The organism is Aquimonas sp. (genome assembly GCF_044377145.1).
Taxonomy (GTDB): Bacteria; Pseudomonadota; Gammaproteobacteria; order Xanthomonadales; family Xanthomonadaceae; genus Aquimonas.
Window position 1 is genome coordinate 1 of sequence record NZ_JBILJQ010000037.1, and the last position, 48,729, is coordinate 48,729.

28 protein-coding genes and 2 pseudogenes are annotated in these 48,729 nt (G+C 67.8%); 20 read left to right on the forward strand and 10 right to left on the reverse strand.

Going from position 1 to position 48,729, the window contains the following annotated elements:
* Positions 1–356 (forward strand): annotated as a pseudogene (locus tag ACIQ7H_RS12305) (TCP-1/cpn60 chaperonin family protein); the annotation flags it as partial.
* Between the two features lie 243 nt (positions 357–599).
* On the forward strand, positions 600–1,700 hold the full coding sequence (locus ACIQ7H_RS12310) for a GNAT family N-acetyltransferase (RefSeq protein WP_395791851.1): 1,101 nt from the start codon (positions 600–602) through the stop codon (positions 1,698–1,700).
* 855 nt (positions 1,701–2,555) lie between these two features.
* Here the strand turns inward: ACIQ7H_RS12310 and ACIQ7H_RS12315 are convergent.
* Positions 2,556–3,467, reverse strand: coding sequence for a serine protease (locus ACIQ7H_RS12315; protein ID WP_395791853.1), 912 nt, complete (start codon positions 3,465–3,467; stop codon positions 2,556–2,558).
* A 618-nt stretch (positions 3,468–4,085) separates the two neighbouring features.
* On the opposite strand from ACIQ7H_RS12315, the pseudogene ACIQ7H_RS12320 reads away from it, so the two are divergent.
* Positions 4,086–4,235 (forward strand): annotated as a pseudogene (locus tag ACIQ7H_RS12320) (endonuclease); the annotation flags it as partial.
* Between the two features lie 106 nt (positions 4,236–4,341).
* Here the strand turns inward: ACIQ7H_RS12320 and ACIQ7H_RS12325 are convergent.
* A complete protein-coding gene (locus ACIQ7H_RS12325) occupies positions 4,342–5,220 on the reverse strand; it encodes a sterol desaturase family protein (protein ID WP_395791855.1) in 879 nt (292 codons plus the stop codon).
* A gap of 92 nt (positions 5,221–5,312) precedes the next feature.
* Between ACIQ7H_RS12325 and ACIQ7H_RS12330 the strand changes: the two genes are divergently transcribed.
* The 3 genes from ACIQ7H_RS12330 to ACIQ7H_RS12340 all read left to right on the forward strand — a co-directional run bounded on the left by ACIQ7H_RS12330 (position 5,313) and on the right by ACIQ7H_RS12340 (position 6,955).
* Positions 5,313–5,918: a TetR/AcrR family transcriptional regulator gene (locus ACIQ7H_RS12330; RefSeq protein WP_395791857.1), complete on the forward strand. Its 606-nt coding sequence runs from the start codon at positions 5,313–5,315 to the stop codon at positions 5,916–5,918.
* A gap of 305 nt (positions 5,919–6,223) precedes the next feature.
* Positions 6,224–6,616, forward strand: coding sequence for an MAPEG family protein (locus tag ACIQ7H_RS12335; RefSeq protein ID WP_395791859.1), 393 nt, complete (start codon positions 6,224–6,226; stop codon positions 6,614–6,616).
* Positions 6,617–6,661: 45 nt separating this feature from the next.
* Positions 6,662–6,955, forward strand: a complete 294-nt coding sequence (locus ACIQ7H_RS12340) for a hypothetical protein (RefSeq protein ID WP_395791861.1) — start codon at positions 6,662–6,664, stop codon at positions 6,953–6,955.
* Positions 6,956–7,013: 58 nt separating this feature from the next.
* On the opposite strand, the gene ACIQ7H_RS12345 is transcribed toward ACIQ7H_RS12340, so the two are convergent.
* Complete coding sequence (locus tag ACIQ7H_RS12345; RefSeq protein ID WP_395791863.1) at positions 7,014–7,394, reverse strand: amidohydrolase family protein; 381 nt, start codon at positions 7,392–7,394, stop codon at positions 7,014–7,016.
* A 737-nt stretch (positions 7,395–8,131) separates the two neighbouring features.
* Here ACIQ7H_RS12345 and ACIQ7H_RS12350 point away from each other — a divergent pair.
* Genes ACIQ7H_RS12350 through ACIQ7H_RS12365 form a run of 4 tightly spaced genes read left to right on the forward strand, consistent with a single transcriptional unit; the run spans position 8,132 to position 10,276 of the window.
* Positions 8,132–8,662, forward strand: coding sequence for a hypothetical protein (locus ACIQ7H_RS12350; RefSeq protein ID WP_395791865.1), 531 nt, complete (start codon positions 8,132–8,134; stop codon positions 8,660–8,662).
* A 25-nt stretch (positions 8,663–8,687) separates the two neighbouring features.
* Complete coding sequence (locus ACIQ7H_RS12355) at positions 8,688–8,924, forward strand: hypothetical protein (RefSeq protein ID WP_395791867.1); 237 nt, start codon at positions 8,688–8,690, stop codon at positions 8,922–8,924.
* Between the two features lie 31 nt (positions 8,925–8,955).
* The gene (locus ACIQ7H_RS12360; protein WP_395791869.1) at positions 8,956–9,144 is read left to right on the forward strand and encodes a hypothetical protein; all 189 of its coding nucleotides are present in this window, start codon (positions 8,956–8,958) and stop codon (positions 9,142–9,144) included.
* The gene (locus tag ACIQ7H_RS12365; RefSeq protein ID WP_395791871.1) at positions 9,122–10,276 is read left to right on the forward strand and encodes a hypothetical protein; all 1,155 of its coding nucleotides are present in this window, start codon (positions 9,122–9,124) and stop codon (positions 10,274–10,276) included. Before ACIQ7H_RS12360 ends, ACIQ7H_RS12365 begins: the two co-directional genes overlap by 23 nt.
* Positions 10,277–10,286: 10 nt before the next feature.
* Here the strand turns inward: ACIQ7H_RS12365 and ACIQ7H_RS12370 are convergent, their stop codons facing one another.
* On the reverse strand, positions 10,287–11,795 hold the full coding sequence (locus ACIQ7H_RS12370; RefSeq protein ID WP_395791873.1) for a DUF4832 domain-containing protein: 1,509 nt from the start codon (positions 11,793–11,795) through the stop codon (positions 10,287–10,289).
* Between the two features lie 608 nt (positions 11,796–12,403).
* On the opposite strand from ACIQ7H_RS12370, the gene ACIQ7H_RS12375 reads away from it, so the two are divergent.
* Together ACIQ7H_RS12375 and ACIQ7H_RS12380 are read left to right on the forward strand one after the other, a co-directional pair.
* Positions 12,404–18,697 carry a hypothetical protein gene (locus ACIQ7H_RS12375; RefSeq protein WP_395791875.1) on the forward strand — a complete coding sequence of 2,098 codons (6,294 nt, stop codon included), beginning with the start codon at positions 12,404–12,406 and terminating at the stop codon, positions 18,695–18,697.
* A gap of 798 nt (positions 18,698–19,495) precedes the next feature.
* Positions 19,496–20,542: a hypothetical protein gene (locus ACIQ7H_RS12380; RefSeq protein WP_395791877.1), complete on the forward strand. Its 1,047-nt coding sequence runs from the start codon at positions 19,496–19,498 to the stop codon at positions 20,540–20,542.
* Between the two features lie 202 nt (positions 20,543–20,744).
* Here the strand turns inward: ACIQ7H_RS12380 and ACIQ7H_RS12385 are convergent, their stop codons facing one another.
* From ACIQ7H_RS12385 to rraA, 3 genes are all read right to left on the reverse strand, one after another.
* On the reverse strand, positions 20,745–21,236 hold the full coding sequence (locus tag ACIQ7H_RS12385; RefSeq protein WP_395791879.1) for a methylated-DNA--[protein]-cysteine S-methyltransferase: 492 nt from the start codon (positions 21,234–21,236) through the stop codon (positions 20,745–20,747).
* Positions 21,233–22,789, reverse strand: coding sequence for an AlkA N-terminal domain-containing protein (locus ACIQ7H_RS12390; protein ID WP_395791881.1), 1,557 nt, complete (start codon positions 22,787–22,789; stop codon positions 21,233–21,235). Before ACIQ7H_RS12390 ends, ACIQ7H_RS12385 begins: the two co-directional genes overlap by 4 nt.
* Positions 22,790–22,898: 109 nt before the next feature.
* Positions 22,899–23,387, reverse strand: a complete 489-nt coding sequence (gene rraA / locus ACIQ7H_RS12395; RefSeq protein WP_395791883.1) for a ribonuclease E activity regulator RraA — start codon at positions 23,385–23,387, stop codon at positions 22,899–22,901.
* Positions 23,388–23,561: 174 nt separating this feature from the next.
* On the opposite strand from rraA, the gene ACIQ7H_RS12400 reads away from it, so the two are divergent.
* The 5 genes from ACIQ7H_RS12400 to ACIQ7H_RS12420 all read left to right on the forward strand — a co-directional run bounded on the left by ACIQ7H_RS12400 (position 23,562) and on the right by ACIQ7H_RS12420 (position 34,770).
* Entirely contained in the window at positions 23,562–25,655 is a 2,094-nt protein-coding gene (locus ACIQ7H_RS12400) for a S9 family peptidase (RefSeq protein WP_395791885.1), read from the forward strand.
* Positions 25,656–25,838: 183 nt separating this feature from the next.
* Positions 25,839–28,058, forward strand: a complete 2,220-nt coding sequence (locus ACIQ7H_RS12405) for an EAL domain-containing protein (protein WP_395791887.1) — start codon at positions 25,839–25,841, stop codon at positions 28,056–28,058.
* A 43-nt stretch (positions 28,059–28,101) separates the two neighbouring features.
* Positions 28,102–29,784, forward strand: coding sequence for a sensor histidine kinase (locus tag ACIQ7H_RS12410; RefSeq protein WP_395791889.1), 1,683 nt, complete (start codon positions 28,102–28,104; stop codon positions 29,782–29,784).
* A 172-nt stretch (positions 29,785–29,956) separates the two neighbouring features.
* Positions 29,957–33,886 carry a choice-of-anchor D domain-containing protein gene (locus ACIQ7H_RS12415; protein ID WP_395791891.1) on the forward strand — a complete coding sequence of 1,310 codons (3,930 nt, stop codon included), beginning with the start codon at positions 29,957–29,959 and terminating at the stop codon, positions 33,884–33,886.
* Between the two features lie 320 nt (positions 33,887–34,206).
* Positions 34,207–34,770: an ECF-type sigma factor gene (locus ACIQ7H_RS12420; RefSeq protein ID WP_395791893.1), complete on the forward strand. Its 564-nt coding sequence runs from the start codon at positions 34,207–34,209 to the stop codon at positions 34,768–34,770.
* 70 nt (positions 34,771–34,840) lie between these two features.
* On the opposite strand, the gene ACIQ7H_RS12425 is transcribed toward ACIQ7H_RS12420, so the two are convergent.
* From ACIQ7H_RS12425 to ACIQ7H_RS12435, 3 genes are all read right to left on the reverse strand, one after another.
* A complete protein-coding gene (locus tag ACIQ7H_RS12425; RefSeq protein WP_395791895.1) occupies positions 34,841–37,252 on the reverse strand; it encodes a tetratricopeptide repeat protein in 2,412 nt (803 codons plus the stop codon).
* A gap of 497 nt (positions 37,253–37,749) precedes the next feature.
* Positions 37,750–40,593, reverse strand: coding sequence for a hypothetical protein (locus ACIQ7H_RS12430; RefSeq protein ID WP_395791897.1), 2,844 nt, complete (start codon positions 40,591–40,593; stop codon positions 37,750–37,752).
* Positions 40,594–40,794: 201 nt separating this feature from the next.
* Positions 40,795–43,491, reverse strand: a complete 2,697-nt coding sequence (locus ACIQ7H_RS12435) for an ELWxxDGT repeat protein (RefSeq protein ID WP_395791899.1) — start codon at positions 43,489–43,491, stop codon at positions 40,795–40,797.
* A 276-nt stretch (positions 43,492–43,767) separates the two neighbouring features.
* On the opposite strand from ACIQ7H_RS12435, the gene ACIQ7H_RS12440 reads away from it, so the two are divergent.
* The 3 genes from ACIQ7H_RS12440 (at position 43,768) to ACIQ7H_RS12450 (ending at position 48,637) form a co-directional block, all read left to right on the forward strand.
* Entirely contained in the window at positions 43,768–44,682 is a 915-nt protein-coding gene (locus ACIQ7H_RS12440; RefSeq protein ID WP_395791901.1) for a DUF808 domain-containing protein, read from the forward strand.
* A gap of 81 nt (positions 44,683–44,763) precedes the next feature.
* Positions 44,764–47,187 (forward strand): ABC transporter permease, encoded by a 2,424-nt coding sequence (locus ACIQ7H_RS12445; protein ID WP_395791903.1) that lies wholly within the window; start codon positions 44,764–44,766, stop codon positions 47,185–47,187.
* Between the two features lie 568 nt (positions 47,188–47,755).
* The gene (locus ACIQ7H_RS12450) at positions 47,756–48,637 is read left to right on the forward strand and encodes a hypothetical protein (protein WP_395791905.1); all 882 of its coding nucleotides are present in this window, start codon (positions 47,756–47,758) and stop codon (positions 48,635–48,637) included.
* The last annotated feature ends 92 nt before the right edge of the window (positions 48,638–48,729 follow it).

Genomic DNA, 48,729 nt, shown 5'->3' on the forward strand with positions numbered 1-48,729 from the left:
CATCCAGGCCCGCATCAAGCAGATCAAGGCGCAGATCGAGGAGACCTCCTCCGACTACGACCGCGAGAAGCTGCAGGAGCGCGTGGCCAAGCTGGCCGGCGGCGTCGCCGTCATCAAGGTCGGTGCTGCCACCGAGATCGAGATGAAAGAGAAGAAGGCCCGCGTTGAAGACGCCCTGCACGCCACCCGTGCAGCGGTGGAAGAAGGCGTGGTCCCCGGCGGCGGCGTGGCACTGATCCGTGCGCTGACCGCGATCCGCGATCTGCGCGGCATCAACGAAGAGCAGAACCACGGCATCGTGATCGCCACGCGCCATGGAAGCCCCGTTGCGCGAGATCGTCACCAACGCCGGCGAACCGCGCCAGTTCATCGCATCGCCGGACGCCTGCAACGTGGGCCCACAGAACGATTCCCCGTCATCAAAACCGTAGCTTGACTGCGGCGTATCGAGTCTGGCCCCGACGTCATGCGGATCGGCGCCGCGCTGACGGCTCTCGCGCCGGGCTTCGATTGCGCATGCCCCCCGGCGCCTGTCGACACGGGTTCGCGGGCCGCCGCATCTGTCTGCCCTTGTCGCACCACAGACCGTCGGCGCGCCTTTGGATCGCGTTCGGCGCTGTGCGCCGGGGCGTTGCGAGCGCTTTCACGGGCAGATATGTTACGCCTTACACAACGACTGGAAGGACGTCATGGAATACATCTCCCGCCTGGGCCTGGTCGCCCTGGGTAGCCGACTTCGTGCCGTCAGCGAGCGGGTGTACGCCGTCGCGGACGACGTGTACCGGGCGCTGGGTTTGCAGCTTCAGGCGCGTTGGCTGCCGGTGTTGCGGATCCTCAACGACCGTGGCGCGTTGACGGTGGGAGAGATCGCGCAGGCGGTCGGCCAAACGCACTCCGCCGTGAGTCAACTCGCGCAGCGGCTGCTCGCCTTGGATTGGCTTGCGGTTGAAGCCGACCCCACGGACGGACGCGTGCGCCGGCTGTCCATCACTCCGAAGGCGCAGGCTGAACTGCGCAGGGCGAAGCCGTACTGGCGCGCCATCGAGGACGTCTACGCCGCGCACTGCCACGCGCATGGCATCGACCTGTTGCATGCGCTGACGACGTTCGAGAGGGTGATCACGCCGACACTCGCCGACGAAGTGCTCGCGCGCGGCGCCGGAGCCGCCCGCGACGCATTGCGGATCGTGCCTTACGCGCCCGCGCTCGCGCCGCACTTCCTTCGGCTCAACGAAGCCTGGCTGCGTCGATACTTCTATGTCGAGGAAATCGACCATCGCGTGCTATCCAACCCGGAGCCGGAGATCCTCGCCCGAGGCGGCAGCATCCTGTTCGCGATGCTCGGCGACGACGTGGTGGGCACCTGCGCGCTGCTGCCGGATGCGGCCAAATCCTACGAACTCACCAAGATGGCCGTGGACGAGTCGCGCCAGGGGCTGGGTATCGGCCGCGCGTTGCTGGAGGCGGCCATTGCGGAGTTCCGCCGCCGCGGCGGCCAGAGACTGTTCCTCGAGACCAACAGCAAGCTCATTCCGGCCCTGCGGCTGTACGAGAGCCTCGGGTTCGAGCGGCAGCCCTCGATCAAGCCCGATTCGCACTACGCCCGAGCCGATGTCTACATGGTCTGGCGTGATCCGCAGGACGGCGCGACCCCGCGACGCAGCCCACGCAAGGCCAAGCCATTGCGTCGGAGGGAGTGACAAGGTCCGGGGTCAGCGCTCGCTTGCCTAGGTCGCTGCAGGTTGCGCGCGCCTCGAGCCCGAGCACACGCTGCTTTGCGCGTTGGCTGGGCCCACTGTCGGCAGTTCATGACACGGCGCGCAGAGCGCAGCCTGGTTGGGCCGCTTCGCGGCTACCAGGTGCTTCGCGCCAACGCCGGCCTGGTGATCACCACCGAAGCCATGGTCGCCGAGCTGCAAAGAAGGACGCCCCGGCCGGCGGTGACCACGCTCACGGCATCGGCAGCATGAGTGGCATGGACTTCCAAGTCCTGCAGCTCGATGCACGACGCACGGCGACCGCTAGCGGCCGCTGTCGCTTTGGAAGGATCCGGAAACGGAAGCCCCGCAGCGATGCGGGACGTTTTCGTGGGCAGGCGCAAGCTGCGGCCTGGCGATCGGACCCGGCGCCGTCTTTCCGGCGACACGGGTTGTCCGAGCCGAAGACGACACGCTGCTGGCCTGTGCGCGGGTGGCCGACGCATGATTCATCGCCTCTACGCCCGGTTGGCGCAGGCGGGGAAGCTGCGTTCTCGGCTGATCAGACCTGCCCCGAGCTTTGGTCCGCGCATGGCGCTTTCGTCAAGGTCGAGGCGAAACTGCATAGCGCTCTGTGCCTGTGATCGCCCCACGCGGAGCCTCGGATGGCGTCGCCTCTCGGCACCTGGCCGGATCGGCGCCGCGCACTGGGATGCTGGTCTGCTGACATGCGCCGACCCAAGGCCGGCGCATGTCGTGTAGAGAACGTCGCCCTGGCCTGCGACATTCACGATCGCGGGTGAGTGCGGTGGACTGTTGGACTCGATCTGGCCTGCCTGCAGCTCGATTGCGCGCAGGTCAGGATCCGGCAATGCCGGTGATGAAGTTGCGGATTGCAGTGTTCGAAATGCGCGTGTAGACGCCGAAGTAGTTCGGGCTTGCGCACCCGTTGCCCCAACTCGTGATGCCGGTCAGCACGGAACCGCGGGCGAGCGGACCCCCTGAGTCACCTTGGCAGGTGTCGATGCCGCCACTGTCGCGGCCTGCGCAGAGCATCCGGCTGGTGATCTCTCCACTGTAGGAGTTGGAGTCGTTGCAGTTCGTACGGCTGGCCAGCGGTACGGATACCTTTCGAAGGTCGATCGGTGAGCTGCCGCCTTCCGAGGTTGCACCCCAACCGGTGGCCAGCAGAGCCGTGCCCTGCGCTGGGTCCGCTGTCGCAAGCGATGCGAGGGGGGCGCCTGTTGCCGATGATGAGAGCTGCCACACCGCGACGTCATAGTCGTAGGTGCTCGCGTTGTAGCTCGGGTGGATCACAATGCGCGTCACATTGCGGCGTACGCCACTGCCATCGAGCCTGCGGGTGCCAGTCAGAACCTGGACTTGACCTGTGGTGACGAAGTCGCTGCAGTGTGCGGCGGTGATGATGTAGTTGGCCTTGTAGAGCGTGCCGCCACAGAACTGGGCGTTGGCGGTGTTCGCAATGTTCCTCTGCAGCAAGGCCACCTGGAATGGGTTGTCAGAGGCGGTGGCCAGCGTGCCGCCAACGATCATCGGCCCCATCATCTTCTCGATGTCAGCCTCGCGCAGGTCAGGCATCGCTGCCATTGTGCGTTCGGCAACACGCAGCTTGACGTACTCACTCATCCAGTTTTTCGCGGGCTGCTCTGCTTGTGCCATGACGGGCAGTAGTGAAGAACCAACGGCGATCGCACATGTGGCGGCAAGCGCGCGGAGCGCGCGTGTTTTCCTCATCGAAGCGTTGCGCATGTGTCTTCCTCCAACGTGGGGTGGTCGAGCCCAGCGCGCCGCGCGCACGGCGGGCGAGTCTGGGTCACTGGTCGATGTGATGCCTCGTGGACAGGCTCGCAGCCAAACTGCGCGTGTGAGGCTCAGCGTAATGGTGCTTTGAGGCAAGAGTTCTACGCCAGCACAGTTCAGGCGAGCCGAGAGCAAGACTGATCGCAGTTTTCCAGGCTGTCAACCGAATGCAGAGCCGCATGTGCTTTCGGATCTGATCGCCTGGGCTGCGCTACGTTTCTGGCAGCTGCGCCTGCCGATTCGCAAGGTCATACTCCTCACGAAAGTGAGCTTTAGTGCAGAGCACATCCTTTGAAATCAACGGTCCGCCGCAGGCGATCTATGGGCCGGCGACCAAGTTCGGGGGGCAGCCGGTTTGGATCGGGCCGCCCCGCTGGCCGTTGGGGCCGGAGCAGGGAAGCCACATGCGGCTGCTTTGCCAGATCGCGCTGAACGAGACCTTGTTCCCTGGGTGTGGCGGGTGGATGGCCTGCGTGTTCCCTCTCCATCCCCTGCGCGCACGCCTCGTTGCAACGACACGCTCAAGGTCGTGAGTCGTATCCAGGATGACTGGTTCTGGTTCTCACAATGCGTTGTCAGTCCGGTTGCTTCTTGCGACGCGACGTGGGCCTGCTGAGCACTGTGCTGACCTGGCATCAGCACGACCCGCCCAATGCACAGGAACGCCTGCGCGATGATGCAGTGCAAGGCTACCAAGGCAATCGCAATCCGTTTATCGATCAATCGGAATCGGCAACGTCGGCGCTGTTTGCCTCAACGAAGCCGGCGAGCCGCCAAATCCAGCAAGCTGCAATGGCGCTGATCCAGCAGAGGGGGTGGCAGCTCAGGCCGCACCTTTCGTTTGGCCCGCAGACTTGCGCATGGACACCAGCGCGCCCCACAGCTCCGGGCCACTGCGAGCAGCACGCACATCGCGCCACCAGCGCCCGATCTCCAGTGTGTGGATGGTCCACGGGTTGCTGCTGTCGATAGCTTGTGTGAGCCCGTAGCGCACAGGTTCTTCTTCGCGCGCGAACGTGCCGAACAGGCGATCCCAAATCATCAAGACCGCGCCGTAGTTTTTGTCGATGTACTGCACTTGCACACCGTGGTGCACGCGATGGTTGGACGGCGTGTTGAGCCAGCCATCGAACCACCGCAAGCGACCGACGGTCTCGGTGTGAATCCACTGCTGCCACGCCAGAATCAGGCCAAAGCAGGCAGCCACGAGCACCGGATTGAAGCCGACGAACACCGCCGGCAGGTAGAACCAAGGCGAGAGAAATCCGTCCACGAACGACACGCGCAATGCGGTGGTTTGGTCGAACTGATGCGAGCTGTGATGCACCGAATGGGAGACCGCCCAGTACGGGCGAAACTGGTGCGCGCATCGATGATCCCAGTAGTACAGGAGGTCGACCAGCAACCCGCACGCGAGCGCCGTCCATGGGGTAGTTGGGATCGACCATGGGCTGAGTGCCGCAGCCCCGCCCCACAGCGCGGTGATGAAGCCCAGCACCACGCCGCCCATGAGGACGGCTGGCACGGTCACGCTCGCCGAGGCCAGCATCTCCAGCACCGCCTTGCGATTCAACGTTCCGGCGCGATGGCGCTGCCACAGTTCGAACGGCAGGAAGACCAGCAGCAACGCGCCCAGCACCGCGGCCGCGAGGCCCAGCCACTGCTCGATGCCGCTCGGGGGAAACGCGGGGAGAACGTCCACGGCCCAGCTCCATAAATGAGTGAGCGTTCACTTTATGTATCGACTGCTCGCCGGTCAAGGTAGACTGAGCGCTCATTCAGCGAATCCTCACCATGCGCACCGCGAACCCGGAACTCCAAGAACAGCGCCGCCAGCAGATTCTTCAGGCGGCAGGTGTCTGCTTTGCCGAAAAAGGCTTTCACCAAACGAGCATGGCCGAAATCGCCAAGGCGGCCGGCCTGAGCATGGGCCTGCTCTATCGCTACTTTGCCAACAAGGACTCACTCGTCTTGACCTTCGCAGAAGTGAGCCGCGCGCAGTCGGTGACGATGTTCGAATCGCTCGCGACCAGTGACCGACCGAGGCAGGAACTCGCCGCGATCGTGGACACGCTGCTCGGCGAAGTACTGGACCCGGCACTGTTGCGACTGCAGATGGAGGTGATGGCCGAGGCCTGCCGCAATGCACCCTTGATGGCGGCTCTACGACGCGAGGATCAACTCGGGCGACAGGCGCTTCTGGAGAGCGTCGAGGCCCTGCGAAAGCGCGACCTGATCAAGCCGCAGGTGCCCGCGCCCGCCTTGGTCGAGCTGCTGAACGCGCTGTTCGAGGGCCTGACGGTGCGCTTGGCCATGCAGCCCGATCTGGATCGCGAGCGCTTGCGCAAAGCAACGCTCACCAGTGTGCTGAGCCTGCTGGGCGCCAGCCCTGCCCTCTAGCAGCCTGTCGGACTTGGGTTGGCCGGGCTCCAAATCCTCCTGCGCGGTCCGCTTTTCCGCCGATTCTCGGCTTGGCCGCTGGCTGCTGGCTGGTGGAGCGAACAGCTTTGGACAGTGCTGCTGGGCTTGCAGGACAGAAGTGCGCGCGGAGCGAGAAGGCGAACGGACACCTCGGGCACCCATCACAGAGTCTCCCCGAGCGCTGGCGATGGCGGCGGCAGTGATCTGTATTCGTCGCACGTGGCCGATTCAGGCACCGCGCAAGTCTGTACCTTTCGCAGCACCGTTCGCGAGGAGCTCCGCCAATGCTGAACCCGTTGATCCTGCCCATGGCCGCGCATTTGGCCTTGGCCGCGCTGCTGTATGCCGCGCTGACCGTGGCGCGTGCGCCCAAGGTCTGGGGCATCGGCCGTCGAGCGGATGGTTCGAATCCGTTCGCCACGATCGAGCCGCGCTTGAGCGCCAATCTGTCGAATCAGTTCGAGTGGCCGCTGTTCTTCCATCTGGCCTGTCTGCTGCTGCCGAGCCCATCGGGCGCCGCTCTGCTGCTGGCCTGGGCCTTCATCGCCGGTCGAGTGCTGCACAGCGCGGTGCAGGTGTTCACCACCAACGTGCGCCTGCGCGGGCTGGTGTTCATGCTGAACTTCGTGGCCGTGCTGGGGCTTTGGTCTCTGCTGGTCAAGGCCTCGCTTCGCTGAGCGCGGCACCTCGAACACCGGACGCGGAAGATCAGAGGACCAGGCATGGCGAACACGTTGCAGTGCGGCACCCACGGCGAGCGCGAGGCGCGCTTCGTCTGCGACCATCTGTTCCAGAACCTGCGCGCGACGAGCCCGCAGCGCCTGTTCTACTTCGAGCCCGAGCACGCAGCGGATGAGCCGACACCGGCGATCTGGTGCGGGGGCTGCGAGGCGGTGATCCAGCGCGAGGGCGAGATCAACGCTGTGGTGCTGGAGGTGGCGAACTTCCGTGCGGTCTGCGATTTCTGCTTCCAGCGCTATCTCGATGCCGGCGAGCCCGCGCCAGCGGAGGCGTGAGAGTATCCGCCAGGACAATCAGAACGGGGCGCCAGCGCGCCCCCGTTTCCGTCCACGTTCATCGCATTGACGGAAGGCCTCGGGGCGCCTTGACCACGGCGCCGGCCTTCATCACGCAGGGCACATTGCGCATCAGGCTGCTGGTTTCGATCGGGTTGTCGGCCACAGCGACGACATCGGCCAACTTGCCAACCTCCAGGCTGCCCTGGCTTTCCCATTCGCCCAGCGGTTTGGCGGCGTTGCTGGTCGCGCTCTGCAGGGCCAAGTGGGCGAGCATGCCGGCCTCGGCCATAAGCTCGGACTTGCGCGCGTTCTCGCCGTGCCGTGACACCCCGGGATCGATGCCGAGGTCCATATTGAAGCCAACATAAGAGCGGCCCGCGGTGCCCTGGATCAGGGCACCGATGCGCTGGGCGTTCGGGCGCACGATCTCAACCATTGCATGAGAACTGCCGAAAGTGGCGGAGTATCGTGCCTCGAACTGGCGCGGGCAGCGGGAGCGCGGTGCAGTATCTGATTGATTCAGTGCCCCGCGCCTCGCTGGAAATGATGCTGGCCCTTGGCTCGAAACGACCGCTGCGCTCAGCCACGGGAGCTCATTCCGTCGACCAAGCCCTCGGCGCATCGGATGAAGGAGTCACGAATCCGCTCCGCGGTCGGTTCGGCCGCCCAGGCCCAGAGCAGGCCCTGGCCCTCAAGGGTGGCCGTGACCTGGCAGGCGAAGGCTTCGGGCGGTCGGGGTCGAAGAACCCGTCCGTCGGCGTTATCGGACCGGTAAAGTCGGGCTCTGCCTCGACGGCTTGCTGGCGGCCCCGAACCAGCTCCGCGCGGTCGGGAAAGAGCGACAGCAGGAAGCGGAAGTAGCTGGCCAGCTCGATCTGCTGGTCGAGGAGTCCGGCCAGGTGGTCCCCGTATCCAGCAGCCAGGCTGCGCACCAGGGTCGCCGAGTCCGGGGCCTCGCTCGGCTCTTCGGCGGGCAAGACACCGGTGAAAAAATGGTCCACGCAAGCCTCGAATTCGCGCTGGTACTGACCTGCCCGCCGCTTCGCCGCTCCTTGCCAAGCAGCGCTTGAGTGCCGCTTTCGAGGCCCTGAAAGCTGCCGGCCTTGCTGCTGTGGGCGACCGTGTTTCGCCAACCGAGGCCGCGTCTACAACACTTGCCCTGGTGGTGGTGACGTGAGCATCCAGCAGAGCATCCACGCGATCTACCAAAGCCGCCGCGACCGCGCGAAGATCGACGCCGAGCTTGAAGCGCTGCAGAAGCAACTTGACGAGAGCAGTGGCCACCGCGAGGAAGACGCCCGCCGTGCCCCGCTGGAGAACGTCGCGATTGAACTGGAGCTCTCTGGTCCTGCGGCGGTCCGACAAGAACAGGGAAGCGCGGCGGCTGCACTCATGTCCCGCATCGACTGCATCCGGCTACGCGTCCCGGGGGGAGCCGGTGACACCTGGAGCAGTCGCGCCGGTGACCCGCCATCGTCAAAACGCAACTCACCGATTCCAGGCTGCATCGCAGCTACGCAGCGTGTCCGCCATGCGAGACATGCGCGGCGCGAGTGCGCCTGGCAGCAACATGGCACCACGAAAGGGTGTGCGACGGTTGCGGCAGGCGAATACGGTCCAGCCACTCAGCGGAAGCGGCGAGTGTCCGAAACAGCCCAGTTCTGGCTCGACGCTCTCCGGTTGGGAAATCTGTCAACGCTGTAGACACCATCGGGAATGGCTGGCGTGTGTGCTTCTATCTATAGCGATCGCCCCAGCGGCCAACACGAACGAGATCCACCGCCCCATCAGTGCCATTCGCCTGTTCCGCCTCACCGCTGGCAAGGCCGCCGAGCTGCAGGGCGATGCCTCGGACCTTGAGAACCCGCTGCAGACCCTGATCGAAGCCAACCTCGACGTGCTGCTAGGCATTGATTTTCTGGCCAGCGAGTATTCGCCTGCGGCTTCTTCGTCGCTGTACGAGTAGGCCGCCGCCCTTCAACCACCGAGGCCACCCCATGCGCCGCACGCTCCTGACCGTCTACGCCCTCGCGCTCGCCGCGGTGAGCTTCTGTCTGCTGCTGTGGCCGGGCTTCGAGCTTACGCGTGCGCTGCTGGATCGGAATCTGGGTGGGCCGGAGCCCGCCGCGCAAGGCCTGGCGTTGGCATCGGGCACTGGCGCCGGTGTACGCGGACTGGGCGCGTGAGCGGGTCGCCAGCGGCGCGGCGGCGCGGCTGTCGATGCATGACATCGCCGGCACCGAGTGGCCTTTGTTCGGCAGCGTGTTCTTTCTGCGCGCCACCGAGAATCTGGATCAGGCCTGGCAGCGCGCACCAACGAGCGATCGGCCAGCCGTCTACGCGCGCGCGGCGATCGATGCCTCGGCCGACCTGCTGGCCGATCCGGGGCAGGCGAGCTGGGTGCAGCAGCATTGGGGCGCTGCGGAGTATCTGAGCCGCGAGAATGTGTTCTACCGGATGCTGCTGATTGATGGCTTGGCGACACAGCTTCGGCTGACCGGCGAGAGCCCTCATCGTGAACTGTTGCTGCAGCAGGTGCAGGGCTTGGCGCGGGAGTTGGCGGGCTCGGAGACGGGTCTGTTGGCGGACTATCCCGAACAGACGTTTCCCGCCGATGTGGCTGCGGCGTGGCATGCGATTCTGCGCGCCGATGCGGTGCTGGGCACAGACCACAGCGCGCTCGCTGCGCAGGGTCTACGCGGCTTTGTCGACGCGATGGCGCCGCAGTTCGCGCTGCCGCCGTATGCGTGGTTCGGCGAAGAGGCGACCGAGGTGCGCGGCTGTGCCAACGCCTGGCTGCTGCATTCCGCGCCATTCGTCTGGCCGCAGGCCGCGCGCGCGTGGGCGGCGCGGCATCGTGAGCAATTCTGGTCGCAGGGCTTCTGGCTGAGCGGCTGGCGCGAGTTCGAGCACGGCCGCGGCGATGGTTTCTATATGGACGTCGATTCCGGGCCGGTGCTGGCTGGCTTCGGCACTTCGGCCACGGCGTTCGGCTTGGGCGCAGCGCGCAGCCTGGGTGATCAGCGCGAGGCGCGCGCGGTGGCGCTGCAGGCGATCGCGGCTAGCGTTCCGCTGCCGAACGGTCGGCTGCTGCTGCCGCGTCTGCTGTCGGATGTCGCCGATGCGCCGCTGCTGGGCGAGGCGGCCCTGCTCTACAACCTGAGCCAGCCGCCGGCGCCGGGCTTTGGCGGAACATCGCCAGCGCCACAGTGGCGTGAGGTGCCGGGTCTGGTGTGGTTGGTGTTGCTCGTGCAGTGGGTGCTGGGCCCGCTGGTGATGCTGCGGGCCTGGGTGCGGCTGCGGCAGAGCTGGCGCTGAGGCGCGAGGGCTACAGCGCCTCGAAACCGTCGCCGAACAGCGGGCCGTTTGCCGCGCTGAGCACATTGATCGAGCCCAGCACGACCCGGCCGTCGGCATCGCGGGGGCCGCTGTTCAACAGCACGATCGGGCTGCCCGGCACCAGCGGCATCAGGCGCAGCCGCAGGCTGTGGCTGCCGGTAGCGCTGTTGGTCGGCAGGCTGTGGGTTTCGCTGATCAGCAGCGGTGTGCCGGCAAGGGCGTCGCGCAGGTCGGCGCCCAGCAGCAGGGTGAAGCGAGTGACTCCGCCACTGTCGAGGCCATCGATCGCCAGCACATGGCCGTGATACAGCGGTGCCACGCCGCTGTTGGCAAGTTCGACGCTCAGGCTGAAAGGCTGGCCGGGCACCAGGCTGTCCGGCAGGCTGACGCGATCGGCATGCAGGCGATAGCCCAGGCCGGCGCGAATCTGGTTCATCGCGCTGCTGTGGCCGGATTCCTGATGCTTGCCGGCTGGGCCGAGAAAGCTGAAGTGGTAGTCGCGCAACAGGCTCAGCACATCGGCGGTGCGCGCGGTCCAGGTGTTCTTCTGGTCGCTGAAGGGGCTCTCGCCGGAGATCGGCCCGCTGCGCCAGTTGTCGCGCGAGCCCGGCGTGACATTGGCCATCGCCCATTCCAGGTTCCAGTCGCCGCCGGAACTGCAGCGCGGCATCGCCGGGCTGAAGCGCGAGCACAGCGCGGTGAAGGACGGGAAGTAGTCCTCATGGAAGCCGAACTCGACGCCGAGCGCATCCGGATTGCGCGCGTAGCGGGTCTGCAGCGGCGTTCGGCTGAAGGCCGCGGCATAGGCATCGCGCACGCTGGCCTTGATCGCGGCGGCGGGCGCGTTCTGCGTGCAGCCCGACTGATGCCATTCACCCCACAGGCCGAGCAGTCCGACCTGGATCGCACTGATCCGCGGATGGCCGTCGTAGCGGGCCGCCAGGGCGGTAATCAGCTGGGTCATCTGCAGTGCCATCTGCGGATGGTTCCAGTCCGGCGTGCGGCCGGGGCCGTCGCCGTCACAGCTGCTGTAGTCGACCGCCGGAATGTTCAGCGGCGCCTGCTCCAGAAACAGCGGATAGTCGCGCTGGAGCTGACCACCGGTGTAGTAGGTGCTCAGCCCGCTGAAGCTGCCGTCGGGATAGTCGGCCACCAGCCGCAGGACGAAGGTGGCGTTCGGGGTGGCGTTGATCAGCGGCTGCAGGCGGCGCTGCTCGAAGCCGGCCCAGTCGAACTCCTGGTCGCTGGTTTCGATCTCCCGCCACGGCACGTAGACGTGATGGATCCGCGCGCCGTAGTGATTGGCGCTGCCGGGGGTGGTGCCCCAGAGCATGAAGCCGATGTGCGGATTGGGGTGGATCTCGTCGGTGCGCGTCGGGGTGAATTCGGCGGCCTCGACGCGCCCCAGTAGCACCAGCGTCGTCAGCAGCAGGCCGGCGTAGGCGACATAGCTGAGTCGGCGCGCGAGCGGGTTCGGGCGGATCGAACGGATCGGCATGGGCTTGGGCTCGGATGCGAATGCGATGCCTTTATAGGCCGCGTTGCATTTAGAAGCATGTGTCAAATTCACGTTTCGGGGAACTGCTTCGAAGGCGCCCTGTCGCGGCACGAGCGGGCTCGGCGGGTACTGTCGGCTGCACCCTGCCGAGTCCGCGAATCGCGGGAACCTGATCAAACCCTGTCCCCGCCTCGTTGCCGACCTGGCGTGAATTCGGGTTCGGCCGCCCCGCAATGCGTCGCCGAGTGACCCCGGGCGTCAGCTTTCCGAACGCTGGCGAGCCAAAGCAGCCAAGCGCAGGCCGAACAGGGACACGCCGGCCCCAGGCATCGTTCCTGGCATTCGCGGTTGCAACCCCAGTCCGCCGAGCGCTGGACTACGCGCACACGCGGTTGTTGACGGAGCGCGCACAGCTCGGCACAAAACTTTTCATTTTTTGCGAACTTACGCACACTGCTTGGCGCATTTCGTGCAGATTCGCAGCGCGTCGCATCACACCGCCGTCGCGCCTTTCAAGAGGCGCCAGCCGGCACTGCTGTCTGCCATCCCAGGAGCTGATCTTGACTATCGATACGTCCCCCCGCCGCGCGCCCGCGCGACGTTCACGAGTGCAAGCCTTCTTGCTGGCGACACTGGCCGGCGCAGCTGCACTGTTCGGCTCAGCGACAACCCTGGCGGAAGGCAGCCGCACGCTTTTCCCTGCGAGCTACCCCGTCGCAGGCGCGCGTGCGCCAATGGACGTGATCGACAACAACACCTATGCGGGCGTCGCTCGCAACCGACAGTTCCTGTACGTGTACGCGCAAGCGGGTGAGTTGATCCTGTTGGGCTCGCGTAATCGCGACAATGGCGGCGACATCTTCGTCTACAACCCGCAGGGTTTTGGAGCGCGCGGCTTGGAGACTGTTCCAGGTACCGCCGATTTCACCTGTTCCTCCACCAGCCCGCCCGTGGGCAGCTTTGGTGGCACCGGGCGCGGCATCATCGCCACCCGCGCGGCCGAATTGGCAGGGCCCAACAGCGCCGACGGCACAACGACGGCACTCAATGGCTGGCTGCCCTGCGCCTACCGTGCCCCGATCAGCGGCGTCTACGGTGTGCGCTTCACGGGCGCGTCGTCCGGCACTCAGACCGAGAACGCAGTGCCTGCCAGCGATCCCCCGCTCATCCTGGCTAACCGGGTGTCGGCCTGGGAGGTGCAGATCCGCGCCGATGCGAGCACACGCACCGATATCAACGCTCGCGTATTCACCTATGCATGGATCGGACGCACCGGCGGCAACGGTGTCGCCGGCCGAGTGTTCCACACGCTCTACTACATCACTGAAGACGGCTATCGCTACGAGCAGCGCATGAACGCGCTGGATCCGTTTGCCTACGCGCTGTACGCGAACCGGGCCGGCTTCCTCGATGGCGGCTCGCCCTTGTACAAGAACGTGCGCGGTGACAACCAGCTGGCGACGAATATTCTGCCCGGCGGCAGCGGCATCGTCGCGCAGGCCCCTGAATATCCGATTTTCTTTTCCGACGTGCGCGAAGCCGGCGCCAACGCCGCTGAAGTGAGCCGCGTGCTCGGTGCCCTTGGCCTGCCCGCGGTGCCCCCGGTGCCGCAGCTGACGAGTGTGACCTTCACCGGCACGATCAGCGGTGACACCACCACGCTGGGCGCCGGTGGCGTGTTCACCTTCACGACCATCAACACCTTGACCTACGAGATCGTGGTCAGCCGCGACGGTGTCGATTTCGATCCGGCAAACCCGTCCAACAAAGTGTTGACCGGCAACGCGCTGTCGGGCACCCATACGGTGTGGTGGAACGGCCGCGACAACACGGGCGCGCTGTTTCCCGTGGGTAACGGGTACCGCTACCGCATCGCAGGTCGCAACGGCGAAGTTCATTTCCCGATCATCGACACCGAGGGCATGGCGCTCGGCGGCCCCACCGTGCGCAAGTTGAACGGTTCGCAGGACGCCATCGTCTACTTCGACGATCGCGGCTATGTCACTCGCAACGGCACTGCGGTGGGCGAGCTTAACGGCCACCTGTGCGGTGCCGGGCATCTACAGGTGCAGCCGAGCCCGAACCATTCGCTGCTGGGCGTCGACTCCAGCGACTCCAACTTCAATGGCGCCGGGATCTTCTATCGGTTCTACCCGCAGGCGAGCGAAGACCCCAATACCGATTGCCTGAACGCGGCAGCCGCGCATTTTGGAACCGCCAAGGGGCTGGACACATGGGCGCTTGAGCGTACGCCTTCGTTCTCCGAGCCGGTGATCATCATTCCGCCGGTGGTCGGTGCGGATGTTGGCACCGTGGTCACCGTGGACAGCAGCGCGTTTCCGGGCCAGACCGTGTTCGGCACCCTGGTGTTCTACAACGCCGGTGACACCGAGGCTACCGGCGTTGGCTATACCGCGCGGATCGGCACCCCGGGCAATTGTCCGGCCAGCGTCAATTTCACCGTACTGCCCCCCGGCGTCACGGTGGCCAGCTACAACCCCACCACCTGCGTGGTCACCTTCGCAGGCCTGCCTGCAACTTTGCCCGCTGCGATCCAGCCCACCTCGCAGCTGGTATTCGAGTTCAGCTACCCGGCCCCGAACAGTGGCCCACAGGTGGTGCAGACCACCATCAGCGCCACCAACGAGGCGCCAGGCCAGATCGCGCCCAACAGCGCCAGCGGCAGCACTGACATCATCGTTTCCGACGTCGCTACCACGGTGACTGTGCCGGCTTCGGCCGCAACAGGTTCCACCGTCGCCGGCATCGTGAGCTTCAGCAATCTTGGCGCGGCCACATCAACGGCCGAGGGTCTGGTCTACAGCGTGACCATCGGCAGCCCGGGCAACTGCCCGGCGGGCATCGACTTCCCCGGCATCGCCCCGGCCACCTTCAGCGTTGACCCGGGCACCTGCGTGGTGAGCTTCACCGGTCTGCCCACCAGCCTGTCGCCGGGCGATGGTTTCAGTCTCAACTTCCAGTACACCGCGCCAGCCCCAGGGACGGTGCCGGTGTCTTCCAGCATCAGCACCAGCACGCCCGAAAACAGCATCGCCAACAACACCGCCAATGGCAGCACCCTGATCCAGACTCAACCAGAGGTCAGCGTCAGCAAGAGCTCGGCGCCCGCCAGCGGCAGTGCGGTCAACATCAGCGCCACCATCACCTACACGGTGCAGGCAGTGATCACGGGTGGACCGTTGATCAGTGCGCTGGAGCTCACGGACACGCTGGGCACTGGGCTTACGCTCGGATCAATCACGGCTGGCGCGTTTACCTGCAATGCAACCAACCCGCTGATCTGCAGCCTGCCCGCCGGCACCCCGATCGGAACCTATCCGCTGAGTTACAGCGCGAGCGTCAACACCTCGGCCGTGGGCTCGGTGAACAACGCTGTGGTGATTTCGGCGAACGGCGGCGACCCCACTCCGATCTGCTCACCGTGCACCACCACCCACCCGGTGAATCCGCCGGTGCTCAGTTTGAGCAAGACCGCCAGCGGCGCCAGCTTTGTCGTCGGGGTTCCTGCCAGCTACACCCTGCAGGTCACCAATACCGGCAGCTCGTTGACTACCGCCGCCGCCACTGTGACCGACGCTGTGCCTGCCTCGTTGACCCTCGGCACGCTGCCGGCGGGCTGCACCGCCGCAGGCCAGACGGTGACCTGCACGATCGCCGCGGGTCTCGCTCCGTCGGCCAGCATCAGCTTCGTGATTCCGGTGACGCCGACTGCCGCCGCACAGCCCAGCGTCACCAATACCGCCAGCGTCAGCGGCGGCGGTGACCCGGGTTGCCCGGCTGCAGTGCGTTGCTCGGACACCGAGATCACGCCAGTCAACTCGCCGCAGCTGACGATCACCAAGACAGCGAGTGCGGCGAGCTTCGTGGTTGGCACGCCGGCCAGCTACACCCTGCAGGTCACCAACAGCGGTACGGCTGCGACCACCGCAGTGGCGACGGTGACGGATGCAGTGCCGGCCTCACTGACCTTGGGTGCGATGCCGGTCAACTGTTCCGCCGCAGGCCAGACAGTGACCTGCACGATCGCCGCGGGTCTCGCTCCGTCGGCAAGCATCAGCTTCGTGATTCCGGTGACGCCGACTGCCGCCGCACAGCCCAGCGTCACCAATACCGCCAGCGTCAGCGGCGGCGGTGACCCGGGTTGCCCGGCCGCAGCGCGCTGCTCCGACACCGAGATCACGCCGGTCAACTCGCCGCAGCTGACGATCACCAAGACCGCCAGCGCAGCAAGCTTCGTGGTCGGCACGCCGGCCAGCTACACCTTGCAGGTGACCAACAGCGGCAGCATCGCAACCACAGCGGTCGCCACTATCGCTGACGCCGTGCCGGCCAGCCTCACCCTTGGTGCCATGCCGGCCGGCTGTTCCGCCGCAGGCCAGACGGTCACCTGCACGATTGCGGCCGGCCTCGCGCCGTCAGCGAGCGTGAGCTTCGTGATCCCGGTGACGCCAACCGCCGCTGCTCAGCCGAGCGTCACCAATACCGCCAGCGTCAGCGGCGGCGGTGACCCGGGTTGCCCGGCCGCAGCGCGCTGCTCCGACACCGAGATCACGCCGGTCAACTCGCCGCAGCTCACGATCACCAAGACCGCCAGTGCGCCGAGCTTCGTGGTCGGCACGCCGGCCAGCTACACCTTGCAGGTGACCAACAGCGGCAGCATCGCAACCACCGCGGTCGCCACCGTCACTGACGCCGTGCCAGCCAGCCTCACCCTTGGTGCGATGCCGGCCGGCTGTTCCGCCGCAGGCCAGACAGTGACCTGCACGATCGCCGCCGGCCTCGCACCGTCTGCCAGCGTCAGCTTCGTGATTCCGGTGACGCCGACCGCCACCGCACAGCCCAGCGTCACCAATACCGCCAGCGTCAACGGCGGCGGCGACCCGGGTTGCCCGGCCGCAGCGCGCTGCTCCGACACCGAGATCACGCCGGTCAACTCGCCGCAGCTGACGATCACCAAGACCGCCAGTGCGGGCTTCACGGTCGGCGTGGCGGCGAGCTACACCTTGCAGGTGACCAACACCGGCAGCGCGGCGAACACCGCCGTCGCGACCGTGACCGACGTGGTGCCGGCCTCACTGACCTTGGGTGCGATGCCGGCCAACTGTTCGGCCGCAGGCCAGACCGTCACCTGCACGATTGCTGCAGGCCTCGCACCGTCTGCCAGCGTCAGCTTCGTGATTCCGGTGACGCCGACTCCCGCTGCCCAGCCCAGCGTCACCAATACCGCCAGCGTCAGCGGCGGCGGTGATCCCGGCTGCCCGGCTGCCGTGCGCTGCTCGGATACCGAGATCACGCCGGTCAACTCGCCGCAGCTGAGCATCACCAAGACGGCCAGCGCAGCGAGCTTCGTGGTCGGCACGCCGGCCAGCTACACCCTGCAGGTGACCAACAGCGGCAGCATCGCAACCACCGCGGCCGCCACCATCACTGACGCCGTGCCCGCGAGCCTCACCCTCGGCGCCATGCCGGCCAACTGTTCGGCCACCGGCCAAACCGTCACCTGCACCATTGCTGCCGGCCTCGCACCGGCTGCGAACGTGAGCTTCGTGATTCCGGTGACGCCGACTGCCGCCGCACAGCCCAGCGTCACCAATACCGCCAACGTTGTCGGCGGTGGTGATCCGACCTGCCCGGCTGCCGTGCGCTGCTCGGATACCGAGATCACGCCGGTCAACGCCCCGCAGCTGAGCATCACCAAGACGGCCAGCGCAGCGAGCTTCGTGGTCGGCACGCCGGCGAGCTACACGCTGAGCGTGCAGAACACCGGCAGCGCGGCAACCACAGCGGTGGCGACGGTGACCGACGCAGTGCCGGCCAGCCTGAATCTGGGCACGCTGCCAGCCGGCTGCACGGCCTCAGCTCAGACCGTGACCTGCACCATTGCCTCTGGCCTAGCGGTCAGCACCACGGTCAACTTCGTGATCCCGGTGACGCCGACGGCCGCTGCGATTCCGAGCGTGCAGAACACGGCGAGCGTGAGCGGCGGCGGCGATCCGGGCTGCCCGGCCGCGGCGCGCTGCAACAGCACCATCACCACCCCGGTGGGCGGCCCCAACGTCGCCCTGGCGAAAACGGCCAACCTGGCCAGCGGCAGCCTGGTGGTGGTCGGCAACACCATCACCTACACCCTGCAGGCGACCGTTTCGGATGCGCCGCTGACGGCGGCCTTCCAGCTCACCGACACCCTGGGCGCCGGCCTGCTGCGCGGCGCGGTGACGGCGGGCCCGTTCACCTGCGGCGCGGGTGAGCCGCTGGTCTGCAGCCTGCCGAGCGGCACCGCAGTGGGCAGCTACAGCCTGAGCTACACGGCGACGGTGCAGGCAGGTGCAACCGGCACGGTGAGCAACAGCGTGACGATCAGCGGCAGCGGCGGCGACCCGGATCCGGTGTGCTCGCCGTGCACCACGACGCACCCGCTGGCGATCGCCGATCTGCAGGTCATCAAGACGGTGGATCAGATGACGCCGAGCTTCGGCCAGGTGATCAACTTCACCTTGCGCGTGCGCAACAACGGCCCGGCGGCGGCGACCAATGTGGTGGTGACCGACGCGCTGCCCTCGGGCTATGACCTGCTGGGCACCACGCCGAGCCAGGGCAGCTACACCGCGCCCCTGTGGACCGTGGGCAACCTTGCGGTGGGCCAGACTGAGACCCTGGTGATGCAGGTGCGCGTGCGTGCGACAGGCAACTACCGCAACGTGGCGACGGTGCGCGGCGACCAGTTCGATCCGATCGACCCAAACAACGAAGACGCGGTCGGCCCGACGCCGCCGTCAAACCCGAGCCCTACTGTGGTTCCGGTAGATGCGCCGTGGGCACTGCTGAGCCTGATGCTGCTGTTGTTGGGTGTCGCCGGCCTGCAGATGCGGCGGCGCGGATGAGTCGCTGAGGAACACCACGCGTAAGCACAAAGCCCCGCCTTGAGCGGGGCTTTGTGTATGCGGTCGATCTGGCATGCGGCATTGCATAGACGCGGCGATCGAAGCAGGCCGCTGAAGCTCGGAGTCCAAGTACAGCTGTAGGGCTTCGCGCCCAGCGATGCTCAAGCTCGCCGCTGATCAAGGCCGACACGGCTGTATGCGACGCCAGCCCGCATGGGTGCACTGTGAGTGGCTGAAGCCGGATTGGCGATCGGCGATCGAGAGCCGCGGCGGTCCCAGGCCCGTCGGTGTCCGCTGCACGTGTTCGGGCAAGCTCGAATGGGCTCAGCGAAGGGTGCGGGTGCGGGTGCGGGTGCGGGTGCGGGTGCGGGTGCGGGTGCTTCAGTATGGGTCTTGCACGCGCGCTTCAGGGGTTCGGGATGCAACACAGTCTGGGGGAAGGCTCCATGCGGGCAGGTCGGCATGCGGATGAAGTCAGCCACACCCTGTTTCGGCTGTTCGGTCGTGCTCTACGGGCATCAGGGCGGAAGCGTTGCACGCTTGCAGCACTCCTCCTCGCAGCAGCGTTAGGCCCCTCGGCACAGGCGGCGCAGGTGCAGAACCTCAACACACAGACAGCTACAGCGACAGGATCTGGAGCTTCCGGCACACCGAGCATTGCGAGCTTCAATGTTCCCAGCGGCAAGAACCTCGTGCTGTTCATCTGGCCCACGTTCGAGCGCGATCACTGCTCAGCCGCGGACGGCAGCGGTCGCCACCGTCACCGATGCGGTGCCGGCCAGCCTCACCACTGGCGCCATGCCGGCCAACTGTTCGGCCGCGGGCCAGACGGTCACCTGCACGATTGCTGTCGGCCTCGCACCGGCTGCGAACGTCAGCTTCGTGATCCCGGTGACGCCCACCGCCACAGCCCAGCCCAGCGTCACCAACACCGCCAGCGTTATCGGCGGTGGTGATCCGACCTGCCCGGCTGCGGCGCGCTGCAGCAGCACGGTGATTACGCCGGTGGTGGGCCCGACCGTGCAGGTCAGCAAATCGGCCACCCCGGCCAGCGGCACCCGCGTCAACCCGGGCGAAAGCATCGCTTACAGCGTGCAGGTGCAGATCAATGGCGCGGCGCTGACCGCGCCGTTCGAACTCACCGACACCCTGGATGCCCAGCTCACTCTCGGTGCGGTCACCAATGGCGCGTTCACCTGCAATGCGGCCAGCCCGCTGATCTGCAGCCTGCCGGCCGGCACCCCGGTGGGCAGCTACAGCCTGGCCTACCAGGCAACGGTGGCGGCGACTGCCAGCGGCACGGTCAGCAATGCAGTGGTGATCAGTGCCAACGGCGGTGATCCGGATCCGACCTGCGCGCCCTGCACCACCCTGCACCCGCTGGCGCTGGCCGACCTTGAGGTGATCAAGACCGTCGACCAGGCCAACCCCCGTTTGGGCGCGACCATCAACTTCACCCTGCTGGTGCGCAGCAACGGCCCGGATACAGCCACCGGCGTGCATGTCGTCGACGCCTTGCCCAGCGGTTTCACCCTGCTCGATACGGCCGCCAGCCAGGGCAGCTACACCGCCCCGGTGTGGAATGTCGGCAACCTTGCGGTCGGCGCAACCGCCACCCTGCAGATGCAGGTGAGGGTCAACACCGGCGGCAGCTACCGCAACTCGGCAACCGTGGTGGCGGATCAGTTCGACCCGATCGTCGACAACAACATCGACGATGTAACCCCCGCCCCGCTGCTCCCGCAGGGTGCGACGGTCGTTCCGGTCGATGCGCCGTGGGCGCTGCTGGCGCTGATGGGCCTGATCCTCGGCATCGCCGGCCTGCAGCTGCGCCGCCGCGGCTGAACCCCGCGACGCCAGCCTTGAGCTGACGACAAAGCCCCGCCTTGTGCGGGGCTTTGTCGTTTGCGGGCCAGGCAGTCGATCGGCCGCGAAGCGCTGCAGCGCGGCGGGCAGTGTTCAGTCCTGCGCCGACCCGGCCTGCGCTTGTCCGAAGGACTGCGCGCACCCCGCGACGCTCCGCTCGATCGGGCAGTGCCGGATCACGCTATCGCAGGCTGAGCTGCGGGCGCTCGTGATCCAGCAGCCAGACTTTGACCGGCAGCCCGCCACCGAAGCCGGTCAATGCGCCGTTGGCACCGATCACCCGATGGCAGGGCACCACGATCGGCAGCGGGTTGCGACCGTTGGCAGCGCCGACGGCGCGCGTCGCTGTGGGACGGCCGAGTCGCGTTGCGATTTGCGCATAGCTGCAGGTGGCGCCGAACGGAATCGCGGCCAGTGCCCGCCACACTTCGCGCTGAAACTCGGTGCCCAGTGCAGCCAGCGGCAGGCTGAACTCACGCCGCGCGCCGGCGAAGTACTCGTCAAGCTGACGTGCCGCCTCAGTCAACAGCGGGTGCGCCGCTTCAATCCACTCGGTGCCGCGCTTCACCGGATGACGCTGGTGTTCGAACTCGATCGCATGCAGGCCGGTATCGCTGGCGGCGAGGCGCAGCGGGCCGATCGGGCTGTCGATGACGGCGGTGTGGATGTTCATGGGCGTGGCTCTCGGCGGGATGCTCTGGCAGCGCGTGGCGTGGCCGCAGCGGCGGCGGTCGGCGTGGCCGGCGGCGGCATCGCCGAGCGCCACAGATGCAGCACCGCATAGCCGCGCCAGGGTCGCCAGGCTTCGGCGCGCGCGCGCAGCTGGGCTGCGCTCAGCCGGCTACCATCGATAGGCAAGGCCTTCTGCAGCACCAAATCCTCGGCCGGAAACGCATCCGGATGACCGAGCGCACGCAGTGCGATGTAGTGCGCCGTCCACGGGCCGATGCCGGGCAAGGCCACCCAGCGGGCGACGAAGTCATCCAGGGTGCTTGCGGCAGAGAAATCCACCCGCCCGTCGAGCAGCGCCCGCGCCATGCTGCGCACGGTCTCGGCGCGGGCACGGGTCAGCCCGATCGCCTGCAGATCGGCCTCGGCCAGATCGTTCGGCGTCGGAAACAGCTGGGTGAAACCCTGGGCCTGCAGTGCGTCCGGCAGGCTGGCGCCAAAGCGTGCCGATAGCCGCGCGGTCAGAGTACGCGCGGCGGCCACGCTGACCTGCTGGCCGATCACCGCGCGCACCGCGATCTCGAAGCCGTCCCAACCGCTGGGCAGCCGCAGGCCCGGATGCGCCGTCAGCAACGGCGCCATGCGCGTGTCGCCTGAAAAAGCCGATGCAATCGCTGCCGGATCGGCATCGAGGTCGAACATGCGCCGCACCCGCGCGACGGTGTCCTGCAGGGCCGGCGCCGGCACGTTGTGCAGCTCCAGCCGCAGCGAGGCGTTGGCCTGCACGCCGGTATCGGGCCATCGACTCACCCGCAGCCAGCCGGGTTGAGCCGCGTTGCCGATCACCCGCGCATAGCTGTCGGTATCGACCTGCTCGATGCCTGCAAGCGCGCGCCCGCGCAAAAAGTCCAGCAAACCGTTGAAATCGAAGGGCGGGCGATAGTTCAGCCGCAGCACCAGCCGATCACCGGCGACCGCAGCGCCCTCGCGCTTGCGCAGCGCCCGCGGCGGCATCGCATAGGCCTCCAGAAATGCGGCGTTGAAGCGACGCAGGCTGCCGAAGCCGGCGGCCAGTGCGACCTCGGTGATCGGCAGTGCGGTCTCACTCAAGAGTTGCTTGGCGAACAGCAGGCGCCGGGTGCCGTGCACGCCCAGCGGTGCCGCGCCGAGGCGCTCGACAAAGATCCGCCGCAGCTGGCGCTCGCCGATATGCAGCTGTGCGGCCAGCGTGGCCAGCGGCGCACTGTCGAGTACACCTTGCTCGATCAGCTGCAGCGCACGCGCGAGCAGGGCATCACCGCGCCTCCAGCTGCCCTGCGCGGGCGACAGCTCCGGTCGGCAGCGCAGACAGGGCCGGAAACCGGCGCCCTCGGCCGCTGCCGCGCTCGGGTAGTAACTGATGTTCGCAGGCTTCGGCGCGGGCGCCGGGCACACCGGCCGGCAGTAGATGCCGGTCGAGCGCACCGCGGTGAAAAACAGGCCGTCGAAGCGCGCGTCGCGCGACAGCCGGGCCTGTTCGCAGATTGCAGTCGAGGGCAGTTCGGTGGGCGTTGACATGCGGGCAGACTAGCGCGCCATGACGGCACTGACTGGCCGGATTCGGACAAGCATGTCAGCGCCGCCACACCGCTGCATGCGCAGCCGATGTGGCGCGCCATCAACCGCCTCAGCCTGCTTCGAGCAACCGCTTATCCGACACCACCACGCCGTCTTCGTCGGCATACAGGTAGTCGCCGGGGCGGATATCGACGCCGCCGATCCGCAGCGCCACGTCGCGCAGGCCCTGGCCGCTCTTGTCGGTCTTGCGCGGGCAGGTGCCGAGCGCCTTGATGCCGATCTCAAGCTCGGCCAGTGCGGCGGAATCACGCACGCAGCCGAAAATGACGATGCCTTCCCAGTCGTTCTTGACCGCCAACTCGGCCAGTTCGTCACCGAGCAGGGCACGCTTGAGCGAGCCACCACCGTCAACCACCAGCACCCGCCCTTGGCCCGGCTCGGCCAGTGCCGCGCGCAGCAGACTGTTGTCTTCATAGGCGCGAATGGTATGCACCGGCCCGCCGAACGCGATCAGTCCGCCGAAATCGGACAGCGGTTCTTCAAGCACGCGCAGTGCGTCGCCGTGGGTATCGCAGAGGTCGGCGGTCTTGGCTTCCATGGGGGCGGTCCTGTGTGGGGTCTGAGGGGATGGAGTCGAACTCGATCGCCGGATTGTAGGCCGCCCGCAGTCAGCGGGCGCGGGCGAGCGCGCCCCACCCAACTCCCGGCAGTGGACAGGCCCGCCCGCAGCGGGCACGGTCTGGGTTCCGTTTGCCGCCAAGGATCCACCCGCATGCTCCGCCTGACCGGACTGCTCCTGCTCGCCGCCTGCGCCCCGGCGCTGGCCGAGACTCCACGCATCCTGACCCATGAAGACCTCTGGCTGATGCCGCGCGTCGCCGCGCCGGTGCTGAGCCCGGACGGCAAGCAGGTGGTGATCACCCTGACCGAGCCCGCCTACAAGGCCGAGGAGCAGGTCACCGACCTGTGGCTGGTGCCCGCCGACGGCAGCGCTCCAGCGCGCCGCCTGACCGCAAGCCTCACGCCAGAAGCCGGCGTGGTGTGGAGTGCGGACAGCCGGCGGATCGCGTTTGCCAGCAAGCGCGAGGCCGATACCGCCAACCAGATCTACGTGCTCGATGTCGACCGCGCCGGCGAAGCCCAGCGCGTAACCGACCTCAGCACCGGCGCGCGCACGCCGCAGTTCTCGCCCGATGGCAGCCGGATTCTGTTCGTCAGCAATCTGCACCCGGAGGCGCTGACCGAAGCCGACAGCAAACGCATCGCCGAAGAGCAGAAGAGCCGCACGTACAACGCGCGCGTCTACACCGGCTTCCCGATCCGCAACTGGGATCGCTGGCTGGATGAAACCCGTCCGCGCGTGTTTGTGCAGACGCTCGGCGAGAGTGAGGCGCGCGACCTGCTGGCGGGCACCGAGCTGCTGAAGTCACCGGGCTTCGATGGTCGCAGCACGCCGGGCAGCTCGGAGCTTGAACCGCAATGGGCGCCGGACGGCGAATCGATCGTGTTTGTCGCGACCACCAACCGCCATCGCGCCGCGTTCGACTTCACCCACGCCGACCTATGGCAGGTGCCGGTCGCCGGCGGCGAGCCGAAGCGCCTGACCAATGTGGGCGTTGATGGCGTCGGCGACAGCTATGCCACGCCGCGCTTCAGCCCCGACGGCAGTCGGCTGCTGGCGCTGGTGAATGCACGCAGCGGGCGCATCTACAGCAGCACCGATCTCGCCCATATCGACTGGCCCAGCTTGGCCGAATCGCGCGCGCGCATCCCCGGTGATCTCTCGGTGGAAAGCTACGCCGCCAGCGCCGACGGCCGCTCTGTGCTGCTGTCGGCCGAGCACGAGGGCTACGAGAAGATCTGGCGTGCCGACCTGCGCAGCGGCAAGGTCGAACTCGCGTTCGCCCCCGAGCGCGGCGTCTACACCCTCGTCAACACCGGCGGCCGCGGCAGCGAGGCGCGCGTGATCGCCCTGCACGAGCACACCGCGCAGCCGGCGGAGCTGGTGCGGATCGAGCGCGATGGCCGCGCGGTGCCGCTGACCCGCTTCAGCGCCGAGCGCATCGCCGCGCTCGATCTGCCGCCCGCCGAACATTTCTGGAGCACGGCGCCGAACGGCAAGCAGATCCACAACATGCTGATCCGCCCACCGGGCTTCGACCCGTCGAAGAAGTACCCGCTGTTTGTGGTCATCCACGGCGGTCCGCACACGATGTGGCGCGACATGTGGGTGTTGCGCTGGCACTACCACCTGCTGGCTGCGCCCGGCTATGTGGTTCTGCTGACCAACTTCACCGGCTCGACCGGCTTCGGCGAAGCCTTCGCCCAAGGCATCCAGGGCGATCCGCTGAAAGGCCCGTCCGACGAGATCAACGACGCGGCCGATGAAGCCATCGAGCGCTACAGCTTCATCGACGGCAGCCGCCAGTGCGCCGGCGGCGCCAGCTACGGCGGGCATCTGGCCAACTGGCTGCAGGCAAGCACCACCCGCTACCGCTGCCTGGTCAGCCATGCCGGCCTGGTCAGCCTGAAGTCGCAGTGGGGCACCTCGGATGTCGCCTATGGCCGCGAAGTCGCGCAGGGCGGCCCGCACTGGGAGGACATCCCGCTGTGGACCGAGCAAAGCCCGATCACCTACGCCGAGAACTTCAAGACGCCGGTGCTGGTGACCTTCGGCGAGAACGATTTCCGGGTGCCGATCAACAACGGCCTGGAGTACTGGGCGGTGCTGCAGCGCCAGCAGGTCGAGAGCCGGCTGGTGGTCTTCCCCGACGAGAACCACTGGATCCTGAAAGGCGAGAACAGCCGCTACTTCTATCAGGAGGTCCACGACTGGCTGGGGCGCTGGCTGACGCCAGAGGATTGACGCCAACCGCCGGTCAGTTCTGCATCGATCGTTGCGTCACCGCGAACGGGGCCTCACGGCCCCGTTCGCATTTGTACCGTGAGGGAACAGGCATACAGCTTGCACGCACCGACCTCACTTCGTCCGATGCCCGCCCTGACGAGCGGGTCGATCCGGTGCCCGCGCACTACACAGAGCCTTCCAATGAGTTCTGACGATCTGCTGCAACTGCTCGAAGACGAGGCCAGCCCCGGCGGGGCGAATGAGCACTGGCATGTGCTGGTGGTGGATGACGACCCGGAGGTCCACGAGGCGACCCGCTTCGCCCTGCAGGGCACGCGGCTGCAGGGCCGACCACTGGCGCTCTGGCATGTGCACTCGGCACAGCAGGCGCGCGCGTTTCTGGCCGATCCGCACGAGCTGGCGGTGATCCTGCTCGACGTAGTGATGGAGACCGACCAGGCCGGCCTCGATCTGGTCGACTACATCCGCAGCGACTGCGGCCTGCTGCAGACGCGGATCATCCTGCGCACAGGCCAGCCGGGTTACGCGCCCGAGCTCGGCATCGTCGACCGCTACGACATCAATGACTACCGCACCAAATCGGAACTCACCCGCACCCGCTTGCTGACCGCACTGTCGGCGGCAATCCGCAGTTTCGAGCAGATCCGCACCATCGCCGAGAACCGGCGCGGGCTGGAGCTGATCGTGCGCGCCGCGCCCGGCCTGCTGCGGCCACAGGCGCTGGGGGCCTTTGCCGAAGGGGTGCTGGTGCAGCTGGCGGCCCTGCTCAAGGTGCGCATCGAGGGCATCGTCTGCGCACAGCGCGGGTCGCCCTTCGAGCGCGGCGACGAGCGCACGTACGTGATCGGTGCGGCCGGCAGCCTCAGCAGCTTGGTCGGCCTGCCGCTGGATGCACTGACCCAGCCCGAGCTGGCGGCAGCGCTGCGGCAGGCATTCAGCGCTCGCGCGCACGTATTCAGTTCGCACGCGAGCGTGCTCTACCTCGACTGCGGCAGCCACGACGCCGCCGTCTATGTCGCGACATCGGAACGCCCCTTGGAACTGGTCGACCGCCAGCTGCTGGAGGTGTTCGGCGCCAACATCACCGGCTGCTACAGCAATCTGCGGCGCTTCGAGGAAATCACCTACATCGCTTTCCATGACTCGCTGACCGGCCTGCTCAACCGCAGCGGCTTCGTTCGCGCGCTGGACGAATCACCGAGCAGCGACGCACAGCGCTGGGTCGCGCTGGTCGACTTGCAGCAGTTCGCCGACCTGAACGACGGATTGGGCCAGGAAGTCGGCAATCAGCTGATCGTCGCGGTGGCCGAACGGCTGCGTCAGCAGCTTGGCGAGCACTGCCTACTGGCGCGCGCGGGTGGCGACGTGTTCGGTGTGGCCGGGCCGCGGCGCTGGGTCAATGTGGACACCCTGCAGGCGGTCTTCAGCGAACCCTTTCCGTGCGGCGATCACCGCTTGCCGGCGCAGGCGGCAATCGGCCTTGTGCAGTGCGCGGGCGAGACCACGGCCGGCCTGGTTTCGCTGCGCCGCGCCAGCATCGCGCTGAACCGGGCCAAGCACAGCAGCCACGGCCGGCACATGTTCTTCCGCCCCGAGATGGAAGAGCGCGTGCGCGACCGACTGGCGCTGGCACATCGACTGCGCGAAGACCTCGAACGCGGCGCACTGCAGGTCTGGCTGCAGCCGCAGATCGAACTCGGCAGCGGGCGACTGGTCGGCGTTGAGGCACTGGCGCGCTGGCCCGACCGCGACAGCGAAGGCGGCTGGTGCCCACCGGCGGTGTTCGTTCCATTGGCCGAATACACCGGCCTGATCGGCCAGCTGGGGGAACAGGTGCTGGACCGCGCCTGCGCGGCGCTGTGCGAGCTCGACAGCGCCGGCTTCAGCGGCCTGCAGCTGGCGGTCAATGTGGCGATGCCGCAACTGCGCCAGGCCCGCTTCGTCGGTCGTGTACGAAGCCTGCTGCAACGCCACGGCCTGCAGCCGCAGCGACTGGAGATCGAGATCACCGAATCGGTCGCACTGGAAGACCCGCGCGTGGTGCGGGCGAGCCTGGAGTCGCTGCGCGCGCTCGGCATCAAGATCGCGATCGACGACTTCGGTACCGGCTATTCCTCGCTGGCCCAGCTGCGCGATATGCCGATCGATGTGCTCAAGCTCGACCGCAGCTTCGTGCTGGCACTGGACAATCCGCAGGGCGCCGCGTTCGCCGAAACCATCATCCGCATGGCCCAGAGGCTCGGTCTGGTCACCGTTGCCGAAGGCGTGGAAACCACTGAGCAGGCGGCCTGCCTGCATGCCTTGTACTGCGATATCGCCCAGGGCTATCTGTTTGCCCGACCGATGCCGCTGGCGCAACTGCGCGAGTGGCTGACCCAGCGCGCGGCAACGGCCGGCTGAGATGACCGAGCCCAGGCCAGCCCGGGCGGGCGCAGGCAGGGCCTTGCTGGTCAGTGTGAGCGCACTGCTGGCGGGCCTGCTGCTGACGGCACTGATCGACCGGCTGGAGCGCAATGCACAGAACGGGCTGTGGCGCGCGGAGGCCATCGCCGAGGCCAAGCGCGTCGGCCAGGAGCTGCGCTACCGCGTGCTGCGCGAACGCGCCTCGCTGGTCGCTGCGGCGACGCTGTACGCCGGCTCGGCCGAAGTCACTTCGAGCGAACTGCAGGAATCCGCCGAAGTCATCCGCCGCAGTCGCGGCACGGATCGCACGCCGGTCATCGCCTGGCTGCGAGCGGATCGCGACGGCCGCTGGCAGATCGCCCAGACCTCGGCCATCCACCCGCTGCTGCCGCCGGGGCGGATCTTGGCCAACCCGCCCGCGCTGTTGTCCACCCTGGGCCTGGCCGCGGCGCAAGCCCCCGAGTTGCAGGTCGGCGAGCTGTTCGAAGAGGCCGATCAGAGTCTGCTCGCTCTGGCCGTCGCAGCACCGAACGCCGGCGTGGACGGCCTGCTGCTGGAGATTCTCGACTTCGACGCCCTGTTGCTGCAGGTCAGCGAGGGCCTGATGAAGCAGGGCATGCATCTGCGCATCCTGCATCCGGCCAGTCCCGGCATCGACCACGCACATGCACCCGCCTTGGGTTCACCGGCCGAGGCGTTTCACAGCGAACAGATCGACCTCGGCGCGTTCCGCTGGACCCTGGAGTGGGCCTTCGACCGCGATTTCCTGCCGGACTCGCGGCCCGCGGCCAGCGGCCTGATCTGGCTGGCGGGCCTGCTGGTGTCGGTCTCGCTGGCGCTGGCCTTCTACAAGACGCTGGGACAACAGCACAAGATCGAGCACGAGGTGCTGAAGCAGCGTGTCCAGCTCGAAGCCACCTATGCCGACCTGCACAAGGCGATGCAGGCGCTGGCCTCGCAAGAGCGCATGGCGGCGCTGGGTCGGCTGGTAGCTGGCGTGGCGCATGAGTTGAACACGCCAATCGGCAACGCCCTGCTGGCGGCTTCCACCCTCGACGAACGCAACCGTGACGTGCAGTCGGCGCTGCAGGACAAAAGCCTGCGCCAGTCGGCCCTGGTCGATCACCTGTCGGCGATCGGCGAAGCGGCGCGCCTGGTGCAGCAGAACCTGCACCGCGCTGCCGCCTTGCTGCACGGTTTCAAGCAGGTCGCGGTCGACCGCACCAGCGAGCGCCGTCGAGATTTCGATCTGCACAGCACCGTCGAGGAGATCGCCGCGACCCTGAGCCCGCAGCTGCGCGGCACACCGCACCGATTGCAGATCGAGGTGCCCGGCAACATCCGCATGAACAGCTATCCCGGCCCGCTCGGCCAGGTGCTCAGCAATCTGATCGTCAACTCGATCAAGCATGGTTACGAAGATGGTCGCAGCGGCACGCTGGCTTTACAGGCTCAGCGGCTGGGCGCAGACAGGGTCGAGCTGCGCTATTCCGACGATGGCAGCGGTGTCGATGAAGGCATCCGCGAGCGCGTGTTCGAGCCCTTCTTCACCACCCAGCTCGGTACCGGCGGCAGCGGCCTCGGCCTGAACATCGTGCTGAACCTGGTGCAGGACGTGCTCGGTGGATCGATCCACTGCCAGCCCAGCGCGCGCGGCGCCCTGTTCGTGCTGCAGCTGCCGCTGCGCGCACCCGACCACCCCACGGCGGACCCGGCGGGCTGAGGCGCTGCCACGGGGCGCGCAGAGCAAGCGCACTGCAGCCGTGCGCGTTGCGATCTGTCACACAGAATCCCGTTGTGTTGTATCGGCGACGGTGCGCTAATGCCCGCCGGGCCGGGGAGGCCCATGGATGCGCTTGATCACGCATCCAACCAAAGGCAAACAGGGGACAGCGATGACGATGCAGGGGCAGGTAAGGTGGGCGGCGGCTGCGCTCGGGATAGTGCTGGGTGCGGTATCGGCCTGGTCGGCAGTGAATGCGCAGGCGGCGCCTGCGAGCTATGGGTTCTCGGAGATCAGCGCGGTGAGCGCGGACGCCCAGCCGGGCAAACCGGCGACGCCGTTCAGCCGCTCGGTGGCCGCGTCACCGTTGGCGGTGTTGGGCCAGGGCTACGGCAGCGAAATCGAACCCAATGGCAGCACCGCCACGGCGACGCCGATTGCCGGCCGCCAGGGCGTGATCCGCGCCAATGCAACGCCGAACGGCGATGCCGACTTCTACGCCATCAACGCCAACGCCGGTGATCGCCTGTACGCCGCGGTGATGACCTCGTTCTCCGCCAGCGGCACCACCGATTCGCAGCTGCGCGTGTTCGGCCCCGACGGCACCACCCTGATCGAGTTCGATGAAGACGACGGCAGCCTTGCCGGTCTGTCGTCCACCATCGCCGGGGCGACCTTGCCCGCCACCGGCACCTATTACCTGCAGATCAATCCGTTCAGTGCCACCACCCAGCTGCGCGGCTACGAGCTGCACTACCGCCTGCAGGCCGGCGCACCGACGCCCGAGGTCGAGCCGAACGACCTCCCGGCGACCGCCAATCCGCTGCCCGCCAATGGCTGGGTCAGCGGCGCGCGCGGCGTCGCCGCGGCCACCGAACAGGACTGGTACAGCCTCAGCCTGAATGCAGGTGACACGGTGTTCCTGTCGCTCGATCTCGACCCCGAGCGCGACAACGTGCAGTGGGACGGCCGGCTCGGCTTCGGCCTGTTCGGCGACGCCAGCAATCAGATTCTGGTGGTGAGCGATGGCTCCACCGGCTCGGTGGCGAACCCGTTGTCGGAGGCCTATATGCTGACCGTCAAGGAGACCGGCACGTACTTCGCCTTCGTCGACTCGGCGAACGCGGCCGTTGGCGGACCCACCGCCACCTACCACCTCAGCGTGACCGTGCAGCCGACGGCGAATGAAGGCGTCAACTGCACCACCTACACCAGCACCAATGTGCCGCAGACGATCGGCCCCGGCGCCGGCCTGGTGAGCTCGACGATCAGCGTGCCCGGCAACCCGCGCATCGCCGATATCGACGTTTCCCTGCAGCTGAATCACGCGCTGATGGGCGATCTCGACGTGCAGCTGCGCTCGCCGTCCGGCAACGACAACGGCCTGTTCACCGATATCGGCGCAGCCGCGACCGGTGGCCAAGCGCAGATGGACATCACCTTCGACGATGAAGCGGCGTCACCGCCGACCTTCACCGTGCTGCGCGGGATTGCAGCGAAGCCCGAAGTCGCCTACCGCCTGGCCTGGTTCGACGGCCAAGACGCCGGCGGCACCTGGACTCTGGACATCCGCGATGACACCACCAATGCCAGCGGCGGCACCCTGACCGGCTGGAGCATGCGCATCTGCGAGCCGCCACCGCCGCCGACCTGTGCGGCCGGGTTCGCGCCGGTCACCGTCTACTCGACGGACTTTGAAGCCGGCGCCGCCAGCTTCACCAGCAGCGGCACCGCGAACGAATGGGAGCTCGGGCTGCCCGCCACCGTCGCCACCACCACCGCCAACCCGGTGGCCGCTTTCAACAGCTGCGCCAGCGGCACCAGCTGCTGGAAGACCGACCTCGACAACACCTACAACGTCTCGAGCTCGCAGGATCTGCTCTCGCCCAACATCAACCTGGCCGGGCTGAGCCCGCCGGTGCTGGTGCGCTGGGCGCAGCGCTACCAGATGGAGAGCGCCAGCTTCGACCACTACCACGTCGACTACCGCCAGGTCGGTGGTGGCCCCAGCCTGCGTCTGTTCGAGTGGCTGGATGGCACCATGACCAATGCGCCGGGCAACCCGGCCTTGAACATCCCGGCAGCTTCGGGCTGGAGCCAGCGGGTCGCGCGCGCCGATGCACTGGCCGGGCAGAACACCGAGCTGCTGTTCCACCTCGACAGCGACACCACAGTCAACTTGGGTGGTGCGGCGATCGATGATGTCAGCGTTACCGCCTGCCGCGCGGTCACCGCCGACCTGTCGATCACCAAGACCGACGGTGTGACCACCGCAGTGCCCGGCGGCTCGGTGACCTACACCATCACCGCCAGCAATGCCGGCCCGGATGCGGTCAGCGGCGCCACCGTCGCCGACACCTTCCCGGCCGCCCTCACCTGCACCTGGACCTGCGCCGGCGCGGGTGGCGGCACCTGCACCGCGGCGGGCGCGGGCAACCTCAACGACACGGTCAATCTGCCGGCCGGCGGCAGCGTGAGCTACACCGCCAGCTGCACCATTTCGCCAGCGGCAACCGGCTCGCTGTCCAACACCGCGACGGTGAGCAGTTCGATCACCGACCCGAATCCGGCCAACAACAGCGCCACTGACACCGACACGCTGACGCCTCAGGCCGATCTGTCGATCACCAAGACCGATGGCGTGACCAGCGTGGCGGCCGGTGGCTCGACCGTGTACACGATCGTGGCCAGCAATGCCGGCCCCAGCGCCGTGACGGGCGCCACCGTGGCTGACACCGCCCCGGCCGCCTGCACCAGCTTCAACTGGACCTGTGTCGGCGCGGGTGGCGGCACCTGTACGGCGGCGGGCTCGGGCAATCTCAGCAACAGCGTGAATCTGCCGGCCGGTGCCAGCGTCACCTACACCGCCACCTGCGCGATCTCGGCGGCCGCCACCGGCAGCCTGGTCAACACGGCGACCGTCAGCAGCGCAGTCACCGACCCGACGCCGGGCAACAACTCGGCGACCGACACCGACACCATCAGTTCGCAGGCCGATCTGTCGATCACCAAGACCGATGGCGTGACCAGCGTGGCGGCCGGTGGCTCGACCGTGTACACGATCGTGGCCAGCAATGCCGGCCCCAGCGCCGTGACGGGCGCCACCGTGGCTGACACCGCCCCGGCCGCCTGCACCAGCTTCAACTGGACCTGTGTCGGCGCGGGTGGCGGCACCTGTACGGCGGCGGGCTCGGGCAATCTCAGCAACAGCGTGAATCTGCCGGCCGGTGCCAGCGTCACCTACACCGCCACCTGCGCGATCTCGGCGGCCGCCACCGGCAGCCTGGTCAACACGGCGACCGTCAGCAGCGCAGTCACCGACCCGGCGCCGGGCAACAACTCGGCGACCGACAGCAACACCCTGGTGCTGCCGGGCGCGCTTAGCATCAGCCCGAGCGCACTCGCCTTCGGCAGCGTCAGCGTCGGTGCGACCAGCCCTGCGCAAACAGTCACGCTGTCGAACAGTGGCGCCAGCCCGCTGACGGTGTCGACCCTGACTGCAGCCGCGGCGCCGTTTGCGCGCACCGGCGGCAGCTGCACGGCGGTGCCGATCGTGATCGCCGCCGGTGCCAGCTGTACACTCCAGTACAGCTTCAGCCCCACCGCCGCCGCCGCCGCGACGCAAACGCTGACGATCGATGCCGGCGCAGCCGGCAGCGGCACACTTGCACTCGGCGGCAGCGGCGGTGTCGGCGTGGTCGGGGTGTTGAACGCGAGCATCGGCTTCGGCTCGCAGCTGGTGGGTAGCGGCGCACAGCAGGCCTTGACCATCACCAACACCGGCGGCGGCGCGCTGCAGCTTACCGGCCTGTCGGCGGTGACTGCCCCGTTCTCGCAGATCGCCGGCGGAACCTGCGGCGCGCTGCCCTTCAGCCTGGCTGCGGGCGCCAGCTGCACGGTGTTCTACCGGTTCCAGCCGACCACCCTCGGCAGCTTCAACCAGCCGGTGACGGTCACCGCCAATGTCGGCACCGCCACCGCCAGCCTGCTCGGCACCGCCTTCGTGGCGACGCAGGTCGTCGACGCGCTGAGCCTGCAGACGCTGGCCATGCTGATCGCCTGCTTCGGCCTGTTCGGCATGCTGATGCTGCGTCGCCGCTGATCCAACGCGGCATGCGTGATTGAACAGCCTCGGGGCGCGAGCTCCGGGGCTGTTTTTTTCGCGACGGTAACGCGCATCGAAGCCATACGCTGTGCGACGCCGTCAGCCACCGGCGTGGTGCTTCGGCAGCTGGCGTTCGTCGTGCGCACAGCAGCGGCGGCTGGGCTGAAATCGCCACCCTCGCTGGACGGCAGCAATGGCCCCCGGCTGGACGGTGTCGCGGCGTGCGACAGAATCGGCATGCTTTGCGCGGGTCCCGAACCCCTGTGCACCACCTCGTCGGCCAGCTGCGGCGAACGCAGCTGCTAGAGTCCGGACGCATGAACGCCGCCGAATCCAACATCACCGTCCTGCTCGACGCCGCCCGCTCAGGCGACGGCGAGGCCTGGCATCGGCTGGTCGAGCTGGTCTATCCGGACTTGAAGCGACTTGCGCGCAGCTCGCTCAGCGTCAATCGTCACAACACCCTGAACACCACGGCGCTGGTGCACGAGTGCTATCTGCGGCTGGCACGCGCAGACAGCACACCGCAGGATCGCGGCCATCTGCTGAGCCTGGCGGTGCGGATCATGCGTCAGGTGCTGGTCGACCATGCGCGCGAGCGCCTTGCGCAGAAGCGCGGCGGCGGCGCGATCGCGGTCACGCTGGACGACGATGCCGCGGTCGAGCTGCAGCAGTTCGAGCTGCTGGTCGAGATCGACTCGGCCCTGCAGCGCCTCGCTGCGCTGGAACCACGCCAGTCTGCCGTGTTCGAGCACCGCTATTTCGGCGGCTTGAACGACGCGGATTGCGCGACCGCCCTGAGCATTTCCCCGCGCACGGTGCATCGCGACTGGGATGCGGCTCGGGCCTGGCTGGCCGAGGCACTGAACGCGGCGGGCTGAGCCCGGTCGATCCTGCCCAAGCGATAGCGCTGCGGGTCATCGGCGGCCGGTCACCCATCCCATGCTGATTTCAACGCGCAGCGCGCGCGCTGTCGCGGATTTCGATCGCGCGCAGGGTGCGTGCATGCTCCGCGCCGAGGCTCTCGCCAAGGATCGCGATGGAGCGCTCGAAGGCGAGGTCGGACTCCACAGTCCGCGCCGCGGCCTCCAGCGTGAGCGCCCGGCCGATCTCGAACATGCCGGTTTGCCAGGCGCGCTCACCGAGTTTGCGGCCCGCGCCCAGTACCGCCCGATCGTGCAGGGCCATGGCCTCGTCGAAACGCCCCTGGCGGCGGTACAGCCCGCCCAGGTTGTGCATCAGGCTCAAGGTGTCCGGATGATCCTGCTCCAGCAGCTTGAGCTCCAGTTCGAGCACGCGCTCGTACAGCGGTGCGGCCTTTTCGAGCTGACCATCGAGCACGTAGAGCAGGCCCAGGTTGGCCATCGAGTTGCGCGTCAGCGAGCTGGCTTCACCGAACACTTCCAGGCGGCCGCTCAGCGCTTCCTTGAACAGCGGCTCGGCCTCGGCATAGCGCTTCAGTTCCTGCAGCACCGTCGCCTTCTCGCTGGCGAAACGCAGGCTGAGCGCATGCCGCTCGCCGAGCACGGCGCGCGAACGGATCTGGCCGGAGTCGAGCTGCTGCAGCGCCTGCTCGAAGTCACCGGCATGACGCAGCGCGACGCCGAGATCGAGTTCAGCGGTGATCGTGTCCGGATGCAGCTCGCCGAGCGCGCGCGCGAAGCTGGAGCGCAGCAGGCGCAAGGTCGCGATCACTTCCTCGTCGCGTCCGAGCATTCGCAGCGAATCGGTATGTTCCTGACGGATACGCGCGGTGGCCAGATGATCGGCACCGAGTCGGCGCGCGCTCAGCGCCAGCAGCTGCGCCTGCAGCGCCTCGGCGCGCGCGTAGTCGCCCTGGTGCCAGGCCAACAGGGCAAGCAGGCGCTGCTGTCCGAGCGCGGGCAGCAATGCCTCGTCCGACAGGGCTTCGAACGCGGGCGCGGCGCGGCCTTCAAGATGGCGGCCCACCGCGGCGTAGTCGCTGCGCTCCAGGTCCAGCCAGGCGCGCTGCTCGGCGAGCTGCACCTGCACGCCAGCCCGGCGCGCGGGAGCGACCTCCGCGATCAGCGTCTGCGCGGCCTCCAACTCGCGTCTGGCCTCATCCAGCCGGCCCAGACGCTGATACAGCGAAGCCAGCGCGCTGCGCACGGTCAGCTGCTCCAGCGGGGACTGCGCGAAGCGCACACCGACGCTGTCGGCGGCGCGGTCCAGCGCCTCGCGCACGCTGATCTCGCGGCTCTGCGCCACTTCCGGCGCAGCCGAGGCCAGCAGATCTTCGGTCAGGAAGCGCAGTGCTGCGGTCGCGACCTGGGCCTGATAGCTGGCGCTATCGCGCTCGGCGCGGACGCGCAGGGCCGAGTACGCCGCCAGCGCAGCCAGCACGCCTAGCCCCAGTGCCGTCGCGAGCGCCGCGTAGCGGTTGCGCTGCAGGAACTTGTGCGCTCGATAGCCTGCACCACGTCCGACGGCGCGCAGCGGTCGCTGTGCAAGCAACGCGCGCACATCGGCCGCGAGCGCGTCGACGGTGGCATAACGGGCTTCAGGCGCAGCCGCGGTGGCGCAGTCGACCAGGGCGCGCAGCTCGCGCGGCAGCTCGACGGTTTCGACGCGCCCGGCCGGCACATCCGCTTTGGCGACGGTGGTCGCGCGGGTCAAGGCTTCGGCCTCGGCGTCGCTGCGCGCCAGCAGTCGCTGCAGCAATCGGCCGAGCTGATAGATGTCGGCAGCGACGGTGAGACGCTCGCCGCGCACCTGCTCGGGGCTGGCGTAGCCGGGCGTGTGCGCGTGGCTGGCCAGAGCATCGTCTTCGCCGATCAGCTGGACGATGCCGAAGTCGAGCAACCTGGCCTGCCCACCGGCATCGACCAGCACGTTGGAGGGCTTGATATCCCGGTGCAGCAGGCCGCGCGCATGCGCATAGGCAACAGCACTGCAGACCTGCAGGAACAGACGCAGCCGCGCGTGCAGGTCGAGCCCGGCGGCACGCGCATGCGCGTCGATGCGCTCACCCTCGATGTACTCCATCGCCAGCCAGGGCTGGCCCTCGACGCTGTGGCCGCCGTCCAGCAGCCGCGCGATGTGCGGGTGGTTGAGATCCGCCAGGGCTTGGCGCTCGCGCCGGAACAGCGCACGCGCGCCGTCATCACCGCCGCCGCCGCCGATCCACTTCAGTGCCACCGTTTGCGCGTACTCGCCGTCGGCCCGCTGCGCGCAGTAGACCACCGCCATGCCGCCACGCCCCAGCTCCTCGACGATCTCGAACGGGCCGATGCGCTCGCCCGGCTGCGGCAGCCGCGCACGCTCGCGCTCGCGCAGCAGCGAGGCGGCCGCAGCCCCCAGCAGCGCGCCACCGGTGGCGAAATCTTCGGGTCGGAACGGCATGCGCGGCCCCCTGCCTGATGCTGCCGCGCAGCCTAACCGGGATAGCGGTGGCTATGGCGATACGGCGGGTGAGCGAGCCTGGCTCGACGCACCATTCCGCGGAGCCACGCAGGTTGGGCCAAGCGCAGCGCGGCCCAACGTCTCGGCATTCGAGATCGCCGCTTCGATCATCGCTACGGACCGGCATTCAGAGCCGGTGGGTCAAGACCCACGCTATGCGCAGCGCAGCAGCGCAGGGCGTACCAAGCCCAGCGCGGCCATGTGCGTTGGGCCAGGCGCAGCGCGGCATTCCGCGAAACCGCGTAGGTTGGGCCAAGCGCAGCCCAACGTCTCGGCATTCGAGATCGCCGCTTCGATCATCGCTACGGACCGGCATTCAGAGCCGGTGGGTCAAGACCCACCCTATGCACAGCGCAGCAGCGCAGGGCGTACCAAGCCCAGCGCGGCCATGTGCGTTGGGCCAGGCGCAGCGCGGCCAGCCACATGGCAAGACGCTTCTAGGGCTCGAACCCATCCTCGAACACCCGATTCAGATCCTCCAGCTGCAGTCGATACAGTTCAGCACCCTGCACACCGTCGTCGGCGCGGAAGTACACGTCATCGCCTGAAGCCAGCAAATCGCTGGGCCGGCTGCCGGCCGCGCCCGGTGCGATGTTGGCGCCGCCGAAGTTGAGCAGCTGGCGGTTGAACAGCACCCGCAGTTCCTCGCCGTCGTTGACCGGCGCCGAGCGGTGCGCGCTGAACACCAGCGCGCCGTTGGCGGTGACCACCGGCTCGCGGCCGATCGAACGCAGGGTGGTGGTGCTGTCGTCATAGGCGCAGCGCGTGCCGGCCGCGCTGCCGTCGGTCTCGAACAGCGCGCAGTTGGGCCGGCTGCTGCTGGTGCCGCTGAAGTACAGCCGCCCGTTGGCGAACAGGTAGGGCCGCTGCTGCTGTTGCGCCGACAGGCCACTGCCGGCGCCGGCGAACAGATCGATCACCTGCCGGGTGCCGGCCGTGGTGCCATCGGTGACGTAGAGCTCGCGGCCGCTGCTCGGGCTGAAGGCGGTGAAGAACGTCCGCGGCCCGGCCGCGACGAACTCGCGCGGCTCGCTGGTGCCGGGGCCGGGGTTGATGTCGAGCAGGCGCTGAGTGGTCTGCGCGGTGCCGCCGGTGACCCAGGGCTCGCCGCCCAAGATGCCGTCGTCGGCGCGGAACACAGCGACTTCGGGCAGGCCGGGGCGATTTCGCAGCGTCGTCAGATCACGCACCTGGCCGCCCTCGCTGCCGCTGCGGATGTCCAGCACCAGGGCGGCGTTGTCGTTGGCATCCAGCGCGAACAGCTCCAGCCCGCTGCTGCCGGTGTTGGCGACGAACATCAGCTTGTCGCCCACGGTTGCCAGCTGGGTGAAACCGTCATCAAAGCAGAAGCTCTCCATGCGGCGCTCCTCCGGCGTCGACAGCTCGGTCACCGCGACCGTTCCGGCCAGGGTGCCGTCGCTCTTGAAGATCTCGATATCGTCGAAGCTGCCTTGGTCGGCGTAGAAATACACCCGGCCGTTGCGCTGCGCGTAGCAGCTGGGGTCGGCACTGCGTGCGCGGATGCTGCTGAGGTCGAGGGTGCCGGCCAGGGTGCCGTCGGTGGCCTGCAGCCCGGCGTTGGTGTCGATCCACAGCCGACCGAAGAACTCGCCGATCGCCTGGAAGAAGCGCAGGAAGGGGGTAGGTGCACCGGGCGCGCCCGCGGTCAACGGGAAGGCCAGGGTCTCGGAGCTGCTGCCGCCGAGGAAGGCAGTCACGAACAGCCGCTGGTTGAACACCGCGATCGGGCTGGCAAAGCTGTCGCCGGTGTCTCCAATGAAGTTGCCCAAGGCCACGGTGCTGGCGGCGCTGCCTTGGGTGAAGTACGGCTCGCCGCCGTTGCCGAACTGCGAGGGGGTGTAACCGATCAACGCGCTGATGCCTGCCGACGGATACAGCACCATCGAGCCCGGATCGGTAATCGCATTGCCGCTGATCTCGACTGTGCCGGCGGCCGTGCCGTCGCTGATCCACAGCTGGGTTTGCCCGTCAACGCCAAGCGCAGGATTGATGAAGCCCAGGAACATCCGCAGGTTGTTGGCGCTGCGGTTCATGAAGAAAACGGTGCTGGAATTCGGCAGTCCTTCGGCACCGGGCACCAGCTCCTTCAGCAGCACGGTGCCGGCGGCGGTGCCATCGCTGCTGAACAGTTCGCGGCCGCTGGCAGCGGTGTTGGCGGTGAGCAGGACCCGGTTGCCCAGGCTGACCAGATTGGCCGGGCTGGCGCTGGAGATCGACAGCGTGCCGGCGACCGTGCCGTCGCTGACGAACAGCTGGCTGTCGGCGGTCAAGAACATCCGGAACAGCGAAACGTTCGGCGTCAGCAGGCCATTGGCGTTGCCGAAGCTGCGCAGCAAGGTGCTGCTCGCGGCGCTGTTGCCGAACGCGCGCAGTTCGTCGAGCGCTACGTTGTCTCGAATCAGAACAAAGGTGTTCGGCCCCAGCGACTGCAGATCGGCAACGCTGCGCCCGGTGCCGCTGATGTTGAGCCCGCCGACGCCGGTGGCGCCGATCGGCACTTGGGTGGTCGAGCTGTAGGTCAGCAGGCGCACATCGTTGACGCCATCGACCGTACGCGCCAGCAGGCAGACCTGGCCGGTCGAACACACCTGGATGTCGCTTGGCGAGCCCGAGGCAGTGCCCGCCAGCAGGTCCAGCTCCAGCGTCACCGACGACGATGCGCCCAGGCGCCACAGCTCCTGACCGACATCGGCGCGCGCGGCGCTGAAGAAGGTGCGCGTCACCGAGCTGCCATTGATGCTGAAACTGAGCCGGCTGAAGTTGCCGGGGTTCGAACCATCCGCACCGGGATTGAGATCCAGCACCATCACCGGCTGTGCGCCCGTGGCAACGTCCAGCCGCCACAGCTCGCGGCCGTGCTGGCCGTCGTTGGCGGCGAAGTACAGGCTGCTGCCTTCGGCGTAGAAGTTGGGCGCGCTCTCAAGGCTGCTGCACTGGCCCGGACACAGATCGGCCAGCATCCGCGTGCCAAGTGCGGTGCCGTCGGTCTCCCACAGCTCGGTGCCGTGCTCGGGCGTGCGCATGCTGAACACCGTGCGGCCGCCGAAGAACACCGCCGCCTTGAAGCGATCCAGCCCGCCGTCGATGCCGGAGTTCGGCCCGGTGTTGAGGTCGGCGACCAGATTGACCGTGCCCTGGGCGCGGGCGCTGTCGATCGCGAGCCCCAGTGCTGCCGTGACCCAGAGCAATGAAGCCGCAACGGCGTGCCGAAACGGCACCCGCAGTGCACCCGGTCGAGTCGCGATGTGGATGTGCTGCATAGCCAGAACTCCGAAGTGAACCCAGTGGGGCGGCCGCCCCTTGCACAGGGTCACGGGATTCGGATGGCGCTTTTGCCATCGGCGACGCGAGACGTGGAAATGGCGCGGCCGGAGGCTTGCGAACAGGCGCCGATCTGCCGCGCCGGAACCGTCCCGGCGCGCTGAAGCCGCATCCTGCCGCGCCTGCAGCCGTGCAGCGCCCTACTCGAACCCGTTGGCGAACACTCCGTCGATATCGGACAGGTCCAGCCGGTACAGCTCGAAGCCGCGGCTGCCGTCATCCGCGCCGAACCAGGCCTGGTTGGCGCGCACCAGCAGGGTGTTGGGTGCGCTGCCGCGCGACCCGGGGCGGACATCGCCGCCGGTGATCGGCAGCAGGCTGCGATTTCGGAGCGCGAACACTTCTTCGCCGAGCTGCGGCGCGTGCGCGATGAAGGCGATCGCGCCGTTGTCCAGCAGGCGCGCCACGCTGGCCGGGCTGAAGCCGACCGTGGGCACCGGCAGATCGCGGTTCTGCGCGCAGCGGGTGCCGGCCGGGCTGCCGTCGGTGATGAACACGGGGCAGCCGGCCTCAAGGCTCAGCGGATCCGGGCTGCCGGCGAACAGGGCGCGGCTGGCGTTCGCATCCAGCAGCGGCGAGCGGATGCCGCCGGTGGCGCTGGTGAAGGCGATGCCCGAGCCAGGCCCCGGGTACAGATCGCGCAGCAGCACGGTGCCGGCGGTGGTGCCGTCGCTGCTCCACAGCTCGAAACCGTGCAGCGTGGTGCGCGCGGCGAACACCACCCGGCTGCCGACCCGACGCAGACCGTGCGGGGAACTGCCCGCGGCGCCGGGCTCGATGTCCAGCAGCAGGCGCGTGCCCTGGGCGGTGCCGTCGCTGATCCACAGTTCGCGGCCGTGGATGCCGTCGTCAGCGCTGAACAGCATCTGCTGGCCGAGGCGCTCCAAGCCGCTCGGGCTTGAGCTGGCAGGGCCGGGATTGATGTCGGCCACCGCGCTGAGGCTGGCCGGCGGCAGGTAGCGCAGCAGCTCACTGCCGATGTTCGGCGTGCCGGGATTTCCCGCCACCAGGAAGCCGTCAGCGAAGGCGGCAAGGGTGACGATGTCGCTGACATCGCGCGGGCTGCAGTACTCGAATGCGCCCGCGCTGAGCGTCAGCAGGGGCAGGCTGCCGGCGATACTGCCGTCGAGCCGCAGGATGCGGGTGCCGTCATCGTCATCGGCGAGGATCAGGCCACCGTCGAACAGTCCGCCGCAGCCCTGGCCGATGCTCATGAACGGATGCGTCGCCTCCTCCAGCACGGGGCTCAAGCCATCGGTCGCGAAACTGCGCGTGCCGGCGCGCTGCAGCAGCAGGCGGCTGCCCAGCGACACCCCGCGGCGCTGGCGCACGTTCTGCGCAAGCAGGGTCAGGCGATTGTCGAGATCGGCCGGGTCCGCCGCCTGCAGCTCACTGAGGGAGGCACCATCGACGCGCGCGTTGAACAGCAGGCGTTCGCCGACCAGATCCACCGGAAACGGAAACGCATGGCCGACGTCCGAACGCACTTCGGCCAGGCGCCGCAGGTCACCGACTTGGCCGCTGCTGAAGTGCGGCTCGCCGCCCGCGCGCGAAGCGAACACGTTGCGTCCGCTGCCCGCCAGCAGCACATCGATCGCGCCGTCGGCCAGCACGTCGAGCAGCACGGTGCCGGCGCTGCTGCCGTCGCTGCTCCACAGGGCGTCGTTCGCGCCCAGGTAGACGCGGGTGCCGTCGCGACTGGCCACCAGCGGGCTGAAGGAATTGAAGCCGGCATCGCCCGGGACGATCTCGCGCACCAGCTCGGTGCCGGCCACGGTGCCGGTGCTGCGGAACAGCTCGATGTTGCTGACCGCGCCACTGCGACCCAGCAGCAGCAGCTGGGTCGGCAGCGCGAGCAGACGCTGTGCCGACTGCAGGCCAAGCGACAGCGTGCCTGCGGGTGTGCCATCGCTGACGTGCAGCACACTGCTGCTGGTGAAGAACACCCGGTTCAAGCCAACCACCGCCACCAGCTCGCGAATCGAACTGGCCTGGTGCAGCTGCTGGATGTCGGCGGGCGCGCCGCCGTCGCGCAACGCCCACAGCTGCGAGGGGTTGCCGGCAAGGCCCGAGCGCTGCAGGTACGCGCGGTCGCCCAGCTTGAGCGCGGCCTGCTCGGACAGTCGCTGGGTGGCGGTGTCGGCGGGGAAACCACTCACCGCCGACACCAGGTCGAGCGTGTCGACGCCGCTGTAGATCAGCTGCAGCGGCCGACGCGCACCGGCGCTGTCGAGCGCGGTGCTCAGCAAGCGGTTGGGGCCGAAGTTGACCGGCAGGGTTGGGCGGCCGTCCTCGCGACCGGCGCGGAAGTCGTGCTCCAGCCGCAGCGCATTGGGCAGCACCCGCCACAGCTCGGAGCCCTGGCCGATGCTGCGCGCCACCACGAAGTCGAGCGTGCGCGACACCCCGCCGATCGCCACTGTGACCCGGCGCACCGGGCCGGGGCTGGAGCCCTCCACGCCCGGATTGATGTCGGCGAACAGCCGCGGCGCGCTGGCGCCGGCCTCGAGCACCCACAGCTCGCGGCCGTTCAGCAGATCCTGCGCACTGAAGAACAGACGGCTGCCGACCACGCTGAGATTCGTCGGCGTGCCGCTGCACTGGCCGGGGCAGAGATCGGCGAACAGACGGGTGCCGGCCGGGGTGCCATCGGTGACCCACAGCTCACTGCCCTCCTCGAAGCTGGCGGTAGTGAAGAACTGGCGGCCGTCAAAGCTCGCCGACTCACCGAGGCCGCCGCCCTGGGCGTCGTTCAATCCGGTGAACTGATCGGGCAACGGCTCAATGCGCGCTCCACCCTGCGCCAGCGCCATGCCGCAGGCGCTCAGCAGCCACATGGCCAACAGCAGCGTGCCTGTTGCGCGCCTGAACTGGGACAGCCGCGGCGGCATCGATCGCGCGGGGCCGCCCGTCGCGCGGCTGCGCTGTTGTGCCCGAGTTGAACCGACCCTGCCTGACTGTCGCATCTGCGCTCTCCTGAGCTCGCCCGGGCTGAAGTGCCGGCAGCAGAGGGCACGCAAAGGAGTCAGCGTTTTTGCCATCGACAGCGTGCGGCCACACAGCGGGCCGGGCGGCGCCTTAAACTCCGCGCCTTCCCCATCGACGTGATAGCCATGGCCGGATCCAGCCTGTTCGCCCTGATCGACGACATCGCCAGCCTGCTGGACGACATCGCCGTGCTGACCAAACTCGCCACCAAGAAAACCGCTGGCGTGCTCGGCGACGATCTGGCGCTGAATGCGCAGCAGGTGTCCGGCGTGCGCGCCGAGCGCGAGCTGCCAGTGGTGTGGGCAGTGGCGAAAGGTTCGGCCGTGAACAAAGCCATCCTGGTGCCGGCGGCGCTCGCCATCAGCGCCTTGCTGCCCTGGGCGATCGTGCCTCTGCTGATGATCGGCGGCGCCTTCCTGTGTTTCGAGGGCGTCGAGAAGCTCGTCCACAAATGGCTGCACAAGCGCGAGATCGAGGCCGACCAGAAGGCCTTGCTGGAGGCCGTGGCCAATCCCGAAGTCGATCTGGTGGCGCTGGAGCGCGACAAGATCAAGGGCGCGATCCGCACCGACTTCGTGCTGTCCGCCGAGATCATCGTGATCTCGCTGGGCACCGTCGCCACCGCGGATTTCACCCGCCAGATCGGCACCCTGGTTGGCATCTCGATCGTGATGACGATCGGCGTGTATGGCCTGGTTGCCGGCATCGTCAAACTCGACGACCTAGGCCTGTACCTGTCACAGCGCGCCTCAGCCGCCAAGCAGGCGATCGGCCGCGGCATCCTCTACGCCGCACCCTGGCTGATGAAGTTCCTGTCGGTCGCCGGCACCGCCGCGATGTTCCTGGTCGGCGGCGGCATCCTGGTCCACGGCATTCCCGCCCTGCACCACTGGGTGCAGGACACCCTGCCCCGCCTCGGCGGCTGGGCGCTTCCGGCCGAGCTCGGCATCAACGCCGGCGTCGGCATTGCGGCGGGCGCAGTGCTGGTGGCGATCTGGATGGGGATTGGCAAACTGCGTGGCAGCGCGGCGGCGCACTGATCGGACCGCCCGCGCGGAGTTGAGGCCGGATCGCCCGGTTCGCTCCGCTTCTCCCTCAGTCAGCCGCGAGGTCAGCGCGTCATGATCTTGATCTCAAGCCTCCGCCACGCCTGGATCCGTCATGCCCGGAACAAGGGCCTGTTCGCGCTGGTCGTAGCGGCGCTCGGATTGACCCTCGGCGTGGTCGTCTGCGCCATTCAGTTCACGCATCTGGTCACGTCGCAGCCCTTGCCGTATCCCGAGCAGGCGCGCCTGGTGGTCATCGAGCAGCTGATCCTCGATCACATCGCCCACCCGCGGTCGCGCGATCTCTCCTACCCTGCCATTGAGCTGCTTCATCGCGAGTCGCAGGGCGTCCTGAGCGCGTCGGTGATGATCGATCAGGCGCGCGACCTTGTGACCTCGCATCCGGCCCAGCCGCTGGTCACAGTCGGCTACATCAGCGATGGCTATGCGGAGCTGTTCGCACCAACCATGGCGCTGGGCCGGTTTCCCGGCGCGGGCGAGGACAGCGGCGAACAGCGGCCGCTCGCCGTGATCAGCCACACCGCCTGGCGCGATCTGTTCGACCTGCGCCGCGACGTGCTGGGCCTGCGCATCCGCACCGCCGCAGGGGTGGACTTCGAGGTGGTCGGCGTCACCGCGCGCGAGTTTGTCGAGCCCGAGTTCTACGGCCCCGGCAAGCGCACGGCGGTGTGGTTGCCCTGGGCCTTCAACCCGTCGCCTCGGCATTGGGGTTGGGCGTCAAACACCGACAGGTTGACGCTGGCCGGTCGTTTGCCGCCGGACACGGACGCTCGGCAGGTGGGCGAGCGCCTCTCCCAGCTGTTGAGCACGCGCTGGGCTGAAGAAGTCGGCGCATCTGCGGGCGACCGTCAGGGCTGGTCCACGCGGGTTGAGCTGACGCCCGCACAGCAGGTAATCGCGGGCAATGCGGCCGAGGTGGCACCGCTGCTGTTGGCAGGCACGCTGGGGCTGTTTGTCATTACCCTGGTGAACATCATTCACCTGCTGCTGGCGCGGGTGGCCGAACGCACTCGGGAGTTCTCGATTCAGCGCGCTCTGGGCGCAAGCCACCGGCATGTGTTTGGCCAGGTGCTGGCCGACATGGGCGTGCTGATGCTGCCGGTGGGGGTGATGGCGGTGCTGGTGGCGAGCGCGGGATGTGCGCTTGTGCGGCATCTTCTGGCGTCGCTGTTGCCTCGGCTTGCCGAGCTGTCGATCGGCTGGCCGACGGCGGCCCTCACGCTCGCTGCCTCGCTTGCACTTGCACTGCTGCTGGCCGGGATCGCGGTAGGGGCGAGCCTGAGGTCGACGGCGAACGCCAGCCTACACAACGGCCGGCAGGGCACCACCGCCAAAGTCTCGCGGCGATTGCGGATGGCACTCATGGCCAGTCAGATCGGGGCGGCGGGGCTGCTGATCGCGGTCAGTTTCGGCCTGTTCCGCGAGGCCTACGGGACACTCAACGCGCAGGGCATCGAGCTCGGACGCAGCGCGAGTCTGTTTCTCTATCAGACATCGGCTGCACTGGCCCGCGAGCAGCCGCTGGAACAGCAGCTCGGCGACATCAGGCGCCGTTTGGCGGAGCTGCCGGCGGTTGAACGGGTCAGCCAGTCGCACTCGTCCCTGCAGGACTTCATCAAGTCGGCGGTCGTAGCGGGCCGGTCGGGTGCGCAGCATCCGGTGGAGCTCAAGCGCATCGATCAGGAGTACCTCGGGATGACCGGGCATCGACTGGTGTCGGGGCGCGACTTCAGCGCCGCCGAGGTACAGCAGAGCGATCCGGTCGCCCTCGTCAACTCGGTGTTCGCCTTGACGCTGGAGCGCGACGGCGGAGCGCTCGGAACTCAGCTGTCGCGCGGTGGAACTGCGCACACGGTGGTCGGCATCGTCGATGACCTTGCCTACCCGGGTGCGACAACCGCCACGCCGCGGATCTACCTGCCGGCCTCGGAAGCCGGCCAGAACTTCATCCTCCGATTCCGACCGGGGCAGGCCATGAGCCGCCAGCAGTTGGTGGAATTCGTGGCAGTGGCCAATCCCGGCTTCGGGGTATTCCTGTACGACGATCTGGATCGACAGGGATCCGACCTGCTGCTGCCGCGTCGTCTCGTCGCAGTGTCCTCGGCGATGATCTCGCTGCTGGTGGTGCTGGTGGCGGGCCTGGGTCTCTACGGCATGGTCCGCTACACCACCCGGGTGATTCGCAGCGAGATCGGCGCGCGGCTCGCGTTCGGAGCGCGCGCCCACCATATCGTTCTGATGCTGATCAGAGGCAACCTGACCGCGATCGCCCTCGGCAGCGTGCTGGGCATCGCTGCACTCGTACTGGTCTTGCCTGCGATGGGCCCCTCTCTCGGGTTGCCTGAAGTCAACCTCGGCCTGCAGGATCTCGCGATCGCGTTCGGCGCGCTCAGCCTGCTGGCGGTGCTGGCCTGTCATCTGTCGGCGCGGCCGCTGTTGACGGACTCTCCGGCGGCGGTGATGCGGGATCTCGAATAGAGCGGCCGACGACCGCGCCCGCCTCGGGCGAGGCCGCCGGCGCGGGCCCGAGCTCGGCGCTCGGGCCGCATTCAAAGCTCAGGCTGGCGCAGGGCGTGCTGCATCACGGCACCCGGCGGCAGCGCGTCGATCGGCTCGAACGCCCCTTTGGCGCACACGCACAGGCAGGGCGCAGCTGTTTCACTGCGCTGCGCTTTCGTTCAGCCCTCGAATGGACCGCGCGGGCGTTGCATTACCTCGGCGTACCGCTCTGGCTGCTGCGGCGGCTGAGCTGAGACCTTCCGGGAATCTGTTCGGGCGAAGAGTCCCCCATAGGCTTGGCAAGCCAGGCCAAGGCGTCGGTGACGCCCTTGCGCCGATCGCACTGTGCACCAGGCCTGCACGTGCTGGTCAGCCGAACGCAGGCTCACGTTCGCGCCATTGATCTGTCCAAAAAAGTTCATGGCCCAGGGTGTCGGGTCGGCGGTGCGTAGGGCGTCATCTCAAGGCCACTGGCAGATCCACCAGGGCCCTGCCGCAATCAAACGGCAGTGCGATCGAAGTCACCTTCCGACAGAGGCTTATGACGATGAGCAGCGCGCCATGCAAGACAGGCCTCGGCCTGTGCATTCTGATAGCCGCCTGCAGTATGGCGGTGAGCCACGCCCGAACCGCGGAGCAAACTGACAGGGAGTCGTTCAGCACGCTGCCGGCATTTCTGCAGACGCATGCCGAAGCTGTGGAGAAGCTGCTGCAGACTCGACCAGGCTTCGCTCACTACCTGGACGGCAGTTACGACGATGAAGCCGTTCATGCGGCTTACGAAACGCTCTCTGCCGAGGCGGTTCACGCCAAGGCGGACGCGACGCCACTGCGAGAGTTGGCCGAACGCTACCGTCCGATCTACCGCTTCTCGCAGACCTTCACCCGCTACTGCACTCCGCTGACCTGGTCCGAGGCGAACCGTGAGGTCTGCTTGAGCCAGATGCCGGCAAGAGTGCCGGTGTATGTCAGCTACTCGTTCCGCCGCGCCGAGAACGGCGGCGGCAGTCATAGCGTTTGGATCAACTACCACGTCTTTTACGGCCGCCAGCGCGGCTTCGCCGGAGCCGGCGCCCATGGCGACGACTGGGAAGTCACCAGCATATTGTTCGTCAACGGCACGCCATCGGCGGTGCGCTATCGCGTCCATGGCTCAGCTTTGAACACCATGCCGTTCAAATCCGCACGCCGCAGCGGTGACCAGATCTGGGTCTATCCGGGCTATTGCTTTCACGGCGGGTATCCCAACGGCGGCTGCCCTGCCCTACCGTTTCTCACGTGGAACGACTGCCGTGGAGAAACCTATGTGATCGACAGTCAGGTGCTCGACTGCAGCTTCAATGCCCCGGGAGGCGATTCCTGCACCCACTTCCCGGCCAATCGCAATCTGTGGACCGTAAGCGTCCGCCCACCTCACCTACCTTCCTGACCTGATTCTCCCGACCGTCTCCGGTTTCCCCAACGGAGGAGCGGTCGATGGCGTGTTCGGAGGTGCGGCGATGGCGGGCGCATGTGCGCTCG

What these genes read in the sequence shown, in the direction of transcription:
- ACIQ7H_RS12425 (WP_395791895.1), bottom strand. Translation starts at nt 37,252, where the DNA reads ATGCCGTTCCGACCCGAAGATTTCGCCACCGGTGGCGCGCTGCTGGGG.
- ACIQ7H_RS12370 (WP_395791873.1), bottom strand. Translation starts at nt 11,795, where the DNA reads ATGCCGATCCGTTCGATCCGCCCGAACCCGCTCGCGCGCCGACTCAGC.
- ACIQ7H_RS12400 (WP_395791885.1), top strand. Translation starts at nt 23,562, where the DNA reads ATGCTCCGCCTGACCGGACTGCTCCTGCTCGCCGCCTGCGCCCCGGCG.
- ACIQ7H_RS12435 (WP_395791899.1), bottom strand. Translation starts at nt 43,491, where the DNA reads ATGTGGCTGCTGAGCGCCTGCGGCATGGCGCTGGCGCAGGGTGGAGCG.
- ACIQ7H_RS12405 (WP_395791887.1), top strand. Translation starts at nt 25,839, where the DNA reads ATGAGTTCTGACGATCTGCTGCAACTGCTCGAAGACGAGGCCAGCCCC.
- ACIQ7H_RS12330 (WP_395791857.1), top strand. Translation starts at nt 5,313, where the DNA reads ATGCGCACCGCGAACCCGGAACTCCAAGAACAGCGCCGCCAGCAGATT.
- ACIQ7H_RS12420 (WP_395791893.1), top strand. Translation starts at nt 34,207, where the DNA reads ATGAACGCCGCCGAATCCAACATCACCGTCCTGCTCGACGCCGCCCGC.
- ACIQ7H_RS12440 (WP_395791901.1), top strand. Translation starts at nt 43,768, where the DNA reads ATGGCCGGATCCAGCCTGTTCGCCCTGATCGACGACATCGCCAGCCTG.
- ACIQ7H_RS12445 (WP_395791903.1), top strand. Translation starts at nt 44,764, where the DNA reads ATGATCTTGATCTCAAGCCTCCGCCACGCCTGGATCCGTCATGCCCGG.
- ACIQ7H_RS12345 (WP_395791863.1), bottom strand. Translation starts at nt 7,394, where the DNA reads ATGGTTGAGATCGTGCGCCCGAACGCCCAGCGCATCGGTGCCCTGATC.
- ACIQ7H_RS12315 (WP_395791853.1), bottom strand. Translation starts at nt 3,467, where the DNA reads ATGCGCAACGCTTCGATGAGGAAAACACGCGCGCTCCGCGCGCTTGCC.
- ACIQ7H_RS12340 (WP_395791861.1), top strand. Translation starts at nt 6,662, where the DNA reads ATGGCGAACACGTTGCAGTGCGGCACCCACGGCGAGCGCGAGGCGCGC.
- ACIQ7H_RS12335 (WP_395791859.1), top strand. Translation starts at nt 6,224, where the DNA reads ATGCTGAACCCGTTGATCCTGCCCATGGCCGCGCATTTGGCCTTGGCC.
- ACIQ7H_RS12450 (WP_395791905.1), top strand. Translation starts at nt 47,756, where the DNA reads ATGAGCAGCGCGCCATGCAAGACAGGCCTCGGCCTGTGCATTCTGATA.
- ACIQ7H_RS12385 (WP_395791879.1), bottom strand. Translation starts at nt 21,236, where the DNA reads ATGAACATCCACACCGCCGTCATCGACAGCCCGATCGGCCCGCTGCGC.
- ACIQ7H_RS12380 (WP_395791877.1), top strand. Translation starts at nt 19,496, where the DNA reads ATGCCGGCCAACTGTTCGGCCGCGGGCCAGACGGTCACCTGCACGATT.
- ACIQ7H_RS12415 (WP_395791891.1), top strand. Translation starts at nt 29,957, where the DNA reads ATGACGATGCAGGGGCAGGTAAGGTGGGCGGCGGCTGCGCTCGGGATA.
- ACIQ7H_RS12430 (WP_395791897.1), bottom strand. Translation starts at nt 40,593, where the DNA reads ATGCAGCACATCCACATCGCGACTCGACCGGGTGCACTGCGGGTGCCG.
- ACIQ7H_RS12360 (WP_395791869.1), top strand. Translation starts at nt 8,956, where the DNA reads ATGCGCCGCACGCTCCTGACCGTCTACGCCCTCGCGCTCGCCGCGGTG.
- rraA (WP_395791883.1), bottom strand. Translation starts at nt 23,387, where the DNA reads ATGGAAGCCAAGACCGCCGACCTCTGCGATACCCACGGCGACGCACTG.
- ACIQ7H_RS12390 (WP_395791881.1), bottom strand. Translation starts at nt 22,789, where the DNA reads ATGTCAACGCCCACCGAACTGCCCTCGACTGCAATCTGCGAACAGGCC.